The 57,671-nt window shown below is 73.2% G+C and carries 45 protein-coding genes (1 of these 45 running past the window's edge); 15 read left to right on the forward strand and 30 right to left on the reverse strand.

Annotated elements, in window-relative coordinates; all coding sequences use genetic code 11:
• Positions 1–97: 97 nt before the first annotated feature.
• Positions 98–916 (reverse strand): proline hydroxylase, encoded by an 819-nt coding sequence (locus tag ACFVHV_RS21580; protein WP_380352743.1) that lies wholly within the window; start codon positions 914–916, stop codon positions 98–100.
• 459 nt (positions 917–1,375) lie between these two features.
• On the opposite strand from ACFVHV_RS21580, the gene ACFVHV_RS21585 reads away from it, so the two are divergent.
• Together ACFVHV_RS21585 and ACFVHV_RS21590 are read left to right on the forward strand one after the other, a co-directional pair.
• On the forward strand, positions 1,376–2,941 hold the full coding sequence (locus tag ACFVHV_RS21585; protein ID WP_380352744.1) for an IPT/TIG domain-containing protein: 1,566 nt from the start codon (positions 1,376–1,378) through the stop codon (positions 2,939–2,941).
• 201 nt (positions 2,942–3,142) lie between these two features.
• Entirely contained in the window at positions 3,143–4,072 is a 930-nt protein-coding gene (locus tag ACFVHV_RS21590) for a serine hydrolase (RefSeq protein ID WP_380352746.1), read from the forward strand.
• Positions 4,073–4,323: 251 nt separating this feature from the next.
• Here ACFVHV_RS21590 and ACFVHV_RS21595 read toward each other — a convergent pair whose 3' ends face one another.
• The 5 genes from ACFVHV_RS21595 to ACFVHV_RS21615 all read right to left on the reverse strand — a co-directional run bounded on the left by ACFVHV_RS21595 (position 4,324) and on the right by ACFVHV_RS21615 (position 9,513).
• A complete protein-coding gene (locus ACFVHV_RS21595) occupies positions 4,324–4,965 on the reverse strand; it encodes a nucleotidyltransferase domain-containing protein (protein WP_380352747.1) in 642 nt (213 codons plus the stop codon).
• 185 nt (positions 4,966–5,150) lie between these two features.
• Positions 5,151–5,789: a class I SAM-dependent methyltransferase gene (locus ACFVHV_RS21600; RefSeq protein WP_380352749.1), complete on the reverse strand. Its 639-nt coding sequence runs from the start codon at positions 5,787–5,789 to the stop codon at positions 5,151–5,153.
• Positions 5,790–5,887: 98 nt separating this feature from the next.
• Positions 5,888–6,964 (reverse strand): tRNA (adenosine(37)-N6)-threonylcarbamoyltransferase complex transferase subunit TsaD, encoded by a 1,077-nt coding sequence (tsaD, locus tag ACFVHV_RS21605; RefSeq protein ID WP_380352751.1) that lies wholly within the window; start codon positions 6,962–6,964, stop codon positions 5,888–5,890.
• A 195-nt stretch (positions 6,965–7,159) separates the two neighbouring features.
• Positions 7,160–7,819, reverse strand: coding sequence for a fasciclin domain-containing protein (locus ACFVHV_RS21610; protein ID WP_380352753.1), 660 nt, complete (start codon positions 7,817–7,819; stop codon positions 7,160–7,162).
• A 125-nt stretch (positions 7,820–7,944) separates the two neighbouring features.
• Entirely contained in the window at positions 7,945–9,513 is a 1,569-nt protein-coding gene (locus ACFVHV_RS21615; RefSeq protein WP_380352755.1) for a molybdopterin-dependent oxidoreductase, read from the reverse strand.
• A 350-nt stretch (positions 9,514–9,863) separates the two neighbouring features.
• Between ACFVHV_RS21615 and ACFVHV_RS21620 the strand changes: the two genes are divergently transcribed.
• Together ACFVHV_RS21620 and ACFVHV_RS21625 are read left to right on the forward strand one after the other, a co-directional pair.
• Positions 9,864–10,448, forward strand: a complete 585-nt coding sequence (locus ACFVHV_RS21620) for a sigma-70 family RNA polymerase sigma factor (RefSeq protein ID WP_359910286.1) — start codon at positions 9,864–9,866, stop codon at positions 10,446–10,448.
• The gene (locus ACFVHV_RS21625; protein ID WP_380352756.1) at positions 10,445–11,194 is read left to right on the forward strand and encodes an anti-sigma factor domain-containing protein; all 750 of its coding nucleotides are present in this window, start codon (positions 10,445–10,447) and stop codon (positions 11,192–11,194) included. The genes ACFVHV_RS21620 and ACFVHV_RS21625 overlap by 4 nt, the downstream gene beginning before the upstream one ends.
• A gap of 115 nt (positions 11,195–11,309) precedes the next feature.
• On the opposite strand, the gene ACFVHV_RS21630 is transcribed toward ACFVHV_RS21625, so the two are convergent.
• The 10 genes from ACFVHV_RS21630 to ACFVHV_RS21675 form a co-directional block, all read right to left on the reverse strand.
• Positions 11,310–11,807, reverse strand: coding sequence for a MarR family winged helix-turn-helix transcriptional regulator (locus ACFVHV_RS21630; RefSeq protein ID WP_380352758.1), 498 nt, complete (start codon positions 11,805–11,807; stop codon positions 11,310–11,312).
• A gap of 19 nt (positions 11,808–11,826) precedes the next feature.
• A complete protein-coding gene (locus ACFVHV_RS21635) occupies positions 11,827–12,555 on the reverse strand; it encodes an alpha/beta fold hydrolase (RefSeq protein ID WP_380352759.1) in 729 nt (242 codons plus the stop codon).
• A gap of 217 nt (positions 12,556–12,772) precedes the next feature.
• Positions 12,773–13,888, reverse strand: a complete 1,116-nt coding sequence (locus ACFVHV_RS21640; RefSeq protein ID WP_380352760.1) for a hypothetical protein — start codon at positions 13,886–13,888, stop codon at positions 12,773–12,775.
• A gap of 106 nt (positions 13,889–13,994) precedes the next feature.
• Positions 13,995–14,861 carry an alpha/beta fold hydrolase gene (locus tag ACFVHV_RS21645; protein WP_380352761.1) on the reverse strand — a complete coding sequence of 289 codons (867 nt, stop codon included), beginning with the start codon at positions 14,859–14,861 and terminating at the stop codon, positions 13,995–13,997.
• Between the two features lie 19 nt (positions 14,862–14,880).
• A complete protein-coding gene (locus ACFVHV_RS21650) occupies positions 14,881–16,026 on the reverse strand; it encodes a glycosyltransferase family 4 protein (RefSeq protein ID WP_380352800.1) in 1,146 nt (381 codons plus the stop codon).
• A 62-nt stretch (positions 16,027–16,088) separates the two neighbouring features.
• Positions 16,089–17,168, reverse strand: a complete 1,080-nt coding sequence (locus tag ACFVHV_RS21655) for a fatty acid desaturase family protein (RefSeq protein ID WP_380352763.1) — start codon at positions 17,166–17,168, stop codon at positions 16,089–16,091.
• Positions 17,169–17,425: 257 nt separating this feature from the next.
• Positions 17,426–18,766 carry a cytochrome P450 gene (locus ACFVHV_RS21660; RefSeq protein WP_380352764.1) on the reverse strand — a complete coding sequence of 447 codons (1,341 nt, stop codon included), beginning with the start codon at positions 18,764–18,766 and terminating at the stop codon, positions 17,426–17,428.
• 207 nt (positions 18,767–18,973) lie between these two features.
• Entirely contained in the window at positions 18,974–19,279 is a 306-nt protein-coding gene (locus ACFVHV_RS21665) for a GNAT family N-acetyltransferase (RefSeq protein ID WP_380352766.1), read from the reverse strand.
• A 114-nt stretch (positions 19,280–19,393) separates the two neighbouring features.
• Positions 19,394–20,746: a cytochrome P450 gene (locus ACFVHV_RS21670; protein ID WP_380352768.1), complete on the reverse strand. Its 1,353-nt coding sequence runs from the start codon at positions 20,744–20,746 to the stop codon at positions 19,394–19,396.
• The gene (locus tag ACFVHV_RS21675; RefSeq protein WP_380352770.1) at positions 20,746–21,756 is read right to left on the reverse strand and encodes a hypothetical protein; all 1,011 of its coding nucleotides are present in this window, start codon (positions 21,754–21,756) and stop codon (positions 20,746–20,748) included. Before ACFVHV_RS21675 ends, ACFVHV_RS21670 begins: the two co-directional genes overlap by 1 nt.
• 611 nt (positions 21,757–22,367) lie before the next feature.
• Between ACFVHV_RS21675 and ACFVHV_RS21680 the strand changes: the two genes are divergently transcribed.
• Together ACFVHV_RS21680 and ACFVHV_RS21685 are read left to right on the forward strand one after the other, a co-directional pair.
• The gene (locus ACFVHV_RS21680; RefSeq protein ID WP_380352772.1) at positions 22,368–23,387 is read left to right on the forward strand and encodes a hypothetical protein; all 1,020 of its coding nucleotides are present in this window, start codon (positions 22,368–22,370) and stop codon (positions 23,385–23,387) included.
• A gap of 42 nt (positions 23,388–23,429) precedes the next feature.
• Positions 23,430–24,425: a TauD/TfdA family dioxygenase gene (locus ACFVHV_RS21685; protein ID WP_380352773.1), complete on the forward strand. Its 996-nt coding sequence runs from the start codon at positions 23,430–23,432 to the stop codon at positions 24,423–24,425.
• A gap of 130 nt (positions 24,426–24,555) precedes the next feature.
• Here ACFVHV_RS21685 and ACFVHV_RS21690 read toward each other — a convergent pair whose 3' ends face one another.
• On the reverse strand, positions 24,556–26,370 hold the full coding sequence (locus ACFVHV_RS21690; protein ID WP_380352775.1) for an amidohydrolase: 1,815 nt from the start codon (positions 26,368–26,370) through the stop codon (positions 24,556–24,558).
• Positions 26,371–26,821: 451 nt separating this feature from the next.
• A complete protein-coding gene (locus tag ACFVHV_RS21695; RefSeq protein WP_359907425.1) occupies positions 26,822–27,049 on the reverse strand; it encodes a hypothetical protein in 228 nt (75 codons plus the stop codon).
• A gap of 414 nt (positions 27,050–27,463) precedes the next feature.
• Between ACFVHV_RS21695 and ACFVHV_RS21700 the strand changes: the two genes are divergently transcribed.
• Positions 27,464–27,667: a cold-shock protein gene (locus tag ACFVHV_RS21700; protein WP_359907422.1), complete on the forward strand. Its 204-nt coding sequence runs from the start codon at positions 27,464–27,466 to the stop codon at positions 27,665–27,667.
• A 109-nt stretch (positions 27,668–27,776) separates the two neighbouring features.
• On the opposite strand, the gene ACFVHV_RS21705 is transcribed toward ACFVHV_RS21700, so the two are convergent.
• From ACFVHV_RS21705 to ACFVHV_RS21735, 7 genes are all read right to left on the reverse strand, one after another.
• A complete protein-coding gene (locus ACFVHV_RS21705) occupies positions 27,777–30,443 on the reverse strand; it encodes a TIM-barrel domain-containing protein (protein WP_380352777.1) in 2,667 nt (888 codons plus the stop codon).
• Between the two features lie 135 nt (positions 30,444–30,578).
• Positions 30,579–31,625: an SIS domain-containing protein gene (locus ACFVHV_RS21710; protein ID WP_380352779.1), complete on the reverse strand. Its 1,047-nt coding sequence runs from the start codon at positions 31,623–31,625 to the stop codon at positions 30,579–30,581.
• Positions 31,626–31,678: 53 nt separating this feature from the next.
• Complete coding sequence (locus tag ACFVHV_RS21715; protein WP_380352781.1) at positions 31,679–32,518, reverse strand: carbohydrate ABC transporter permease; 840 nt, start codon at positions 32,516–32,518, stop codon at positions 31,679–31,681.
• Positions 32,515–33,537: a carbohydrate ABC transporter permease gene (locus tag ACFVHV_RS21720; protein ID WP_380352783.1), complete on the reverse strand. Its 1,023-nt coding sequence runs from the start codon at positions 33,535–33,537 to the stop codon at positions 32,515–32,517. Before ACFVHV_RS21720 ends, ACFVHV_RS21715 begins: the two co-directional genes overlap by 4 nt.
• Positions 33,538–33,556: 19 nt before the next feature.
• The gene (locus ACFVHV_RS21725; RefSeq protein ID WP_380352785.1) at positions 33,557–34,828 is read right to left on the reverse strand and encodes an extracellular solute-binding protein; all 1,272 of its coding nucleotides are present in this window, start codon (positions 34,826–34,828) and stop codon (positions 33,557–33,559) included.
• 255 nt (positions 34,829–35,083) lie between these two features.
• Positions 35,084–35,842 carry a DeoR/GlpR family DNA-binding transcription regulator gene (locus tag ACFVHV_RS21730; RefSeq protein WP_359907407.1) on the reverse strand — a complete coding sequence of 253 codons (759 nt, stop codon included), beginning with the start codon at positions 35,840–35,842 and terminating at the stop codon, positions 35,084–35,086.
• A gap of 116 nt (positions 35,843–35,958) precedes the next feature.
• Positions 35,959–36,963 carry a LacI family DNA-binding transcriptional regulator gene (locus ACFVHV_RS21735; protein WP_380352787.1) on the reverse strand — a complete coding sequence of 335 codons (1,005 nt, stop codon included), beginning with the start codon at positions 36,961–36,963 and terminating at the stop codon, positions 35,959–35,961.
• Between the two features lie 282 nt (positions 36,964–37,245).
• On the opposite strand from ACFVHV_RS21735, the gene ACFVHV_RS21740 reads away from it, so the two are divergent.
• The 5 genes from ACFVHV_RS21740 to ACFVHV_RS21760 all read left to right on the forward strand — a co-directional run bounded on the left by ACFVHV_RS21740 (position 37,246) and on the right by ACFVHV_RS21760 (position 44,861).
• A complete protein-coding gene (locus tag ACFVHV_RS21740; RefSeq protein ID WP_380352789.1) occupies positions 37,246–38,544 on the forward strand; it encodes an ABC transporter substrate-binding protein in 1,299 nt (432 codons plus the stop codon).
• 2 nt (positions 38,545–38,546) lie between these two features.
• Positions 38,547–39,512, forward strand: coding sequence for a carbohydrate ABC transporter permease (locus ACFVHV_RS21745; protein ID WP_380352790.1), 966 nt, complete (start codon positions 38,547–38,549; stop codon positions 39,510–39,512).
• Between the two features lie 90 nt (positions 39,513–39,602).
• Complete coding sequence (locus ACFVHV_RS21750; RefSeq protein WP_380352792.1) at positions 39,603–40,403, forward strand: carbohydrate ABC transporter permease; 801 nt, start codon at positions 39,603–39,605, stop codon at positions 40,401–40,403.
• On the forward strand, positions 40,400–42,286 hold the full coding sequence (locus ACFVHV_RS21755) for a DUF5107 domain-containing protein (protein WP_380352794.1): 1,887 nt from the start codon (positions 40,400–40,402) through the stop codon (positions 42,284–42,286). Before ACFVHV_RS21750 ends, ACFVHV_RS21755 begins: the two co-directional genes overlap by 4 nt.
• An 88-nt stretch (positions 42,287–42,374) precedes the next feature.
• Complete coding sequence (locus tag ACFVHV_RS21760; RefSeq protein WP_380352795.1) at positions 42,375–44,861, forward strand: RICIN domain-containing protein; 2,487 nt, start codon at positions 42,375–42,377, stop codon at positions 44,859–44,861.
• 273 nt (positions 44,862–45,134) lie between these two features.
• Here the strand turns inward: ACFVHV_RS21760 and galT are convergent, their stop codons facing one another.
• Positions 45,135–46,241, reverse strand: coding sequence for a galactose-1-phosphate uridylyltransferase (gene galT, locus ACFVHV_RS21765; RefSeq protein ID WP_359907389.1), 1,107 nt, complete (start codon positions 46,239–46,241; stop codon positions 45,135–45,137).
• Between the two features lie 265 nt (positions 46,242–46,506).
• Here galT and galK point away from each other — a divergent pair, with 265 nt between their 5' ends.
• Positions 46,507–47,652: a galactokinase gene (gene galK / locus ACFVHV_RS21770; RefSeq protein ID WP_359907386.1), complete on the forward strand. Its 1,146-nt coding sequence runs from the start codon at positions 46,507–46,509 to the stop codon at positions 47,650–47,652.
• A 24-nt stretch (positions 47,653–47,676) separates the two neighbouring features.
• On the opposite strand, the gene ACFVHV_RS21775 is transcribed toward galK, so the two are convergent.
• The 4 genes from ACFVHV_RS21775 to ACFVHV_RS21790 form a co-directional block, all read right to left on the reverse strand.
• Positions 47,677–48,483: a DeoR/GlpR family DNA-binding transcription regulator gene (locus ACFVHV_RS21775; protein ID WP_359907383.1), complete on the reverse strand. Its 807-nt coding sequence runs from the start codon at positions 48,481–48,483 to the stop codon at positions 47,677–47,679.
• Between the two features lie 546 nt (positions 48,484–49,029).
• Positions 49,030–50,070, reverse strand: coding sequence for an ABC transporter permease (locus tag ACFVHV_RS21780; RefSeq protein ID WP_359915158.1), 1,041 nt, complete (start codon positions 50,068–50,070; stop codon positions 49,030–49,032).
• Positions 50,071–50,143: 73 nt separating this feature from the next.
• Positions 50,144–51,718: a sugar ABC transporter ATP-binding protein gene (locus ACFVHV_RS21785; protein ID WP_380352798.1), complete on the reverse strand. Its 1,575-nt coding sequence runs from the start codon at positions 51,716–51,718 to the stop codon at positions 50,144–50,146.
• Positions 51,719–51,876: 158 nt separating this feature from the next.
• On the reverse strand, positions 51,877–52,926 hold the full coding sequence (locus ACFVHV_RS21790; protein ID WP_359915155.1) for a substrate-binding domain-containing protein: 1,050 nt from the start codon (positions 52,924–52,926) through the stop codon (positions 51,877–51,879).
• A gap of 556 nt (positions 52,927–53,482) precedes the next feature.
• Here ACFVHV_RS21790 and ACFVHV_RS21795 point away from each other — a divergent pair.
• Entirely contained in the window at positions 53,483–55,939 is a 2,457-nt protein-coding gene (locus tag ACFVHV_RS21795) for an RICIN domain-containing protein (RefSeq protein ID WP_359915153.1), read from the forward strand.
• 104 nt (positions 55,940–56,043) lie between these two features.
• Positions 56,044–57,671, forward strand: the 5' portion of a protein-coding gene (locus ACFVHV_RS21800) for a ricin-type beta-trefoil lectin domain protein (RefSeq protein ID WP_359915152.1). It continues 802 nt past the right edge of the window; 1,628 of the gene's 2,430 nt are visible here — the first part of the coding sequence; it begins with the start codon at positions 56,044–56,046; the stop codon falls past the right edge of the window.

Consider the following 57,671-nt stretch of genomic DNA (forward strand, 5'->3'; position numbering starts at 1 on the left):
GTACGTCCCGGGGGCGGGGGCGCCGGCCGGTTCCGCCCGCCGGCCGGTTCCGCCGGCAACACGTCGGCGAGGGGGCTCACCGGGGCCGGGGCGGCGGTCAGGACCAGACGATCAGTTCGCCGTTCAGGGTGAATCCCAGGAAGAGGGAGAGGGTGATCCGGCGGCCGCCCTCGAAGTCCCGCACCTGGTGGAAGTTGCGGCAGTCGAAGAAGACGCCTTCGCCGGGCTCGGCCCGCACCGTGGCCGACGGCGCGTCGGCGACGACCTCGGGGGCCCAGCCGTAGCCGTCCCTGCGGGTGTCGTCGGCGGGGATCCAGCGGTGCCGCCAGACGGTCAGCGCGCCGCCGTGCCCGGCGACGGTGAGGTGCAGGTTGAAGGCGAGTTGCACGAGGGGCTGGTCGTCGAGGCGGCCGGGGAACTCCCGCACCACCTCGTCGTAGTGGATCTTCGAGCCGGTGGGGAACTCGCGGAGGATGCCCGCGTGCAGCGGGCGGCCCCCGATGGTCGCGGGGCGCACCGGAATGCCGAGTTCGGTGCCCAGCCGCCGCATGAGGGTCACCGTCGGGTCGGTGTCGCCGTAGAGGTCGCGGGCGGCCTTCCGGGTCTGCTCCGCCTTCTCCCAGTAGGCGTCCCGGACCCGGCCCTGCCCGTAGTAGTCGTACACCGCGGGGCCGAACTTCAGGATCGGCGGGTCGAGCCGCTCCTCGTCGTAGGGCTCGAAGTCGGCCTGCTCGATGCGGGCGACGAGGTCGCTCAGGTCGCCCCGGTCGCCCCGGAGCAGGTCGGGCACCCGGACGATCGCGCAGGTGCCGGCGGCCAGCCGCTGCAGAGCCTCCCGCAGCTCCCCGTCCCGGACCGTCTCCGCTCCGAACATCGCCTCGTCGTCGTCCTCGTCGTCCTGCCGGGTCGGTGTCATGGCAGCCGTGTTCCCCTCGGTGAGAGGCCGGACGGAAGGGCGGCCGCGGGCGGCTTCGGGCCGCGGGTTCCCAAGGCCTTCGTCGCCTGGTGCCACGCGCCCGCTCGGCCCGCCGGACAAGGTCACTATCCCTTCGCCGCAGGTCATGGGCGAGCGTGCTCGTCCGGCCGGGTGACAGCGCGAGGGCGCTCAAGCGGCCGGCCGGTGCCACCGGCGGCGTCGGCGCGCGGTCCGTGGCTTGGGGCCGGGGCCGGGGCCGGGAGGGCGGCTCGGGGATCAAGGACGGCGGCGGCGGGGGCGGGGCCTCTGCGCTTGCACGATGGGCCCGGCGTTGGGCCGCATGCCTGAATCCGGCCGCCCGCCCGGGTGTCCGATCCGTCGGGCACGCGGATCGGAAAGCGGGGTGCCTACGGTCGACGGTGGTCCGTCTTCCATTCGGTGAGCACCCCAGGAGTGATCATGGCCACGCCGACCCCGTCCCAGGTCTGTATGACGCTGTCCGCGCTCGCGGCCACCGCGGCGACCCCTCGACCGTCGGGAGAGACCAGGGACCAGCAGACGTGGCGCGCGGCCGCCGGCATCTCGCAGCAGCTGGCCGCCATCTGGCTGGCGACCAGGGCCAGTTGGCAGCTGGCCTGGATCGCGCTGAGCCCGGACGACGCCAACATGGCGTACATCGCCAGGAGCATCGACGGCTCCAACCTCTTCGCCGTGGTCGCGCGCGGCACGATCGGCAACATCACCGACATCCTGGAGGACCTCGACGTCGGCACCGTGGTCCCGTTCACCGCGAGCGGCTCGCCGACGCCGGTCGCCGTCTCCAAGGGAGCCATGACGGCGTTCACCCAGGTCGCCACCATGGTCTCGATCCCGCCGCCGCCCGGGGACGTGCTGGGTGTGCCGGTGCCGGAGGACGCGTTTGCCCAGCAGGGCACCACGCTGGCGAAGGCGCTGGCCGGCCTGGTCCAGGCGGCGCCCACGACACCGCGGCCGACGGTCTACGTGACCGGCCACAGCCTGGGCGGCTGCGTCGCCACCATGCTCGCCCCCTACCTGTACACGCAGGCGCGGAGCTGGACGAACGTCCCGCAGTTCGCGCTGGAGACCTTCGCGGCCCCCACCGCCGGGCTGCAGAGCTTCGCGACCTACCTCAACGGGCTGCCATGGCTCAGCAACAACCACCACGTCAACGCCTGGGACGCCGTACCGCTGGCCTGGAGCAGCCTGAAGGAGGTGAAGCAGGACAAGTGGTACACGGCACCCGGCCCGGCGGGCAACAGCACCGTGCACCACCTGTTCGACGTGCTCAACGGGCTCCGCAAGGGCAACGTCTACGTGCAGCCCGGTGTGCGGCAGCAGCTGCCGACGGACGGGGACTACTCGACGCACGACCCGGCACTGATCAACAGCACCCTGGCGGACTTCATGGGGCAGGTCGCGTTCCAACACGCCAACAACACCTACCTCGGCCTGCTCGGGACCTCCAAGCTCTCTCCTTCCGGGCCGACGGTGACCGGCGTCAGTCCCACCTTCGGGGCCGGCGGGTCCACGGTCGTCGTCGAGGGCAACGGCTTCGACCCGGGCAGCGTCCTCGACTTCGGTCCCGTGCCGTGCCCCGACCTGGTCATCAGCCCGGGCGGCAACCGGATCAGCGCCACGGTGCCGCCCGGCGTCGGCATCGTGGACGTCCGGGTCACCAATGTCCGCGGCACGTCGCCCGCCGTGCCGCTGGGGCAGTTCGCCTATGACGGGCCGGCACCACTGGCTGTCACCGCGGTCGACCCGGTCAGCGGGCCGGCGAAGACGACCACGGTCACCATCACCGGCTCGGGCTTCCCCAGGAACGCCGGGGTGAACTTCAAGGACCAGGCGTCGAAGTCGGTCACCTGGGTCTCGGACACCCAGCTCACCGCCACCGCGCCGGCGCAGATCGACGACAAGCAGACGGTGGACATCACCGTGACGGTCGGTGACATCGCCTCCGCCACCGGCCGGGCCGACGAGTTCACCTACACGGGCCGCTGAGTTGAGGGCCGGTACCGGAACCCGGTGCGGCGCGGGCGGATCACGGAGAGACGCGTCGTACCCGGTGAACCCGGCCGACGGCACGCGAGGATCAGCTGTCAGTAAACGTCCATCCTGTCCTCAGGCTGTTCAAAGCGGCGCGCTCTAGCGTCATCCGGCATGTCGAAGCGAAGCGTCCCCCCGACAAGGGTGCTGGCACCCGTGAGCGTCCTCGCAGCCGCCGGGCTCGTCTTCGCGGTGCTGCAGGGACATTCGGGCGGAACGGACGGCGGGCCGCCCATGTCCGTCCAGGCCGACTCGGCTCCGTCCGGCTCGGTGACCTCCTCGGCGCCGGTGACCCCCTCAACTCAGGCGACCTCTTCGGCGCCCGTGACCCCCTCGGCGAGCACCGGGGCCGGTCAAACCGTCCCTCCCGCCCCGGTCGCCGACGCGGCTCTGCGCAGCGCCGCCGCGCAGGCCGACGGCGCGGTGTCGGTCTCGGTCACCGACCTGGCCACCGGGCAGTCGCTCGCCTACGGCGCGTCCGGGCACGCCTTCGCCACCGCCAGCATCGTCAAGGTCGACATCCTGGCCACGCTGCTGCTCCAGGCCCAGGACCGGGGCACCGGGCTGAGCGACGCGCAGCAGAGCCTCGCCGCCGCGATGATCGAGAACAGCGACAACGACTCGGCCACGGCCCTGTGGAACGCGATAGGCCAGGAGGCCGGTCTGGACGCCGCCGACGAACGGTTCGGGCTGACCTCCACCGTGGCCGGCACGGACGGCTACTGGGGCCTCACCTCCACCACCGCCACCGACCAGACGCGGCTGCTGCGCCAGGTCTTCACCGGCGACTCGATCCTCTCGTCCGCCTCGCGCGACTACATCCGGCGGCTGCTCGGCCAGGTCGAGAGCGACCAGCGCTGGGGTGTGAGTGTGGCGGCCACCGGCGGCGCGTACGCGGTGAAGAACGGCTGGCTGTCGCGGGATGCGGACGAACTGTGGGTGATCAACAGCATCGGGATGGTCGAGTGCGACGGACACGAACTGCTGATCGCGGTGCTCTCGGACGGCAACGGGAGCGAGGAGGCCGGCATCTCCCTGGTGCAGTCGGTGGCGCAGGCGGCTGCCGGTTCACTGAAGGGGAGTTGACCAACTGAGCGGTAGGCCCCGCCGATGCCTGCTCCCCGGCGTCCAGATCCCGGCACCGGGTCGCGCGGACGCCGTGGCCGTGGCTGTCGAGCCCGTTCCGTCCGTCGCCGACGGCGTCGAAGCCGGGGACGGCGTACGGGGGCGGGGCACCGACGCCGGGCAGCAGGCAGCGGGCGATCAGTTGGCGGGGTCCAATCCTCCGCCGACCGGTGCGGCGACAGTTGAACGCGAGCCCACCGGTAGCGGGTCGGCTACAGGGCCGCGATCCAGGGATGCCCGGGGTGTACGCGGGCGAGCAGCTCGGTCAGGGTCCCGCGCTGAGCCGGGGTCATGTGCGGGACGGTCGCGTCGAAGTCCGATTGATCCTTTCGGCGGACGTGTTTGGCCTTGAACAGCAGGACCAGTTCGGGTGCCAGATACGGGATGCCGTCCCGGGTGCGGAGGATGATGTCGCGGTAGGGAAGCCGGATCGTCTCGTCGCGTCGGCAGATCCAGGTGTCGCCGTCGTGCGGTTCGCGGAACACGTCGAGCAGGTAGTTTCCGGTGACCGGGTCGCGGAGCCAGGTCTGGTGCACGGCGGCCAGCACCTCCGGTGCGGCGTCCTCCCAGATCCGGCCGCTGCCTGCCGCGTCGAAGACACACCGGGGGAAACGGGAGCGGATCTCGGGGAAGCCCGCGGCCGGAATCGCGATCTCGATGTCTCCATGAGCGCGCGTCCGCCTGCCGCGGAACAGGTCCAGCGCCCAGCCCGCGGCCACGTACCAGGGTGTGCCGATCCCGGCCAACCGGTGCGCGACCTCGCTCGGGGTCCAGCAGGACGACCATCTGGCGTCGAGGGCTTCGATCTCGTCGGGTGACAGCTCGATGCCGCCGCCGGGCAGTTGCTCGCTCACCTCAGGAACCTATCAGCGGGCTCGAAGGCCCCGGCCGGGCTCGACGAAGGAGGCCGGCGGGTCCTGGGGCCGTACGTCGCTCACGCGGGCCGCTGGGCCCAGGGGCCGGCGCTCCGAAAACTCCCCGCGCCGCGCCGCTCCACGGAAGGGTGTTCGTCGACAGAGCGCCGGCTCTGGAGGCGGGGTCAACTCTGGGCGCGGCTCAGGATCCAGACGCCGTAGGCGTCGTTCGCGGGGTGCAGCTGATAGGTGCCTGCCCGAAGGTCGACGCGCAGTCCGGCGGCGGTCAGGTCCGCTTCGAACTCCGCCACCGTGTAGGTCCGGGCGTGCGGCGGCGGGTCCTGCAGGTGGAAGCCGACCAGGATCCGGCCGTTCTCGCCGAGCACGTCGCGCATCGCGACCAGTGCCCTGCGTTCCGTGCCCTCGGCCAGGTAGACGATGACGTTGCCCACGCAGACGACCAGGTCGAACGGGCCGTCGTCGGGGCCGAGGTCGAGGATGTCGCGTTCCTCGATCGGCAGCCCGGGGTAGGTCTCCCGAGCCTGCCGGACCAGGGCCTCGTCGGGCTCGATCGCGACCACGTCGTGCCCCCGCTGCAGGAGCGCGGCGGCCACCCGCCCCATACCGGCGCCGGCGTCGAGCACTCGGGCACCGCGCGGCAGGAGCGTGTCGGCGAGCCGGGCCTCACCGTCGACGTCCTCGCCCGCGGAGATGAGCTCGGCGAACCGCTTGCCGAAGTTCCCGCTCTGTCCCGCCTCCTGCCAGCGGGTTCGCCTCGTCGTCATCGGTATGAGCTCTCCGTGCGGCAGCGTGGTCCTGTCCATGTCCCGCATCCTAAGGCGAGACCGCCGGCACCGGTCATGGCCACTGAACGCCCACCCATGGGCCCTGGCGCGGTGCGGCCGCCGCGCCGGGACGGCCGTCACGCGGCCCGGACCGGGGCGAGCGGGGCGAGCGGGGCGAGCGCCGCGTACTCCAAGGGGGCGGACGGGTCGATCGAGAGGTTCATCGGGGAGGGGGCCGCGCCCGAGCGGACCAGGAGGTCGCCGATGGCCGCGATCATCGCGCCGTTGTCGGTGCACAGGCGCAGCGGCGGCACCCTCAGGGTGATCCCGGCCGCGGCGCACCGCTGTTCGGTCAGGGCGCGGATGCGGGAGTTGGCGGCGACCCCGCCGACCACGACGAGGGTGTCGATCCCGTGGTCGGTGCAGGCCCGGACGGCCTTGCGGGTGAGGGTGTCCGCGATGGCCTCCTGGAGCGCCGCGGCCGCGTCCGGGACGTGCGGTTCGGCGCCGGCCGCCCGTCGGGCCTCGACCCAGCGGGCGGCGGCGGTCTTGAGGCCGGAGAAGGAGAACGCGTACGGGGGGTCGTTGGGCCCGCTGAGCGGGCGGGGGAGGCGTACCGCGTTCGGGTCGCCGTCGCGGGCGGCGCGGTCGATGGCGGGCCCGCCGGGGTAGGGCAGGCCGAGGATCCGGGCGACCTTGTCGAAGCACTCGCCGGCGGCGTCGTCGAGGGTGTCGCCGAGGTGGACGATCGGGTCGCGGGCGAGGTCGCGCACCAGCAGCAGGGAGGTGTGCCCGCCGGAGACGATCAGCACGACGCACGGGTTCGGCAGGGGTTCGCCGTCCAGCGCGGCGGCGGCGACGTGTCCGGCGAGGTGGTGGACGCCGTAGAGGGGGACGCCGAGCGAGAAGGCGTAGCTCTTGGCCGCCGCGACTCCGACCTGGAGCGGGCCGGACAGGCCGGGTCCGGCGGTGACGGCGACCGCGTCGACGTCGGCGAGGGTGAGTCCGGCCCGGTCGAGGGCCTCGCGGACCACGGGGGCCATCGCGTGGACGTGGGCGCGGGCGGCGATCTCCGGTACGACCCCGCCGTAGCGGGCGTGCTCGTCCATGCTCGACGCGACCGCCTGTCCGAGCAGGACCCCGTCGCGGACGAGACCGGCGCCGGTCTCGTCGCACGAGGACTCGATCCCCAGCACCACCGGCGAGTCCGGCATCACGCGCACCCCTTATTGCTGATCGATGTGCAATTGCGACCATTGTGCAATAAGGCCGGGAGTGCTGGTCCGGCAGGTCCGGTTTCCCTGGTCCGTCCCGCGGGGAGTCCATCGGGTCCATCGGGTCCATCGGGTCCACCGGGCCCGCCGGCGGCCCGCGATCGGGCGGTCCGCCGGCGGGACGCGAACGGTAGGTCAGGAGGCGGGCATCAGGACCGTGTCGACGATGTAGACGGTGGCGTTGGCGGTCTGGACGTTTCCGCACAGGACCTTGGCGTCGCCGTCGACGGTGAAGTCGGGTGCGGCGCCGGTGACCGTGAGGTCGTGGGTCTCCAGGGTCTTGTGGCCCCCGGCGAGGGCGGTGGGGGCGAGGCGCTGGGGGACGACGTGGTGGGTGAGGATCTTGGTCAGCGTGTCCTTGTCGGCGAGGGCGGCGTCCAGGGTGGCCTTGGGAATCTTGTCGAAGGCCTCGTTGGTGGGCGCGAAGACGGTGATGTTCTGCGCGGAGTTGAGGGTGTCGACGAGGCCCGCCTGCTTGACGGCGGTCACCAGGGTGGACAGCAGCGGGTTGTTGGAGGCGGCGGTGGCGACCGGGTCCTTGGCCATGCCGGTGAAGGAGCCCGCACCGTCCTTGGGCACGGCCGCACAGGCGGTGCCGAACGGCCGGTCGCCCATGGCGGCACCGGCCGCCGACGCGGTGGTACCGGCCGCCGGCGCGGCGGCGGGGGCCTTCGACGGGGAGACGGAGGCGGAGGGCGATCCGGAGCCGCTGCCGCAGGCCCCGAGGCCGAAGGCGAGCGCGGTCGCGGCGAGGACGGCGGTGACGGTGTCGCGGCGGCGGGTGGTGGCGTTCATCGCAGTGATCTCCTTGTGAGGGTGCAGCGGTCGGCCCCTCGGGCGGACCGCCCCGGACGGCGCCGGGTACGTGAAGGTGGTCGTGAAGGTGGTCTGGTGGAGGCCGGGCGGGTCGGCCGGGGCTCTCAGGTGACGGTGACGACGGTGCTGTGCCAGCCGGTGGCGCCGGACGGGTAGGGGGCGGCCCGGTCCCCGGTCTGGACGGCGCCGGTCGCATCGGTCGCCCGGACCTCGATCCGGTGGGTACCGGGCGCGGCCCCGGGCCAGGTGTGGGTCCACTGCCGCCACAGGTCCGGTCCGGCGTCGGCGGCGAGCATCGCCTGCTGCCAGGTGCCGCCGTCGATCCGGACTTCGACCGCGGCGATGCCGCAGTGGGTCGCCCACGCGGTGCCGGCGACCGTGACGTCCCCGGCGGGTACGCGGGCGAACGGGGCCGGGACGTCGATGCGCGAGGCGGTGCGCACCGCACCGGTGCGGTCCCAGCCCCGGCGCACCCAGTACGGATCGAATGCGGCGAAGGTGGTGACGTCCAGGTCGACGAGCCACTTGGTGGCGGAGGCGTAGCCGTAGAAGCCGGGGACGACGCTGCGGCAGGGGAAGCCGTGGGCGACGGGCAGGGCCTCGCCGTTCATCGCGACCGCCAGCAGTGCGCGCCGTCCGTCGAGCACCGATTCCAGCGGCGTTCCGATGGTCATGCCGTCCTGTGAGCGGCCGACCAGCTGGTCCGCGCCGCGGTGCACGCCGGCACGGCGCAGCAGGGCGGGGAGGGAAGCGCCGAGCCAGCGGGTGGTGCCGACGTAGGGGCCGCCCACCTCGTTGGAGACGCAGGACAGCGTGTGGTCCATCTCCTCCAGGGGTTCGTGCAGCAGGTCGTCGAAGGTCAGCAACAGCGGGTGGTCGACCAGGCCCCGGATGCGCAGCGCCCAGCGCCGCGGGTCGATACGGGGGAGTGCGAGCGCGGTGTCCACCCGGTAGAAGTCCGTGTTCGAGGTGACGAACGGGGGCAGGCCCGCGACCTTCGGACGGACCGGGGACGGCAGGGGCGGCAGCGGTTCCACGGCGGGCGGGATGCGGACGGACGCGCGGACGGCGCCGACGTCGAAGAGGCGGTCGGTCAGGATCCTGCCTCCCGTGACCGCGACCGCGCCGACGGCTATCGTCCCGCCGGTGACGGCGAGAACGGCCCGGCGGGTGGTGCCCGCGGGCCCGGTGCGCCGCTCCTGGCCGGCGCTCCCGCCGGTGGGGTGTCCGATCGTGGGGACCGTGTTCACCGGCTGCGGGGCCGACCCCGTCATGCGTGAGAGGGCGAGGACGGTGGCCGCGCCGACGAGGCCCGCCACGAGGGCCGGTACGACGTCCGCCGCGCCCGCTCCCGGCCGGGAGAGCGCGGCCCAGGCACCCAGCACGCCGAAGGCCGCGAAGACGCCCGCTCCGGTCCTCGGGCGGCCAGCCGACAGCCATCCGGCACCGGCGGCGAGCAGGGCCGCCGTCAGGTGGATTCCGCCGAGCAGCACCGTCTTGTCGTACGCGCCGAAGGTGCGGACGGCGTATTCCTTGAGCGGGGTCGGCGACAGGTCGACGGCCGCGGAGCCCACCGCGATGACCGGCGCGGTGTCGGGCCCGGTGAAGGCGGTGGCCAGGTCTCCCGCACCGAGTGCGGCCGAGGCGGCCGCCAGCCCGGTCGCCGCTGCCACGCCGACGCGACGGAGGCGGTCGGGACGGGCGCGGAGGGGCGCGGAAGCGTCGGATGGATTCTTGCTCACGCCGAGGGTTCGAGGCGCCCGGGGCCGCGGATGGGTCGCCGCGCCGGACTCACCCGAACGGGTCGGGCGGCATCCGGCATTGACGGTGGGCGCAGCACGCACGGACCGGCAGGCGGTTCGGCCAATCCGGGCGCGGGCCCGCTCCGAAGGGCGGATGTGAGTTCCGCACTGTCCGCCCGGCCGGGACCGCACCGCTGTCCCGCCGGGACCATGAGGAGGCCCTCGATGTCTGCCGTCCGCCGATCGGGCTCGACGCCCGCCCAGTGCGAAGGAACGGACGGATGAGCGCCGTCGTCCACCTGTCCGGTCCCGGACGGCCGGTACCGGACCTGACGGAACTGCTCGCCCGCGTCGCGCGCGGGGATCAGGACGCGTTCTCCCGGCTGTACGACGTGGTGGCCGGTCCGGTGCTGGGGCTGGTGCGCAGGGTTCTGCGCGATCCCGCGCAGTCCGAGGAGGTCGCCCAGGAGGTGCTGCTGGAGGTGTGGCGCACCGCTGCCCGCTACCGGGCCGAGCGCGGTGAGGTGATGCCGTGGGTGCTGACCATCGCGCACCGGCGCGCGGTGGACCGGGTCCGCTCGGCGCAGGCCGCCGCCGACCGCGATCAGCGCGTCGCGGCAGCCTCCCACACCCCGGTGTTCGACGAAGTCGCCGAACAGGTCGAGGGCAGACTGGAGCGCGAGCAGGTCAGGCGCTGCATGAGGACGCTCACCGAACTGCAGCGGGAATCGTTGACACTGGCGTACTACCGCGGTTACACGTACCCCCAGGTCGCCGAGGTCGTCGGCGCACCGCTGGGCACGATCAAGACCCGCGTGCGTGACGGGCTGATCCGTCTGCGCGACTGCCTGGGGGTGGGAGCATGACCGCCGCCGACCTGCACACCCTGACCGGCGCCTACGCCGTCCACGCCCTCTCCCCCGCCGAAAGCGCGGAGTTCGAAGGCCACTTGGCCGACTGTCCGGCCTGCGCCCAGGAGGTGGCCGAGTTCGCCGCGACCCTGGCCAGGCTCGGGGCCGCGCGGGCCGTCGTGCCACCCGAGGCCCTCAAGGCCCGGGTGATGGCCGCGCTGCCCGGCGTGCGGCAGGAGGCGCCCCGGACCGCCGCTCTGCCCGGTGCGGGCTCCCGGTCCGGCCGGCGGGCGGGCGGGTGGACGAAGTTCGCGCTGGCCACCTGCCTGGCCGTCGCGGTCGGCTCCGGTGGCCTCGCCGTCCAGCAGCACCGGCAGGCCGGCGACACGCGCGCCCGGGCGGCCGCGCTCCAGCAGCGGGCGGACCGGCTGACGGGTCTGCTGACGGCGCCCGACGCCCGCACGGCCACCGGAACCGCGGCGGGCGGAACCGGCGTGGGGACGGTGGTGTGGTCGCACGAGCGCGGTCAGGCCGCCTTCCTCGCTTCCGGCATGCCCACCCCGGCCGAGGGCACCACGTACCAACTGTGGTTCGACGACTCCGGGACGATGCGATCGGCCGGGCTGCTGTCCCGTGGGGACGGCGGGCTGGTGCTGTCCGGGCCACTGGGCGGGGCGACGGGTATCGGCGTCACCGTGGAGCCCGCCGGGGGTTCGACGCACCCCAGTGGGGTACCGGTCGTGCTCCTCTCGCTCACCTGAGAAGGCGTTCGGGCTCGCGGGCTCCGGGCCGTCCGGTCCGGGTGCCTCGCCGGGTCGGCGCTACATCATTGGTGGGGCGCCGACCCGCACCCGATCCGTCGCCGGCGGCAGGGCCTCACCCGGAGGGCCTGTCGCCCACGGTTCCGTGTGCTCCCTGGTCGAGCCCGAGGCGTTTGTTGAGGGCCTCGCCCGAGGGGAGGGGGTCGATGAAGCTGTGCAGGAAGGCGAGCATCGCGTCGGTGTCCAGGCCCTCGCAGGCGGCGTCCATCGAGGCGTAGAGGAACTCCTCGATCCCGGCGACCGCGGTGGCCAGGCGCTCGCCCTCGGGGGTGAGGCTGAGCTGGAGGTAGCGGCGGTCCTCGGCGTCGGTGCGGCGCTCGACCAGTCCGGCCGCGACGACGCGTTCGACCAGCCGGCTCGGGTTGGTGCCGCTCTCGCAGACCAGGAGCTGACCGAGCCCGTTGAGGCTCAGGGTGCCGTGCTGCTGGAGCAGGCGCAGCACCTCGGCCTGCGAGGGGGTGATGCCGTGGGGTTTGAGGGCCTGGATCAGCAGCCGGTTGCCTTCGCGCTGGGCTGCCAGGATCGCGAACCGCAGGTGCTCGGCCTTGCGCATCGATGTCCTTCCGGGTGGTCTACGGGGCGGCGAGGAAGTTCTCGACCGCGGCGGCGTAGGTTACCGGGTGCGAGAAGCGGAACATGTGGCCGGTGCGCGCCAGCACGACCTCCCGGGCGTCGGGGATGCCCGCGAGCATGACCTTCGAGGCGTTCTCGCCGATCAGCACGTCGTGCGAGGGGGTCAGGAGCAGGGTCGGGACCTGGATCCGGTCGAGCACGTCGACGTAGTCGGCCGTGAAGACCGCCGACACGCGCGCACCGAAGGAGGCGGCCGGGGTGTTGGCGAGGAAAAGTTCGCGACTGCGCGCCTCGCTCCAGGGCACCTGGCCCTCGCCGTCGAACGGGGAGGCGAGGCGGTGGGCGTGGAACCGCAGCGTCAGCTGCCGGTAGAGCGGGCCGGGCGCCTTGCCCATCGCCTGGGCCAGTGCCTTCATGGGCTTCGAGTCGATCGGGTTGGCCGCGAATCCGCCGGACACGACCAGGGCGCGCAGGCCCCGCGGGCGGCGGGTGGCGAGGGCGAGCGCGATGTTCGCGCCGAACGAGTCGCCGACCAGCACGTAGTCGTCGAGGTCGGCGATCGCGTTCTCGACGTGGTCGGCGTAGCGCTCGATGCTGTCGACGCCCTCGGGCAGGCGCAGCGTGCGCTTGGGCGCCTCGCCGTAGGGGGCGAGCTGTTCGGCGCTCCACGGGGCGCCGGAGAAGCAGGGGATGAAGACGAGGGTCGGATTCTTCGCTGCAGTGTTCATGGAGAACATATTACACGACACATGTGTCGCGTCACATGTTGGCGGGCGAGGCGCCGACGGCCGGCTGTGCGACGCCCGGCTGCGCCGAGTGGTGCCCGGCGGCTCGTGTCGCCCTCGGACCACTCCGCGCAAAGGCGACGGCGGGGCGGGGCCGGGTGTCCGGACCTCCGCCCCGCCGTCGCTGCGGGGTGGTGCTGGGCGTGGTGGGCGGGTTCGTTCAGTAACCGACGATCTGCAGGCCGGAGTTGACGGTGAGGTAGAAGGTGTGGGCGTCGGGCCCGAGGGCCAGGCCGGTCACCCAGTTGAGGCCGGTGATGCCCTCGGTCGGGACGAGGGTGTTGGTCGCGGTGTCCAGGGCGAGGACCGAGGCCTTGCCGTCGCTGCTGGTGAGGTCCTGCTGGACCATGTACAGCCGGGTGCCGTCCGCGCCCACCGACGGGTTCTGCAGCCACTGGCCCGGGGAGATGTCCAGGGTGGAGAGGGCGTCGGTGGCGAGGTCGACGGCGTAGCCGGTGCCGTCGTTCCCCACGCCGTAGAGCCGGGTGCCGTCCGGGGAGAGGGCCAGGCTCGGGACGGAGCCGATCGGGGCGGCGATGGCACCGGCGACGGTCGGGGTCCCGGTGCCGGTGTCCAGGCGGACCAGGTTCTCGTCGGTGGCGGCGTAGGCGGCGTCACCGGCCGGAGGCGTGACGATCGAGCCCAGGTAGCGGCCGGGGACCGGCACGGCGGCGGTGAAGCCCTGCTGCTGCGGGGAGAAGGACAGGACCCGGGCGCTCGGCTCGGCCGGGCGGTGGTAGCGGGCCGGTCCGTCCTGGCCGACGTAGACCCTGGCGCCGTCCGCGCTGACCGCCAGCGAGGTGAGCGCCCCGGGGAGGGTCCCGTCGGGGCGCGGCTGGTCCGGTGCCTCCGTGCTGGAGGCCACGGTGTCGGTGGCCGTGTCGATGGCGCCCAGGCTGGACAGCGGTGCCTTGCGGGCGGTCGAGAACAGCACGTAGACGCGCGAGCCGTCGGGGCTGACGGCCAGCGGTCCCGGACCGGCCCCGAGCCCGGTGGACAGCGTGATCACCGCGGTGATCGCCCCGCTCTGGGTGTCGACCACCTTCACCTTGGCGCCGTTGATGCTGTCCTTCACCGCGACGTACGCCTTGCGCCCGTCCGGGCCGACCGCCACCGAGGCGGGTGACGAGTCCAGCTCGACGGTCCGCGGGACCCCCGGGACCGGCTCGCCGGACGTGCCGGTGACGGCGCCGGCGGAGCCGGACCCGGCGAGCAGCAGTGCCGCGCCCGCCGCCAGAGAACCTAACCAACGAGCCTTCGACAAAAGTGAGTTCATGTGACCCTCCCCTTCGGACACCGCGGGTCCCCGCGATGGAAGGCAAAGGCTACGGGACGTACGCGTACGGGGTGCGGCTTCAGGATGCGGGGCCGGGGCGGGCGGTTCACCCACCGGGCGTGCGACGGGGCTCCGCGAGCAGGGCGCGGAAGGCCGTGGCCACCGCGCCGGGGTGTTCCTGCATGGCGACGTGGCCGACGCCGGGCAGGGTGAGGAGCCGGGCGTCGCGGAAGGCGGCGTAGGCCCGGGCCGCCGAACGGAAGGGGACGAGGCGGTCCTCGCGGCCGTAGACGAGCAGGGTGGGGGCGGTGACCCGGTGGGCCTGGTGCCAGGCCGAGGCCTCGCCGGCGGGGCGCAGGTGGGATCGGACGACGGCGCGCACGCCCTGCGCCAACATCTGCTGGGCGTAAGGGAGTTCGGCGCGGCGCAGGCGTTCGCGCGCCTCCGTCGCCCGCTGTTCGGCGTCGACGCGGGACGGGTCGGCGTAGATCAGGCCGTAGAGGTCGTCGAGCTGCCGGTCGGGGCTCCGGGCGGACAGCAGCCGGGCGTACAGGCGGTGAGCGCCCGGCAAGCCCAGCAGGGAGACCCGCAGGGCCTGGGGCGGCGGGAGGGCGGGCAGGACCGGCGAGACCAGGGTCAGGGTGGAGACCAGCTCCGGGCGGTGGGCGGCGAGGTGGAGGGCGGTCAGGCCGCCGAGGGAGTTGCCGACCAGGTGGACGCGGCGGTGCCCGGTGCGGTCGAGGTGGCGGGCGACGGCCGCGGCCTGGCGCCGGACGGTGACGAGGCCGTCGGGCGGGGGAGCGGAGCGGCCGAAGCCCGGGAGGTCGAGGGCCAGGCAGTGCACCGACGGCCGGAGGCGCTCGATCAGGGCGGCCCAGTTGTGGGTCCAGCCGCCCAGCCCGTGCAGGAAAACGGCGGTCTCGGCGTCCGGGCGGGCGCCGGGTGCGTACTCGGCGGCGAGCGGTCGGCTCATGACGGTTCGCTCCCCGCTCTCACGCGCGCCGTGCCGCGGAGGACTCCGCCACCGCGAGCCGGTAGTGGTCGAGGAGCCGGTCGCCGACCGCCTCCCAGCTGCGTTCCGCCACCGAGGCCCGGCCGGCCCGGCCGAGCGTTCGGCGCAGTTCCGCGTCGCGGGCGAGCCGCTCCACCGCCTCCCGGAAGCCCCCGCCAGCGCCGGGCGGCACGAGGAAGCCGGTGCGCCCTGGGAGCACCAGGTCGAGCGGTCCGCCGGCCGCCGGGGCGACGACGGGCAGGCCGCTGGCCATCGCCTCCTGGAGGGTCTGGCCGAAGGTCTCGAACGGCCCGGGGTGGGCGAACACGTCGAACGAGGCGTAGAGCCGGGCGAGTTCGTGCCCGGTGCGGCGGCCCAGGAAGAGCGCGTCGGGCAGTGCCGCACCCAGCCGGGCGCGGCACGGGCCGTCGCCGACCACCACCAGCCGTACGCCCGGGAGCCGGGACGTCTCGGCCAGCCGCTCGACCTGCTTCTCCGGTGCCAGCCGCCCGACGTAGCCGACCAGCACCTCACCGGGCCGGCCGAGGTGGCGGCGCAGGGTCTCGTCCCGGTGGCCGGGATGGAAGCGCACGCAGTCGACGCCGCGCGGCCACAGGTGGACCCGGGGGATCCCGTGGGCCGTCAGGACGTCGAACGAGGCCCTGGACGGCGCCAGCGTCCGCGCGGCCGCCGTGTGGATGTGCCGCAGCCGGCGCCAGGCCAGCCGGGCTCCGGCCGCGCCCGCGAAGGGCAGGTAGGTCCGGGCGTAGGCGGCGAGGTCGGTCTGGTAGACGGCGACGGCGGGGACGCCCGCGCGCCCGGCCGCCGCCGCGCCGGCGGCCCCGAGCGCGAACGGGCTCGCCAAGTGGACCACGTGCGGGCGGTGCCGTTCGACGGCGTCGGCCACCCGGCGCCCGGGGAGGGCGATCCGCACCTCGGGGTAGCCGGGCAGCGGGACCGACGGGACGCGGACCACCCGGTAGCCGTACGCCGCCCCGCAGTCCTCGTTCTCGCGCCGCTGCGCCGCCGGTGCCACCACCAGCGGGACGTGCCCCCGGGCGAGGAGGTGCTCGGCGGTGCGGAGCACGCTGTGGGCCACGCCGTTGAGCTGCGGGGCGAAGGACTCGGCGACGATCACCACCCGCAGCGGCCCGTCGTCGTCGGCCGGGCCGTCCGTGGCGGGCGCCGCCCGCCCGGGCAGGACCCCGCTCACCGGGCGGCCTCCGCGGCCGGTGCGGTCTCCGCCGCCACGGCCTCGGGGCGGGCCGGGACGGACCGGCCGACCGCGCGCAGGTCCCGGAGGATCTCCCGGAAGCAGGCGGTCAGTCCCGCCTCGGCGTACGGCACGCCGATCTCCGCGCAGTACGCGCGCACGATGCGCGAGGCCGGGCGCAGCGCCGGCACCGGCATGGCCGGGAAGAGGTGGTGCTCGATCTGGTGGCCGAGCCCGCCGAAGAGGAAGTGGACGAACCGGCCGGCCCGCAGATTGCGGGAGGGCAGCACCTGCCGCCGGAGGAAGTCGGTGCGCTGCGCGCCGGGGCCGGTCAACGGCATGCCCTTGTGGTTGGGGGCGAAGATGCAGCCCAGGTAGACGCCGAGCAGCGCCCCGAACAGCGCGGTGAAGGCGAGCGCCTGGAGCGGAGCGAGCACGAGGACGGTCAGGGCCGCCGCGAGGACGTAGTGCAGTGCGGCGAGGGTGCGTTCCAGGACGGGGTGGCGGACGGTGCCACGGGTGAGGGTCAGGCCGGTGGCGACGAGCAGGCCGAGCGCCTGGAGGGAGAGCAGCGGGAAGAACAGCTCCGCCTGGTACCGGGCCATGAGGCGTCGCAACCCCCGTGCCCGGTCGGCCTGTTCGGCGGTTCTGGCGAAGAGGATGGCATCGGCGGCCGGGTCGCGGCCCTCGTGGTTCGGGTGGGCGTGGTGCCGGTTGTGGTCGTCGACCCACCAGCCGTAGCTCATGCCGACCACCAGGTTCCCCAGCACGATGCCCACCAGGTCGGTCGTCCGGCGGTCGGCGAACACCGCGCGGTGCGCGACGTCATGGCCGAGCAGCGCCAACTGGCCCAGTACGAGGGCGAACAGCGGCGCGAGGCCGAGCTGCCACCAGCTCGCGCCGAGCGCGACGAACCAGGCGAGAAGCCCCGCCAGCGCGGCGAACAGCCCCACGCTCCGGCACGCGTAGTAGAGCGGGCGCCGACGCAGCAGACCGGCCCCGGCCACGCGCCGGTACAGCTCGGCGAATTCGCCGCGCCGGGCGGTCCCGGCACTCGGAGTGTCCTGAACGGTCATGCCACCAATCCGGTCTCGGGCCGCCACGGCCGGCCGTCGCCGCGCGGCGTGCCCCGGGCAGGGGAGCCCTGAGACTTCCTTACTCCACCGGCCGCTGTCCCGCGCCGCCGGTGAACGCAACCTGATCGAGTGGGTGGCGGGCACGGGTTGACGGTCCGCTGTTCACGGGTCGAGAACCCGTACGGAACGCTGCCGGGGGAGAAGGACCGCCCCTGACTGCTGCCGTCGGCTACCCGCTACCGGCTACTGGTTGCCGACTACCGGCTGAGCATGCGCAGCCGCAGCCGGTGCGGCCGCAGCACCGTGGCCAGCCGCACGGGGCGGGCGTCGGCCGGCCCGGGCGCCGCGACCGGCTGCCAGCGGCCCAGCACGGTGGCCAGCGCGATCGCCGCCTCGGCGCGCGCGTAGTCGGCGCCGACGCACTGCCGCGGCCCGTTGGCGAAGCCGGCGAAGGCCCAGCGCGGCAGAGCGGCGGCCCGCTCGGGCAGCCAGCGGTCCGGATCGAAACGGGCGGGTTCCGCGAAGATCGACGGGTTGTGGTGGGCCACGTAGGAGCTGAGCAGCACCTGGCTGCCACGCGGCAGGGTGCGCCCTCCCAGGTCGGTCTCGCGGGTACAGGTGCGCGACAGCACCCAGCCGGGGGGATGGAGACGCAGCGCCTCGGTCAGTACCCGGGCCGTGCGGGGCAGGAACGGCAGGTCGGCCCACTCGGCCGGGCGGCCGCCCGGCAGCACCGCGTCGAGTTCCGCTCGCAGGGTGCCCAGCACCTGCGGATGCATCGTCAGCAGGCCAAGTGTCCAGGAGAGTTGGGAGGCGGTGGTCTCCGAGCCGGCCAGGAGCAGCGTGACCACCTGGTCGTGCAGCTCGGTGTCGGAGAGCGTGGAGCCGTCCTCGTCCCGGGCCGCCAGCAGCCCGGCCAGCAGATCGGTGTGCCCGGTACCGTCGGCCCGGCGGTCGCGTACGAGCTCGGCCACCGTCCGCCGCAGGGTGCGCACCGCCGCGTGGTGGCCGGGGCCCGCGGGCAGCATCAGCACCCGCCGCAACGCGCCGGCCAACGCGGTCTCGAAGGCGTGCTGCAGACGGTCGGCCAGCGCGTCCGGCGCCTCGGTGCCCAACAGGCTGCGCGCCACCACCCGCAGGGTGAACCGGTAGCACGCGGGAAAGACCTCGACCACCTCGCCGTCCCGCCAGGAGGCGGCCAGCTGCGCCGCCTCGCGGGTCATCACGGCGGCGTACCCGGCCAGCCGCTCGGGCCGGAACTCCGCTTGCAGAAGCCGCCGTTGGCGTCGATGATCGGCGTGCGCACAGGTGGCCAGCCCGTTGCCGAGGACCCGGCGGAAGCGCCGGTAGATCGCGCCGTCCTTGTCGAAGGTCCGGTCGTCCGCGTAGACCTGCCGCAGCAGTTCCGGGTGGCAGGGCACCACCATCCGGTTCGGTCCCAGCCGGACCTCCACCAGGTCGCCGTACCGGGACAGCCGCCCCAGGAACCCCGTCGGATCCCGCACCAGTGCGGGCAGGTGCCCGAGCACCGGCAGCGCCCCGGGCAGAGTCGCGTGGGAGTACGTCGTGGGTGCGGGATCCTGGGCGGACGAGGACACCGGATCAGCATAGGTCCGCAACCGGGCGGAGGGGCGGTTCGGCGCGGCGCCGCGGCGGCCCGGGGTTCGGGTTCCCCGCACCCCGGGCGGGGCCGCGCGACGGGTCCGACCGCCCTGCCCGGGGACGGCCCGGACGGCGGACTCTCCGCCGGGGACGGGCCGTTGCCCCGGGGGGCGGTCACGCCTGCGCGCCTTCGGCTTCGGGGTTCAGAGGCCGAACCGGGCGCGGTGGGTGGCGGGGACGAGATCGGCGTACTCGGGGTGCTTGGTGATCCAGCCGCGGATGAAGGGGCAGTAGGGCAGGACGGCGAGCTGCTGGTCGCGTGCGGCGTCCAGGGCGGCGCGGGCCAGCCGGCTGCCGAGGCCGCGGCCTTCGAAGCGGGGGTCGATCTCGGTGTGGATGAAGGCGATCTCGTTGCCGGAGCGGTGGTACTCGGCGAAGCCGGCGAGTTCGCCGTCGTCCTGGATCTCGAACCGGGACTTCTCGGTGTTGTCGGTGACGGACTGCTCCATGGTTCCTCCTCGTGCGGTCGGATTGCCGGGTCGGCATCCCTGACTATAGTTGAATAATAAACATTTGTCGCGGTCGACAAGCGGCGGGGTGACGACTTCGGTGCGCCCGGCCGCTCACCGCGGTTCGGCGACGAGCAACGGGCCGCGCGGGCGGACAGTGGCGGCCGTGGCGCTCTCCCGGACGGGGGCGGCCGTCGCCGTCCGGAGCCGCAGGCGGGCGAGGACGGTAGCGGCGATGACGAGCATCTCGGCCCGGGCGAAGGACTCGCCGACGCACTTGTGGCGGCCGGCGCCGAAGGGGATGAACAGCCCGGGGCGGGCAGGGTTTCCTGGGCGGCGCCAGCGCTCGGGATCGAATCGCAACGGGTCGGGGTGGAGTTGCGGGGAGCGGTGCAGGGCGGCCGGGCTGAAGAGGATCTCTGCCCCCGGGGCCAGGAGGGCGCCGCCGCAGTGGAGCGGCGCCACCGCCCGGCGCATCAGGATCCAGTTGGGGGTGTGGAGCCGGAGGGTCTCGCTGATCGCGTGCCCGGTGCGTTCCAGGCGCGGCAGGTCCTCCAGGGATACGGCGCCGTCGCCGGCGACGGCGCGCACCTCCTCGCTCAGCTCGTCCTGCAGGTCCTGGCGCCGGGCGAGTTCGTGGAAGAGCCAGGCGAGCGTGGTAGCGGTCGTCTCGGTGCCGGCCAGGAGCAGCGAGACCGCCTCGTCCCGGACCTGGACCGGTGCCATGGCGAGTCCGGTCTCCTCGTCGCGGGTGGTCAGCAGCAGCGACAGCAGCGTGTCGTCCCGGCCCTGATGCCGGAGGGCGGCCCGGGCGACGATCTCGTCCACGACGGTGCGCAGGTCCCGGACCGCGGTGTCGAAGCGCCGGTTGGCCGGTACGGGCAGCTTCTCCAGCAGCGGCGACGGGTAGAGCGCCCGCTGGACGAATCCGGTGAGGACCACGGGCACGGCCCGGTCGATCCGGGCCTTCTGGGCGTCGCTCAGGCGGGCGGCGAACAGCGCCTCGACCACGATGTCCCGGGCGAGATCGTGCATCCGGTGCTCGATCGGCGCCGCCCGCCCGGGCTCCCAGCGGGACACCGCGGCCGCGGCCAGTCGCGTGGTCAGGGCGGCGTACCGGCGGATGCCGTCGCGGTGGAAGGCGGGCTGGACCAGGCGCCGCTGGCGGAGGTGGAACGCGCCCTCGGAGATGAACAAACCGTTGCCCAGCACGCCGCGGGCCTTGTCGAAGACGAAGCCCTTCTCGGTCTTCGCGGCGTCCTCGACGAGCAGCCGGTGCACCAGCTCCGGTTCGGTGAGGACGTGAACCGGCCTGCGCCACAGGTGGATCCGCACCACCGGGCCGTGGTCGGCCAGCGACTGGAGGAAGGGCAGGGGGTCGGTCAGCAGTGGGAGCAGGTGTCCGAGCAGGGGCAGGCGGCCCGGCGCGCACGGCACCGCGAGGTTCGGGGCGTCGTCCTCGCGCATCAGGGCCTCGCCGTGGGGGCGGGCACGTCGAACCGGGAGCTGCCGCGGGACCAGTCGATGTGTCCGCGCAGCCACAGCCCCAGGCTCCGGGCGTACGCGGAGGCCGCGTCGCCGCCGTTCGCGTGGACGGTTCGGCTCAGCCCGATGAACGCGCGCATCTCGGCGTCACGCATGGCGACGGCAGACCGTCGGGCCTCGGCCGGAGAACAGTGGTGGTGGCGGGCCAGGACCTCGACCAGGTTGTGGCGGCCCTGGCCGCCCGCGGTCTCCTTGGCGTGGGAGTACAGGTCGTTGTCCCAGCTCACCAGGTTCGCCGTGAGGTCCCTGAGCCTGCGCAGCGAAGGGCCGTCCGCCTCCGCGGCCGGGACTTCGCGGCCGGCCGCGAAGTCGACCAGGGCGAGGCAGGTGTACGTGGCTCCGGCGTGCCTGCGCATGGCCACGTACTCGGACAGGCCCGGCACCGTGCCCGCCTCGCGGTTGGCGGCCTCCCACACCTGCGCGGAGAGGTACTCGCGGACCGTGCACTCCCACCGGAACAGCTGTGACGGTGAGGCCTGCGCGGCGACCCGGTCCCGGATCTCCCGCAGGGCCGTCGCGTAGGCGCCGGCCGGTCCGGACGGCCGGCCGCCGAAGACCTCCTCGCCGGGCGGCTCGGGGTCGATCACCCGGGCGAGGAGAGCGGTCGTGCGGGCCAACGGCCCGGGGTGGTGGCCGTGTTCGCGGTCCTCGCAGTACCCGTCGTCGAAGGCGAAGAGCCAGACGTACCAGTCGGACAGCAGACGGAGCATCTCGGCGGAGACCTCGGGGTTGGTCCGTGCGGCCAGGTGACCGCTGCGCTGGCGCCCGATCCCGTCGGACTGCCGCAGGCGCCCGTCCAGCAGCCGGTGGCGCGCCAGCCAGGCCAGGCTCTGCCGGTCGGCCTGTTCGGCGTGGGGGTTCGTCAGGGAGGGGAAGGGGCACCACAAGTCGTCCGGGGTGCTGTGCGGTCGCCCGTCGCGGAGATCGGTCATCGCTGTGCCGGCCCTCGTCTGGTTGGGGTCGCGGCCGGAGTTCGGTGCCCCGCGACGATCGCGTGGGGTCGCCCGGCCTGCGCGGGAGGCCGAAACTATTCCGGATCGGGGTGGGGTGGTGGACTGTGCGCGCATCCGTGGTTGCCTCCCGGCGCACGGCCGGCCGGCCCTTCCGGTCCAGAGCGCCCCGGCGTACTCGCGGCTGCCGGTCCCGCCGGTCGTGGTGGGCCTTCATGCGGCCAGGGACGGGACGCTGCCCCGGATCGTTCCCGGTGCTGCTGGCCGGACGTGACGATCAGGGGTGTGTTGGCGCGGTACGCCGCCGCCAGGTTGCCCATGGCGCTGCCGGTTCCGGTGGTGAGGACGGCACCGCACGGGCGGCGCACCGGCACGGGCCCGGACCGACGGGGCACCGCCGGAAGGGCGGCCGCGGTCCCGCGGCCGCCCCGGGGCCGGAACCGTGTCGCCGACCAGGGTTTCGTGTGGCGTGTTCCTGGCGAAATATTTCCACCATGGGCTTATCGCCGGTCGCCGGTCATCCTCCTGTCGCTGTCTTCCGTGAGCCCCGAGGCGGGCGGCCCGTCCCGGCGCTGGGTGCGCGGGTCGCCGCCGTGGCGAGGCGGGCCGCGCGGGTGCTGGCCGGGGTGGCGACCCATGCCGGGCCCGTCGAACGGACCGCCACGCTGCGGCAGGCCGCCGCGGCGGCAGGCGAGTCGGTGGCCGCGCTGGCGGCTCTGGCTCCGGCCGTGGCGGGTGAGGACGTGCCGGCGGAGTCGACCAGTCAGTCGTACTTCCGGGTGCGTGAGGTGGAGCTGTCGGATCAGCAGGCTGCCCTGCACGGGCTGCTGGTCGTCCACCGCGGCCTGGAGGACCTCTGCGAGGCTCCGCTGTCGGGTGCCGACCTGGCGCTGGAGGTGGCCGGGATGCGGCGGTCGGTGCTCGACCTCACCGGCGTGGCGCCGGGCGCCGACCACGACCCCGTCCCGCCGGTGGTCGTTCCCGAGCCCGGTGCGCGGCCGTCGCCGGAGAGCGCGTGGAGCGCGCGGTGGCTCGTCGGGCACCAGGTCCATGTCCTGTTCAACGTCTGCGCCGCGGTCGCCGTGGCCGACGCCACCCGCCACCTGCGGCACGGTGACGGCGATGCCGCCCTGGGGCGGCTGGCGGACGCGACGGAGTACGTGCGCGGCTTCCCCGCGGCCATGAACCACGCCGGCACGATCCCGGCCGACCACTACATGGCGGCGATCCGCCGGACCATGGAGCCGCCGTCGACGGACATCCCGCTCAGCGGGCGCCAGCACCGCGGGTACAGGCTGTTCCGGACGGCGATGAAGGACCTGTTGTCGGCGATCCCCGACTCCTACGAGCAACTGGCGGCCCGCGCGCCCGAGTTGGCCGAGGCGCGGGGCGCGCTCCTGGAAGCCGACCTCGTGGACGCCGAACGGCACGTCACCCTCGCGTACTCGCTGGTGCACCTGCGCCGTTCCATCGCCCAGCGGCCCGAGGGCCCCGACAACGCCGTCGCCGAACTACGGCTCATGCGCCACCGCCGCGCGGCCCAGTACGCCCCCCTGATCCGCTTCGGGGACCACTACATCGCGGACGCCGTGGCCGGCCTGCGCCACTCGTGAGCCCGGCCGTCCACCGTCCGCACTCCCGGCAGGAGAGACCCGATGCCCGGCACCCCGCACCACACCGCCCTCGCCGCGGACTGGAACCTGGATCCGGCCGATGCCGACGCGTGCCGGCGCCTGGCCCGCTCCCTGTCCGCCGGTGGGCAGGACCGGGTCGACAGCCCCGAGTGGGTGGCCCGGGCCCGGGACGCCTGGGACGAGCTCCCGCTGCCGCTGCGCCGTGCGGTGCGCCGGTTCCGCAGGAGCTCCGGCCCGCACGGCACCCTGGTGATCGGCGGCCTGCCCGTCGACGAGGCGGCCCTGCCCCCGACACCGGCCGTGCCCGGCTCGGTCCAGCGCCGGGCCACCGTCCCCGCCGCGCTGCTCACCATGGTGGCCTGCGGGCTCGGCGAGCCGCTCGCCTACCTGGCCGAGAAGTCCGGCGCTCTCGTGCAGGACGTGGTGCCCGTGCCCGGGCAGGAGGCCTTCCACGGCAACGCCGGATCGGTGCCGCTGTCCTTCCACACCGAGAACGGTTTCCACCCCCACCCGCCGGACTACGTGGTCTTCCTGTGCCTGCGCGCCGACCACGACCGGATGGCCGGGATGCGCGTCGCCGGCATCCGCCAGGCGCTGCCGCTGCTCACCCGGGCCGACCGGGAGGCCCTGTTCGCACCGGAGTTCATCACCACGCCACCGCCCTCCTTCGGCCCGGACGCCGCGAGCGGAGCCGGAGCCGAACCCCGGCCGGTGCTGTTCGGCGCATCGGAGGACCCCGACATCCGCATGGCCCAGCTCGTCACCACCCCGCTCACCCCTCGGGCCACCGCCGCGCTGGCCGAGTTCGGCCGGGCCTGCGAGGAGACCGCCCGCACCCTGCGCCTGGCCCCCGGTGACCTGGTCGTCGTCGACAACCGCGTCACCGTCCACGGCCGTACCGCGTTCCGGCCCCGCTACGACGGGGCGGACCGCTGGCTGCAACGCACCTACGTCGCCGTCGACCTGCGCCGCTCCCGGGATCACCGTCCCCAGGACGGCCAGGTACTCGCCCGCTGACCGGCCCGGAGCGGCGGCCGGCCCGGTGCCGGACCGAGCCCCGCCCGTCGCGAGCGTGTCGGCGATCGACGGCGCGCCCGTTGCCGCCCCCGGGCCCGCAGGTCCGGGGGCGGCGGCGCGGGATGCGCCGTCAGCAGCAGCCGTGCCACTGGTAGTCGGTGGGGACTTCGAGTCCGGCAACGGGGTCGTCGGCGTTCGTTTCGCTGTTCGCGTCGGCGACGGAGTGGATGGTGGTGCCCTTCTTGATGGTCTCGGCGACCTTGATGTCCTTGATCTCCTCCGGCGGGACCGTCAGCGGGTTCGCGGAGAGGATCACCAGGTCGGCGAGCTTGCCGACCTCGATGCTGCCCTTGCGGTCCTGTTCGAAGTACTGGTGGGCGGCGTTGATGGTGATGGACTTGACCGCGTCGAGGGCCGACACGCACTGCTCGGGGCCGAGGACGACCTGGTCGGTGCGGGTGCGGCGGGTGACCTGGCTGGAGAGGATGGCGATCGAGTTGGGCAGGGCGACCGGGGCGTCGTGGTGCGAGGTGTAGATCATCCCCCGGTCCACGGCCCAGCGGGCGGGGGAGATGGTGGCGGCCCGCTCCGGCCCGAGGACGGTCTTGCGGTACCAGTCGCCCCAGTAGTACGTGTGCATGGAGAAGAAGGACGGGATGATGCCCAGGCGGTCGAAGGCCTCGATCTGCTCCTCGCGGGCGGTCTGGGCGTGGATCGCCACCGTCCTCCGGTCGCCGGATTCGGCCTCCCCGGCGGCGGTGCCGACCGCCTCGATGAACTGGTCGATCGCGGCGTCCCCGTTGACGTGGGCGAGCACCTGCCAGCCCTTGGCGTACGCGGTGCGCACCTGGTCGAGCACGACCTCGGGGTCCTCGATGGTGGGGTAGCCGCGGTAGCCCTCGGGGGTGCCCTCCGGCCGCTCCTGGTAGGGCTCGGTGAGCCAGGCCGTGCGGCCCTGCGGGGATCCGTCCAGGTACATCTTCACGCCGGCCGCGCGCACACCCCGGTGGTACTCCTGGCTCGCGCCGACCGGGTCCGGGTCCGGTGCGGCCGTCGCCTCGTCGGCCCGCGCGTAGGCGACGACGTCGATCTTGAACGGCACAACGGCGGCGGCGTCCCGCAGGGCCTTCAGGTTCTTCAGCGTGGCGCCGCCCTCCTGGACGGTCGTGAAGCAGAAGCTCGCGGCCGACGCCACGCCCTTGCTGAAGAGGGCGGCCAGTGCGGTCAGCGGCAGCCCTTCGGTGGCCTTTTCGGAGGCCGGGCTGAAGGCCGTCTCCTCCAGGACGCCGTTGGGCTCGCCGTACGGCCGGGCCACGGGGCCGGGCCGGCGGCGGATGACGCCGCCGTCCGGGTCCGCGCTGGCCTTGGTGTAGCCCAGCTCCCGCAGGCCGCGGCTGTTCACCGCCCCGAGGTGGAAGGACTGGTGGATGGCCAGCACCGGCCGGGTGGTGGACACCTTGTCGAGGTCCTCGCGGGTGGGGTGCCGGCCCTCGGCGAGCATGGCGTCGTCGTAGCCGAACCCGATGATCCACTGGGAGAAGGCGCCCACCGGGGTCTTCGCCCACGCGCGCAGCTTCTCCTGGAGCGAGGCGATGTCGGTGACGTCGCCGTCGGGATCGGCCAGCAGGTTGGCGAGGGTGGCCTGCAGGCCGATGCCGCCCAGGTGCCCGTGGGCGTCGATGAACCCGGGCAGCAGGGCGCGGCCGGCGAGGTCGCGCACCTGTGTTCGCGGCCCCTGCCAGCGGTCGACGGCCTCCCGGTGGTCACCCACGTGGACGATGACACCGTCCTTGACGGCCACCGCCTCGGGGCCGGGAGCGGACTCCTGGGCATCGGCGGCGACCGTCACGATCTCCCCGCCGTGGAAGATGACATCGGCCTCGTCGTACGGTGCCGCGGCCCGGGCACCGCCGTCGTCCGTCGTCCCTGCCGGCTGACCGCTCATTCCGGTTCCCTCCTGTTACCGCTGGCTACTCCTGGTGCTCACCTGCCTACCCATGGCAACCGGATCGCGAACCCGGCTCCTGCCGCGGCCGGGTCCATGGGCGAGCGGCCGGCAGGAGGGGCGAGGCCGACCGGGGGCCGCAGGGGGGATGACGAGTGGGTGGCGCCGGGCGCGTGAAAACGGGAGCGGCGCCGGCGTGGAGGAGGGGGAGGAGGTTCCGGCCCCGGGCGACCCGGTGGCCGTCGCCACCGGCATGCGGTCGGTGACGACGGTGATGCGGGGGCGGGCCGGCGGGCGCGCGTACGGGGCCGTGCCGGAGTCCCGGCACGGCCCGACGGATCGGCCCCCGCGGTGTGCACAGTGGCGGCCCGGAGACCGGGCACCGTCGGCTGCGCCGTCGGGGTCCGGACCGCACCCCGGGGCGGTGACGGCATCGCCGCCGGTGTGTCGGTCAGAGGGTGTACATGGCGGCGTACGGCGGGGTGATCCGCTCCTGTCGGGTGCCGAAGTCGACGAGGACCGCGGGGTAGGCCCCGTCCTCCACCGCGATGACGCGGCCGAGACCGTACTTGTCGTGGCTGATGCGGTCGCCGACCGCGAAGTGTTTGGGCGGTGCTTCGGGCCGGGGCTTGAAGGGACTGGTGGGCAGAGGGCGTCGGACTGCCGGTGATTTCGTCATCCTGGTCAGTATGCTCCGAAAATCGAGGGAACGGGCCGTCCCGGCGGGGGTGAATCCGTTGCCGGTCATCCTCGGGGCGGCCCGTCCTCCCGGCGTGGCGAAAGTCGCGACCGGGCCGGGGCGGGGCGGGGCGCCCCCAATCTCCCCGTGGCAACCGGTTGTTGCGGTCCCCCTGGGGGTGAGGGGCACGCCCGGAAGGGTGAGGCGAAAATATTCGCGTGGTTATCCGCCGCGGCGGCCCGAAGTCTGCTACGGTTGTTTTAGTTGCAGTTGTGGTTCCCATGAACTTTGTGTGCGCCTGCTCTTCGCAGGCGCATTTTTTGTTTTCCGGCTCTTTCCCGGAGGGTTCTCATCGCGGCGACTCGAAAGTCTGCATGGTGCAGGCTTCGGACAGTCTCTCGAAGGAGATTTCTCATGGCTACTGGCACCGTGAAGTGGTTCAACGCGGAAAAGGGCTTCGGCTTCATCGCGCAGGAGGGTGGCGGCGCGGACGTGTTCGCCCACTACTCGAACATCGTTGCCCAGGGCTTCCGTGAGCTCGTTGAGGGCCAGAAGGTCGAGTTCGACGTCACGCAGGGCCAGAAGGGCCCGCAGGCCGAGAACATCCGCCCGCTGTAGTCCTCTGCTCCGGCTTTCGCCCGGCAGAAAAAGGGGCCCGTACCGTGCGTCGCGCACGGTGCGGGCCCCTTTTGCCGTACCGGGGTGGAAGCCCCTCGCCGTCGGGCGGTCAGTTGCCGCCGTGGACCAGGTTGAGCGAGAAGCCGTCGCCGGTGGGGACGGACGGCGTCCGGACCGTCGTCACCCCGGTCGCGGCGTCGTAGTACCAGCCCGAGCCGGCCGCGTCGAGCGCGGCCGCCGAGTCCAGCCGGGGCAGCGGGCCCGCGTCGCCGGCCACCAGGCGCGGGGCGGGGCGGCCGTGCACGGTGAGGCGGTACGACCGCTGGGCCGGCTTGCCGGCGTAGTCGCCCTCGCTGGCGCCGATGCGGACGTTGGTCACGGCGCGGTTGCTGTGCACGTCCACCCGCTGGGTGGCCGAGGAGCCGGCGTTGAACTGCCGGGTGACGCCGTCGTCCTCGTACAGGGTGTAGGAGGAGTCGCCCGCGGCCTGCGGGTAGAGGTCGTAGTCGAGCTCGGAGCGGTCCCGGTTCTCCCAGGACAGCGTGCCCTTGGGCCACATCGGGACGATCGCGCCGCCGCGGACGAACAGCGGCAGCGTGTCGAGCGGGGCGGAGTAGCCGTTGACCGTGGTCGGGCCCTGGTAGGTGCGGCCGGTCCAGTAGTCGGTCCAGGTGCCCTCGGGCAGGTAGATGCCGTCGCGCACGGTGGTGTCCGAGTAGACCGGCGCGACCAGGAAGTCGGGCCCGGCCAGGAACTCGTACTTGGCGTTCGGGCCGAGGGCGTTCGGGTCGTGCGGGTACTCCAGGGCCAGCGGGCGGACCGCGCCGACGCCGGTGCGGGTGGCCTCCGCGGAGAGGGTGTACATGTACGGCAGCAGCCGTTCCTTGAGCTGCAGGTACTTGCGGTTGATCGAGGTGTAGGGCTCGCCGTCCAGCCAGGGCTGCTGGTCCCGCTGCTGCTTGCCCGTCATGTCCCGGGCCCAGCCGTCCATGGTCATGATCGCCGGGAGGAAGGCCTTCCACTGCAGGTCGCGGGCGTACATCTTGGGGTCCCGGCGGTAGATCGAACCGACGTCGCCGGTGTTGTAGGCGATGCCGGACATGGTGGCGCCGGCATAGGTCGGGATCTGCCAGCGGATGTAGTCCCAGGACAGGCTCTGGTCACCGCTCCACAGCACGCCGCAGCGCTGCGCGCCGGCCCAGGAGACCGGCAGCCAGACGAAGCCGCGGGCGTCGCTGTTGTCCTCGATGCCGGCCTTGGCCTGGTCGCAGGCGTTCAGCGCGAAGTCGTAGCCGTTGCCGACCCAGGCCACGTCGAGCTTGCGCACCCGCACGCCGGCCTTGACCTCCTCGGCCTGGTTGGGCAGGCCGTTCTGGGTCCACAGACCGAGCTGGGCGTGGTCCTTGCGCAGGCCCGTGCCGGTCTGCGGCAGGCTCTCGTAGCCGCAGCCGTAGCCGTCGTTGACCAGCATCCAGCCCAGCGGCATCTGGTTGTCCACGTAGCCGTCGGCGACCTTCAGCGCGTCCAGGGTGTGGCGCTCGCCGCGGTTGGCGTTGTGCAGGTAGCAGTCGGAGTCGCCGGGCTCCAGCCCGTAGACGGGCGGCATGAAGGGCTTGCCGACCAGGTCGGTGTACCGGCCGATCACCGCCTTGACGTCACCGGTGAAGTAGTAGGCGTCCAGGCGGCGTTCCTGCTGCCCGGTGCGGACGGGCGAGCCGAAGTCGTAGATCCCGGGCGTGAAGGTGTTGCGGAAGACGCCGTAGCCGGCGGAGGACACGTAGAACGGCTGGGAGTTGTTCCAGCCGCCCTCGTTCCAGTCGGTGCTGTTGGCGACGTGGACGGTCCGGTCGCGGTGCGAGAAGGAGCCGTTCTGCTCGCCGCCGCCGAAGAACTGCTCGTCCGCGCCGCGCACCAGGCTCTGCCGCAGTCCGCCGGTGCTCCAGCGCAGTGGAGCGCTCTCCTGCCAGAGGGCGGTGCGGTCGTCCGCCTTGTACAGGCCGAACCGCAGCGGGTGCTTGTAGACCCGCAGGACCAGGCCCTTGGAGCGGATGCCGTAGTACGCCCCGGCGTCGAAGGTGCTGGTGTCGCGCTGCGGCTCGGGCTGCGTGCGGACGATCGTGCTGCCCGCCGGATCGGTGAGGACGCCGTCCGGGGCGGCGCGCAGGCGCAGCTGGTCGTCGGCGAGGAAGTCGACCCGGGCCTTCAGGGTGCCCGCGGAGATGTCGTAGCTGCCCTGGGAGCCGCCGAAGCCGGTCAGGTCGCCGGCGTCGGCGGTCTGCGGCAGGTAGGCGGTGCCGGTGTAGGAGCCGCCGTGGACGTCGTAGGGGACCACCAGGACGCGGTAGGTGCCCGAGGCCTTCGGGATCACCGTGGCCTCCGGGTCGGCGGTGCCCGCGCTGCTGGCCACCTGCTTGCCGGTGGCGTCGTAGATGTAGAGGTCGAAGTCGTCGGTGGGGTTCTGCCAGCGGACGGACACCGGGACGCCGCCCTCCGGATTGTCGTCCCAGTAGCCGGCCGGCACGTTCACGGTGAGGTCGAAGTGGTCGCAGACCGTGCCGCCCGGGTCCTGCGCGGCCGGGGGGCAGCTGCCGGGGTCGCCGAGGGTGCCCTTGGCGTACTGCGGGCTCTGCCAGGTGACGCTCTGGTGGCCCTGGTCGAGGACGGCGGAGCCGGGGGTCGCGGCCCGGGCGGGCAGGACGGGCCCGGCCAGGGCGGGGAGGACGGCCAGGGCCGCGGTGAGGGCGGCCCGGCGGAGGTGGGGCCGGAGTAGGCGCACGGTGGTGTCTCCGTTCGACGTTGAAGAGGTGGGCGGTCAGGACCTGCCGGACGCGCCCGGGCCGGACGCGCCCGGGCGGGCGAGGAGGTGCGGAGGTGACGGGGCACGCGGTGGTGAGAGGGCGAACGGCGCCGGTCAGGGACGGTGCCGGTCCCCGAGGACGACGGACCGGGTGAGGTGCCGCGGCCGGTCCGGGTCGCAGCCCCGCGACTCGGCCACCGCGACGGCCAGCCGCTGGGCCCGGACGAGGTCGGCCAGCGGGTCCAGGTCGCCGTCCGTTCCACCGGATCCGGCGACCAGGAGGGCGCCGGCCCGGGTGATGTCCTCGGCGAGCCCGGCGGGCGGCGCGCCGAACACCCAGGCCACCCGGCCCGGTTCGGCGATGCTGATCGGCCCGTGCCGGTACTCCATCGCCGGGTACGCCTCGGTCCAGGCACCCGCCGCCTCGCGCAGCTTCAGCCCGGCCTCCAGCGCCAGCCCGTACGTCCAGCCGCGCCCGAGGAAGGTGAACTGCCCGGCGTCGCGCAGTTCGGCGGACAGCGGCACCGCGACGGCCCGTTCGGCGTCCCGGACCGCGCGGGACAGCGGGTGGACTCCGGCCGGAAGCGCGCCCTCGGCTTCCAGGTGGGCGCGCAGCAGGGCGAGCACGCTGGTGGCGAAGCGGGTCTGCACGACGGACCGCTCGTCGGCGAAATCCAGGACGGCGACGGCGTCGGCGAGCGCCGCGACCGGGGTGGCGGGATCGGCGGTGACGGTGCTGGTGGGCACCCCGGCCGTACGGGCCCGGCCGAGCAGGTCGAGCACCTCGGTGGTGGTGCCGGAGCGGCAGATGGCCAGGATCCGGTCGTAGGCGCGCCCGGGCGGGAACTCCGAGGCGGCGAAGGCGTCCGTGGTCCCGTGGCCGCCGCCCTCGCGCAGGGCCGCGTAGGCCTGGGCCATGAACCAGGAGGTGCCGCAGCCGACGACGGCGATCCGCTCGCCCCGGCGGGGCAGGGCGGGGGCGTGCCGCGGCAGGGAGTCGGCGGCGCGGCGCCAGCAGTCGGGCTGCGAGGCGATCTCGGCGGCGGTGCGGGAGGGCGTGCCTGCGGTGCCTGCGGTGCCTGCGGTGCCTGCGGTGCCTGCGGTGCCTGCGGTGCCTGCGGGGTCGGGGGTGCCGACGGGGTCGGGGCTGGCGGGGGCCATGCGGCGGGCTCCTTCGAAGAGGCGGCGGACTTTCAACCCGTGGGTGCGGTCGGCTACTTGACCGATCCGGCGGTCAGTCCCGAGACCACGTGCCGCTCGATCAGGGCGAACAGCACCACGACCGGCACGATCGCGACGACCGACCCGGCGAACAGGTAGTTCCACTCGACGGTGTAGTTGCCGATGAAGCTGTTGATCCCGACGGTGAGCGGCTGGCTCCCCGGCTCGGTGGACAGGGTCAGGCCCATCACGAACTCGTTCCAGGCCGAGATGAAGGTGAAGATCACCGCGGTGACCACGCCCGGCATGGCCAGCGGCAGGACCACCCGGCGCAGGGCCCCGAGCCGGCCGAGGCCGTCGAGCAGCGCGGCCTCCTCCAGTTCCACCGGGATGGCCGAGATGTAGGCGGTGAGGATCCAGATCGCGAAGGCCAGGTTGAAGGCGGCGTTGCAGAGGATCAGCGTCCAGACCGAGTTGAGCATGCCGAGCCGGTAGAACTCGCGGTAGAGGCCTACCAGCAGCGAGGTCGGCTGGAACATCTGGGTGACCAGGACGAGCAGCAGGAAGAGCCGCCGGCCCCGGTACCGGACCCGGGCGGTGCAGTACGCGGCGGGCAGGGCGACCAGCAGCGCCAGCACGGTGGACCCGCCGGCGACCAGCAGGGTGACCCTCAGGTTGCCGCCGAGGGTGGAGTCGCGCCAGACGCCGACGAAGTTGGACCAGGCGAAGTGGTGCGGCAGGTAGCCCGCGTCGCGCAGCTCGTCGGCCGGGCGCAGCGCCGTGACGACCATCTCCAGGTACGGGAGCAGGAAGACCGCCGCCAGCAGCCAGGCGACGCCGGCGAGCACGACGGTGCGCGGCCGGATCGGGCGACGGCCGCGCCGCGCCCTCAACTCTCCTCCCCGTTCCAGCGGCTGACCTTGAGGAAGGCCAGCACCATCAGCACCACCAGCGCGAAGTTGACCACCGAGACGGCCGCGGACTCGCCGATGTCGGTGCTCTTCACCTGGTACATGAACACCGTGGTGGTGGCCGTGTCGCTGCTCGGGCCGCCCCTGGTCATGGCCCAGATGACGGGGAAGGAGTTGAAGACGTTGATCAGGTTGATGACGACGCCGACCAGGAAGGCCGGGCGCAGCAGCGGCAGGGTGATCCGCCGGTAGGTCTGCCAGGGCGAGGCGCCGTCCGTCCGGGCCGCCTCGTACACGTCGGCGGGGACGGTCTGCAGGCCGGCGAGCAGGGTGTAGGTGGTGAACGGCAGCGAGACGAAGACCGCGACGAACACCATCCAGGGCCAGGCCGTCGCGGGGGTGCCGAGCCAGTCCCGGGGGCCGTCGATCAGGCCGAGGTCGGTCATGGCGGTGTTGAGCACGCCGGCGGTGCGGTCGAGCATCCACCGGAAGCCGATGGCGGTCATCAGCACCGACGCGGCCCAGGGGACGATCAGGGCCCAGCGGGCGTACCGGCGGCCGGGGAAGCGCTGGTTGAAGAGCTGGGCCAGGCCGAGCGAGAGCAGCATGGTCAGGCCGACCACGACGGCCGTCCAGACCACGGTGGCGAGCAGCACGTGGCCGAGGTCGGCCTCGCCGAAGAGCTTGCGGTACTTGTCCAGGCCGGCCGGGCCCCGGACGAAGCCGCTGGTGCTGATGCGCAGGAAGGAGGTGCGGACCATCTCGTAGACGGGCCACAGGACGACGGCGAGGATCAGCAGGACGGCCGGGGCGATCCAGGGCAGCGGCCCGAGCCGGCCCGGGCGGGAGACCGACGGCGCGGCGCGGCGCGGTGGCCTCGCGGACGGCGGCCTCGCGGACGGAGTGGGGGAGCCGGCGGCGGTGCCGGGGCCGCTGGGGGATCCGGCGGTGGGGGAGCCGGGGAGCGTGGGGGGCCCGGCGGCGGGGGAGCTGGAGGTCACTGGGGTGCCTTCCGCGGGGTCACTTGTTGGCGACGGCGTCCTGGGCCTTCTTCTGCAGGTCGCCGAGCACCTTGGCCGGGTCGCCGGAGACGGCGCTGCCGACGCTCTTCTTGAGCTCGGCCGAGACGACGTCCCAACTGGTGTCGCCCAGCGGGTAGAAGGCGGCGTGCGGCAGCGGGGCGAAGAACGGTTCGAGGTCCGGGTGCTTGCCGCCGGTGGTCATCGCGCGCAGCGTGTCCTGGGTGACCGGCATCAGGTTGTAGGTCTCGTCGAACCGGAGCATGTTCTCCTCGGTGTACGCGAAGTCGAGGAACTTCCTGATCTGCTCGCGGTGGCCGTTCTTCTTGAAGGCCATCGTCCAGTCCGCGACGCCGAGGGTGCTGGTGAGCGGGCCCGCCTTGCCGGGGACGGGGGCCACTCCGTAGTCGACCTTGCCCGCCTGGGCCATCCGGATCAGTGACGGGTGGCCGTTGAGCATGGCGGCCTTGCCCGCGGCGAAGTCGGCGAAGGCGGTCTTGCGGTCGGTGGTGGCCGGGTTGGGGTAGGTGAGGCCGGGGCCCACGAGGTTGGACTTGAGCCAGGAGAAGGTGTCGATGTCGGCCTGGCTGTCGAGGGTGTACCCGCCGTCCTTGTCGGTGGGGCCGCCGCCGTTGCCGAGTTCCCAGAGCATGCTCTCGCCCTGGGCCTCCTCCGGGCCGAGCGGCAGCGCGTACGGGGTGACGCCGGGCGCCGCGGCCTTGATCTGCTCGGCGTCCTTGCGCAACTCCTCCCAGGTGGCGGGGGGTTGGGTGATGCCGGCCTGCCGGAGGATCGCCTTGTTGTAGAACAGGAGCCGGGTGGAGGAGACGAACGGTATGCCGTACTGCACGCCCTTGACCTCGCCGGCCTTGGCGAAGCTGTCGATCAGGTTGCTGCGGGTGGCGGGCGACAGGACGTCCTGCGCCTTGTAGAGGAGGTCGTCGGCGACCTTGTCGGCGTAGCCGCCGGTCTGCAGGACGTCCGGTACGTTGCCGCTCTGGATCATCGTCTTGACCTGCTGGTCGATGTCGTTCCAGTTCACCACCTGGACGTCGACCCTGATGTCGGGGTTGGCGGCGGTGAAGGCGGAGGCGACGCCGTTCCAGTAGGCCTTGGAGCTGTTGGACTCCTTGTCGCCGTAGTCGGCGGCGACCAGTTTGAGCGTCACCTTGCCGTCGGCGTCGGTGCCGCCGCCACTGCCGCTGCCGCAGGAGGTGAGGGCGAGGGCGCCGAGGGCGCACACCGCGAGGAGGGCCGGCACACGTTTGTCCACCGCAGTTACCGCCTTCGTATGCGCTTGATGGGTGATCGGAGATGCTTGATACACGCTGATTCTGCGCAGGTGCGAAAGAGCTTCCTGTGTTAGTGAGTTCATGTCAACCGTTGCGGTGACAGAAACGCCCGGCCGGGAGGCCCGGCCGGGCGTTGCGTGAGGAGGTGCGGGATCCGGGCCCGCGGGATCCGGGGTCTGCGACTTCCGGGCTTCCCGACTTTCGGGACCCGGGCCCGTGGGGCCGGCGGCCCGGCGTCAGGCGCGCAGGACCCGTACCCCGTCGGCGGCGATCGCCTCCTCCTGCTCCGCCGTGACCTCGGCGTCGGTGACCAGGTCGTGGACCTCGGAGAGCGGGCAGATCCGGGCGAAGGTGACCCGGCCGATCTTGCTGCTGTCGGCGAGGACGACCGACCGCGCGCTGCTGCGCAGGAACGCGCGGTCGGTCTGGGCCTCCATCTCGTCGTGCGTGGTGCAGCCCTCCTGGGGGGTCAGGCCGTCCACGCCGATGAACGCGATGTCGAGGTGGTACTGGGCGAGCATCCGGTCGGCGGCCGGCCCCACCAGTTCGTAGCTGGTGGTCCGGGCGATGCCGCCGACCACCACCAGGCGGATGTCCGGCCGGACGATCAGGTCGGCCGCGATGTTGACGGCGTTGGTCACGATGGTGATCCCGCCGCGTTCGGCCAGGACGCGGGCCAGCTCGCTGGTCGTGGTGCCGCCGGTCAGGCCGACCACCGCGCCGTCTGGCACCAACCGGTCGGCCGCCAGGGCGATCCGGCGCTTCTCCGCCTGCCGCGTGCCGTGCTTGTGGCGCAGCGGCAGTTCGAGGTTGACGGCGCCGGTGACCGCCCCGCCGCGGGTGCGGTGCAGCAGGCCCTGGTCGTGGAGTTCCTGCAGGTCCCGGCGGACGGTGGCCGCCGACACCCGCAGGAGCCCGGCCAGCTCGTGCACGTCGGCGCTGCCCGTCTCGGTGAGGTGCGTGAGGATCCGGGAGGTGCGGTCAGCTTTGAGCATGGCGGAAGTCTAGTGCCGTTCGTGCGAGGGACGATCTTTGCGCGGAGCTGCGTGGAACCGCCCGGAACGGGAGCGGTGCGCTCGCCTCCGGGGGCGGCTCCCCGGGCCGGGCCGGTTCAACGGCCACCGACCGGGCCGGTGCTGTCGCGGACGACGAGCTCGGGGCGCAGCAGCTGGATCGAGTTGGCCGGGCTGCCGGAGCGGGTGAGGGCGCGCAGCAGCAGTTCGACCGCTTCCCGGGCCATCTCCCGCTTGGGGATGGCCACGCTGGTGAGCGCCGGTCGGGCCACGCCGACCTCCGGGTTGTCGTCGTGCCCGACGATCGACAGGTCGTGGGGCACGGAGCGGCCCGCTTCCCGGGCGGCCTCCAGCGCCCCCAGGGCGAGGACGTCGTGGGTGGCGAAGAGCGCGGTGATCGTCGGGTCGGCGGTGAGCGCCGCCGTCGCCGCGGCGAAGCCGCCCGCGGGGGTGGGTTCGCGCGCGGTGTGGACGGCGTGGTCGGGGACGGTCAGGCCGTCGCCGGCGAAGGCGCGCCGGAAGCCCGCCACCCGCGGGGCGTGGTCGGGGCTGGCGAGCACCGCGACGCGCTCGTGCCCGAGTTCGCGCAGGTGGCGCCCGGCCAGGTGGCCGGCCCGCTCGTAGTCGATGGTGACCACGGGGAAGCGGTCGGGGGCGTCGGTCTCCCAGGCGCACAGGGCGACCGGGAAGGAGGCCTCGGCCAGCAGCGGCAGGTGGTCGATCAGGTCCCGGTCGCCGGCGATCAGCAGCGCGTCCACCGAGCGGCTGGTCAGGCTCGCCAGGTGCCGCTTGGCGCGCTCGCCGTCGAGCCGGGTCGTGCAGAGCAGCAGGTGGTAGCCGTTCGCGTCGAGGACGTCCTCGACCTCCTCGACGATGTCGGGGTAGAAGGAGCCCGTCACCGTGGGGACCAGCAGGCCCACCGTCCGGGTGGCGCCGGTGGCGAGGGAGCGCGCGACCAGGTTGGGGGTGTACCCCAGTTCCCCGATCGCGGCGCGCACCCGGGCCGCGGTCGCCGGGCTCACGGCCCCCCGCCCCCGGATGACGTTGGAGACGGTCTGCTTCGTGACCCCGGCGCGCTCGGCCACGTCCTGCATCGTCACCATGACTGGATCCTTCGGCTTTACCGGTCAACTTGCTTTCGGTGAAAGGTAGGGCACCGGTGAAGGGGCGTCAAGGTAGATCAAACCCCAGCTCCGGTGCGCAACTTGAGAGCCCCTTGCACAATCGGTGTCGAAGCGCCGCAGTCCGGAGCAGGTTTTTGCAAGGACTCTTGATTTACCGGTCAACCCGACCGTATCGTCCCAGCCATCCAGCCGCTCCCCGTCCTCGGGCCCCGGCTGACGACACGTCCGCGCGGCATCTCGCGCCTCCGAGAGGAACCACCCATGGGGAGAACGACCATGCCCGCCGCCCGCATCATCGGGGCGGCCACCGCCGTCGCCCTCGCGCTCGGAGCGAGCGCCTGCGGCAGCGGCTCGGAGGGCGGCGCGAAGGCCGCCGGCAGCTTCACCTACTGGTCGATGTGGCGCGCCGACGAGCCGCAGGCCAAGGTGCTGAAGGCCGCGATCGACGACTTCACCGCCACCACCGGCGCCAAGGTGGACGTCACCTGGGCGGGCCGGGACATCGCCAAGAAGATCGGACCGGCGATCGCCGCCAACCGGGCCCCGGACCTGTGGGACGAGTCCGACGACAAGGTCTACGGCACCACCGCCGCGGCCGGCCAGGCACTGGACCTCTCGCCGGTGCTGCAGCTGCAGGTGCCCGAGGAGAACGTCCCGGTCTCCCAGGTCGTCCCGGCCAAGTACTTCGAGATGCTGCCGAAGGACCCGTCCGGCTCCAACCACTACGTGATCCCGTACGAGGTGGTCACCAACGCCATGTTCTACAACGCGGCCGACCCGGCGATCGCCGCCGCCATGCCCAGTCCGCCCACCGACTGGGCCGGACTGCTCAAGGTCTGCGACGCGCTGAAGACGGCCGGGAAGGCGTGCATCGCCTCCGAGGGCGAGGACCCCTGGAGCAACGCGCTGTACTTCGACTACCTGCTCAACGGGGCGGGGGTGAACGTCGCGCAGCTCGCCGCCGACAAGTCCGGCGCGACCTGGGACGATCCGGCGGTCCTCGCCGCGGCGCAGCAGGTGGAGCAGCTGGTGAAGGGCGGCCACCTGATCGAGGGCTACGACGCCACCAAGTACCCCGCGCAGGAGACCAACTGGGCGGGCGGCAAGGCCGCCTTCTACATGGACGGCAACTACGTCACCGCCGAGGTGGCCAATCAGGTCCCGGCCGGCTGGAGGACGGCGTCGATGCTGCCGCCCACCGCGAAGACCCCGGATGCTAGCTTGTTCGGCTTCGCGATCCCCAAGCGGGCCAAGAACGCCGCCGCCGCACAGAAGTTCATCGCCTTCTTCCTGCAGAAGAAGCACCTGTCCGGGATCTCCACCACCGCGCTCAACCTCACCCCGCGCAGCGACATCCCGGCACCCGCCGAACTGGCCGACGTCCAGAAGGCCCTGGAGGCCCCGACCGTGCGCCTCGGCTTCGACGGGGTGGCCGGCAGCTGGCTGCCCAAGGTCCTGAACGAGAACTACCTGGACTTCTGGCACGGCAAGACCACGGCCGACCGGTTCGTCGCCAAGTGCAAGGCCGACCAGGTCACCTACTGGCAGACCCAGGGCTGACGGTGGCGACGACGATTGACAACCCGCCCCGGACGGACGCCGCCCCGGGCCGGTCCGAGCGCGCCGCCCGCTCCGGCGTCGGCCCGCTGGAGCGCCAGCGCCGCCGGGTGTTCTGGCCCTTCACCGCGCCCGCGCTGATCGTGTACGCGGTGCTGTTCGTCGCCCCGGTCGGCTACGCCCTGTGGACCAGCCTGTACGCGTGGGACGGCATGGGCGAGATGGAGTGGCGCGGCCCGCGGAACTACCTCCTGCTGTTCCAGGACCCGAGGTTCCGCACCTCGCTGTTCAACACGCTCGAACTGATGGTCGTCGGAGGCACGATCACCTTCGTGCTCAGCTTCGCGCTGACCCTGGTGCTGCGCGAGATGCGGGCCAGGCTGTTCGCCCGGTCGGTGCTGTTCTTCCCCTCGCTGGTCAACGGCATGGTCTTCGGCATCGCCGCCGGGTTCCTGTTCTCGCCCACCGGCCCCGTCAACCAGGCGCTGAAGCTCCTCGGGGTGACCACACCGCCCAAGTGGCTGTCGACGGACAACCTGCTCCCGATGGTCCTGGGCACCCTGGTCTGGACGGCGACCGGCTACTACACCTCCATCATCATGGCGGCGGTCGACCAGATCCCCGACTACCTCTACGAGGCGGCCGAACTCGACGGCGCCGGCGCCTTCCAGCGCTTCCGGCACATCACCCTGCCGTGCGCCTGGGACGTCATCGCGGTCTGCGCGGTGCTGTGGACCGTCAGCTCGGTGAAGATCTTCGAGCTGATCCTGCTCTACGGCGGAAGCACCAACGCCTATCCGCCGGTGAGCAGTTGGAACACCGCCGTGTACGTGTACGCCGAGGCCTTCCCGCAGGGCACCGTCCCCCGGCTGGGCACGGCCACCGCCGCCGCGATCGTCAGCCTGGCCATGGTCACCCTGATCACCGTCGTGCTGCGCCGCCTGCTGCGCCGCGAACCGATCGAGAACTGACCCTCGCGTCCCGGCTCCCCGCACCCAACCGGAAAGGTCCCTCCCGTGCGACGCAGTAACCGACCCACCGGACTCGCGAGCAGGATCGGCATGACCGCCGTCTGGATCGTCGTCGCCGCCGACCTGCTGCTGGTCCTGTGGATCCTGCTGACCTCGCTGCGCAGCGGCCCCGACATCCTGCGGCACGGCTTCGGCCTGCCGACCAGCCCGGACACCGGCAACTACACCACCGCGCTCGACGAGGGCGGCTTCGCGCGGGCGGCCCTCAACAGCGTGCTCACCGCCGGCCTCTCCTCCGTGGTCGCCGTCGCCCTCGCCGCCCCCTGCGCCTACGCCCTCGCCCGGCGCCGCTCGCGGACCTCCTCGGCACTGACGATGAGCTTCGCCATGGGCCTCGGCGTGCCCGGCCAGGTCCTGGTGGTGCCGCTGTTCATCGGCCTGTCCCGGGTGGACCTGACCGACAGCGACCTCGGCCTCGGCCTGGTCTACGTCGGCCTGGCGATGCCGTTCACCGTCTTCCTGCTGACCGGCTTCTTCCGCGGCATCCCCGGCGTGCTGGAGGAGGCCGCCGTCCTGGACGGCGCCGGCCCGCTGCGCACCTTCGTCCAGGTGGTGCTCCCGGTCGCCCGGGGCGGGCTGGTCACCGCCTTCCTCCTGCAGTTCATCACCGCCTGGAACGAGACCCTGTTCGCCCTCGTCCTGACGAACAGCCAGGGGACGACCACCCTCCCGGTGGCGCTCTCCTCGTTCGTCGCGGCACAGCAGTTCAACGGCCTGGACTTCGGCACGATGTTCGCCGGGGTCTGCATCATCCTCGCCCCGATGATCGCGCTCTTCTCCTGGATGGGCTCGCGGATCATCCAGGGCATGACAGTTGGGATCGGCAAGTGACCTCGACCCTGCGCACCGACCCGCTCCGCATCCACGGGACCCCCGATCCGGTCGGCGGCACCCTGCCGATCCTGCACGGCCTGCCCCGGCAGACCGGCGCCGGCGCCGGGGTCGACGACGAGATGCGCCGCAACCTGGCCTACGGGGTGCCCGACACCCTGCTGCCGTACACCCGGCAGGGCGGGTACGACCGCGTCCGCACCGAGCGCGAACTCCCGTGCGTGGTGCTGGAGAACGAGACCCTCACCGCGACCTTCCTGCCCTCCCTCGGCGGGCGGCTGTGGTCCCTGGTCCACCGCTCCACCGGGCGGGAGCTGCTGCACCGCAACCGGATCCTGCAGCCCGCCAACCTCGCCCTGCGCGACGCCTGGCTGGCCGGCGGGGTGGAGTGGAACCTCGGCGCCACCGGGCACTGGCCGCTGACCTGCGAGCCGCTGCACGCCGTCCGGGTGAGCGCGCCCGACGGCACCCCGGGCCTGCGGATGTACGCCTTCGAGCGGCTGCGGCGCCTGGTGCTGCGGATGGACACCTGGCTGCCCGCCGGCTCCCCGGTGCTCTACGTCCGCATCGCCGTGCACAACCCCGCGCCGACCGAGACGCCGGTCTACTGGTGGTCCAACATCGCCGTGCCCCAGGACCGGGACGTGCGCGTCCTCGGCCCGGCCGACCACGCCTTCCACTGCGACTACGTCAGCGACCTGCGCCGGGTGCCCTTCCCGGAGGTCGACGGCGCCGACCGCAGCTACCCCGGCCGTGCGGCGCGGGCCGCGGACTACTTCCTCGACCTCCCCGGCGGCGAACGCCCCTGGATCGCCGCGCTGGACGGCACCGGCGCCGGGCTCGTCCAGACCTCCACCGCCCGGCTGCGCGGCCGCAAGCTGTTCTGCTGGGGCACCGGCACCGGCGGCAGGCACTGGCAGGAGTGGCTCTCCGGCCCGGACTCCGCCTACCTGGAGATCCAGGCGGGCCTGGCCCGCACCCAGCTGGAGCATCTGCCGATGCCCGCCGGAGCCACCTGGTCGTGGACCGAGGCGTACGGGCTGCTGCAGGCCGATCCCACGGCCGTGCACGGGAGTTGGGACGCTGCCCGGGAGGCCGCCGGCGAGGCGCTGGACCGGTTGCTCCCGCCGCTGGAGCTGGAGCGGGCCGACGCCCGGGCCGGGGAGTTCGGCACGCCCGAGGAGGTGCTGTCCGAGGGCGGCGGCTGGGCCGCGCTGGAGATCGAGGCCGGCGCCCTGCCCGCCTCGCCCGCCCTGCCCTTCGGCGAGCCGGCGGCCGCCCAGGAACCCTGGCGGCAGCTCCTGAAGACCGGCACGCTCCCGGTCTGCGACCCGCCGGCCGAGCCGGTCACCGGGGCGCACTGGCGGCGGCCGCTGGAGGCGAACGCCACGGACTGGCACGCGCTGTACCAGCTCGGGCTGCTGCGCCTGGCCGACGGGGAGCGGGAGTCCGCCCGCGAGGCGTTCGAGCACTCCGTCGCCGTCCAGCCCTCGCCCTGGGCGCTGCGCGCGCTCGCCCTCCTCGCCCCGCAGGCGCGGGAGGCCGCCGACCTCATGCTCTCGGCCCACCGACTCCGCCCGGAACTGCGGGAGTTGACGATCGAGACGCTGGAGTCGCTGCGGCGCGCCGAGCGCCCCGCCGAGGCACTCGCGCTGATCGAGGCGCTCTCCCCGGCCGACCGGGCGCACGGCCGGATCAGGCTGGCCGAGGCGGAGGCGGCGCACGCCCGCGGCGACGACGACCGGGTCCGACGGCTGCTGGCCGAGGGCATCCAGGTCGACACCATGCGCGAGGGCGAGCTCTCCCTGGACACCCTCTGGCTCGCCGTCCACCCCGGCACACCGGTGCCCCCGCAGTACGACTTCCGCATGGCGGACGGCTGACCGCCCGCCTCCCCCGGACCACTCTCCCGTTCCGCACCCCCCACAGCAGGGGCGCAACCGTGCGCCCCGCCACGGAAGAGGAGTACCAGTGCCACCTCTACGCACCCGATGGACCCGCGTCCTCGCCGCCACCGCCCTGGCGGCACTCGGCGCCGGAACCCTGGCCGCCACCCCGGCGCCCGCCGACACACCTGCCGCCGGCAAGCCGGCCCCCGCCACGTACACGGTCTCGGTCGGCCGGACGGGCTCGTACGCCTACCCCGACGACACCCAGGCCAGTCCCTACATCGACAAGGACGGTACGTTCTACTTCCAGCAGTCGCACTCGCTGTACGGCGCGAACGACTCCCGGAAGTGGAGCTTCTTCACCGGCCGGGACTTCGACAGCGCCACCAGGTCCGCCGCGATCAGCGACGCCGTCAACCCCGCCGACCCGTCGGACCGCAACGACGACACCACCGCACGCTGCAACAACAGCCCCACCGGACGGCAGTCCAGCTACGCGCCGCAGGGTTCGCACTACGCCCAGCGGAACTACTGCGACCTGGCCGGGGTCTGGGTCGACCCGGACAGCGGGGCCTGGTACGGGCTGGTGCACAACGAGTTCACCCCCCAGCCTTTCGGCGACGGCCTGCACTACGACGCGATCGACTACGCCGTCTCCACCGACCAGGGCCGGACCTGGACCATCAGGGACCACGTGCTCACCTCGCCGTACAGCACCACGCGAGGCGACACCGCGGCCTTCCCGCAGCAGACCTTCTCCTACGGCGACGGCGACCAGCGGCTGTTCGCGGACACCGCCTCCGGATACTTCTACGTCTTCTACGGCTCCCGGATCGTCGACAAGGGCGGCAGCTGGGGCGCGTTCCAGCAGCACGTCGCGCGGGCCCCGATGTCCGCCAAGATGGCGCCGGGCAGCTGGCAGAAGTGGTACGACGGCGCGTGGTCGCAGCCCGGGGCCGGAGGCCTGGAGAGCGACATGGTGCCCGCCGACGGCGCCAACCCCACCGGGTACCTCCCGCCGGCCAAGGAGTACAACCCCGCCAACCCCGGCACCGTCAGCCAGCAGATCGCGGCCGGCACGCTCGCCCCGAGCACACCGCTGTTCGTCATGAACATCAGCTACGACGCCTATCTGGGCCTCTACATCGGCACTCCGCAGGCCGTCGACCAGAGCGGCAACGCCCCGCAGCAGATCTACGCCACCAAGGACCTGGCCACCCAGAAGTGGACCCTGCTCGGCGACACCGGCAGCTACCACACCGCCTCCTGGTACCGCTGGTTCCTGGACAGCGCCAGTCTGACCGGCTCCACGATCGTCGGGAAGACCTTCCGGCAGTACTGCTCCTTCGGCTGCGCCGGCTCGGAGGGCCAGTACGTCGAGCTGACCGTCGGCTCCTCCGCGCCGGCCGCCGCGCCGGTCGACCTGACCAGGACCTACCGGATCCAGAGCGGCAACGGCCGGGTCCTCGCCCAGAGCGCCGGCGGCTCCGCCGTCACCTCCACGGCCAAGGCGGCCGGCTCCGCCCGCGAGTCCTGGCGGTTCCTGGCCGAGGGCGACGGCTCCTACCGGATCGTCAACACCGCCACCGGTCAGCTGCTGGGCGTCGACGCCACCTCGACGGCGGGCCGGGCCTGGGGCGCCGCGCTGACCGCCACCGGCGCCGCCGGCGGGAACGCCACCGTCGGGCAGCAGTGGTTCATCCTCCCCAGCAAGGCCGGGAAGGGCCGGTTCCAGCTGGTGAACCGTTACAGCGGCCTGGTGATCGGCATGTCCGGCACCTCGGGCCGGCTCGCCGAGACCGTGCCCGCCCGCTCCTGGAGCGACACCACCGGCGGCACGGTCGGCGGCGGCCGCACGGCGGCCGAGCAGACCCTCGCCCTCGCCCCGACCGGCACGGCCCCCGAGGCGGTCGTCCTCACCGCCCCCGGTGACCAGGCCGGCACCGCGGGCAAGGCCGTCTCCGTCCAGCTCGGCGCCACCGACAGCGCCGGCAAGCCGCTCACCTTCACGGGGTCCGGGCTGCCCGCCGGGCTCTCCCTCAGCCCCTCGGGTCTGATCACCGGCACCCCGACCGGGCCCGGAGTCTCGAAGGTCACCGTCACCGCCTCCTCGGGCACCGCGAGCGCGTCGGCCGTCTTCACCTGGACCGTCGAGCCGGACCTCAGCGGCAACCACACCCTGACCACGGGCGGCAAGGCCCTCGACGACGCCGACAGCAGCACCGCCGCCGGCAACCCCCTCATCACCTGGACCGCCTCCGGCGGCAGCAACCAGCTCTGGCAGTTCCGCCCCCAGCCCGACGGCTCGTACGAGCTGGTCAACGGCCTCTCGTCGATGTGCGCCGACGTCAGCGGCGGCTCCACGGCCGCGGGCGCCCAGGTGATCCAGTGGCCGTGCAGCGGCGGCGCCAACCAGCACTGGAACGTCCGGCTGACGGCCGACGGCTCGTACACCGTCACCTCGGCCCACAGCGGCCTGCTGCTCACCACCGCCTCCGGCGCCGACGGCGCCGCGGTGACGCAGGAGCCGGACACCGGATCGCCGCTGCAGCGGTGGTCGATCTCCTGACCCGGGCCCGCAGGGCGGTCCCGCGGGGGCGGTCCTGATGCCGGGCTCCCGGGGCTGTCCCCGGGAGCCCGGCATTTCCGTCGGACCGGACCGCACGCACGAACCGCACGGCACCCGGGAGGACGTCGGGGCCCGCGCGGACGACGAGACCGCCGGTCGGCCCGAGCCGCCGGCGGCGCGTCCTCGCCCCGATTCCGATCCCGGCCCCGATTTTGACCCCGACCCCGGCACGGCTCGTTCGACGGCCGCGCCGGGGTCCTCCTGTGGGCCGGGTCAGCCGGCCGCGGCCTCGCGCAGCCGCGCGGCGGCGGCCTCCGGGCTCACGTCGGTGACGAAGGCGTCGAGTCCGGATTCCACGCCCGCCAGGTACTTGAGCTTGCCGGGAGCGCGCCGGACGGTGAACAGCTCCAGGTGCAGGGCGAGTTCGTCGCCGCCGTCCTTCGGCGCCTGGTGCCAGGCGGAGATGTACGGGGTCCGGTTCGGCGCGGCGCCGGCGGGAGCGGGGAACAGCCGGTCGAAGCGGCGCAGCAGGTCGAGGTAGAGGCCGGGGAACTCGGCGCGCTCGGCCTCGTCCAGCGCGGTGAGGTCGCGCACCCGGCGGTTGGGGTAGAGGTGGACCTCGTACGGCCAGCGGGCGGCGAAGGGCACGAAGGCCGTCCAGTGCTCGCCCCGGAGCACCAGCCGCTCGGGGGCGGCCCGTTCGGCGGCGACGAGGTCCTCGAAGAGGTTCCGGCCGGTGCTCGCCCGGTACGCCTCGGCGCGGCCGATCATCCGGGCGGTGCGGGAGGGGACGAAGGGGAAGGCGTAGATCTGCCCGTGCGGGTGGGCCAGGGTGACGCCGATCTCCTCGCCGCGGTTCTCGAAGCAGTACACCTGCCGGACCTCGGGCCGGGCCGACAGTTCGGCCGTGCGGTCGGTCCAGGCGTCCAGCACCAGGCGGGCCCTGGCCTCGTCCAGGTCGGCGAAGGAGGCGTCGTGGTCGGGGGCGAAGCAGACCACCTCACAGCGGCCGGTGCCCGGCCGCAGGGTGCGCAGGGGGTCGTCCTCGTGGGCGGTGACGTGGGCGGCGGAGTCCGGAGCGAGCGAGGGGAAGCGGTTCTCGAAGACCACGACCTGGTAGTCGGCCGCCGGGACCTCGCTCAGCCGGCCGTCCTGGGAGGGGCAGAGCGGGCACTCGCCGGCCGGGGGGTGGTAGGTCCGCTGCTGACGGTGGGCGGCGACGGTCACCCACTCGCCGAGCACCGGGTCGAGCCGGGTCTCGGAGAGGCTCGCGGAGGGTTCCAGCGGGCGTTCGTCCACGGCGGTCCGGGCCGTGCCGAACTCCTGGTCGTAGTAGACGAGTTCGCGGCCGTCGGCCAACTTGGTCGCGGTCTTGTGCACCGCTGTGCTCCTTCTGCGGGGGAGTTCGGCCAGCCTGTGCCGATCTCCAACAGAATCAAACATATCCGATCGTTTGTCAACAGGTGTAGACCTGCTGGCAGGTCATCAGGCGCCGCTTCCGGTCCGCGCCGCGATGAGAAATCCGCAGGTGTTGACTGTGGCGGCCGATGATGTTTGATTATGTCGAAATCAACTCCCGTCCGCCGATGGAAGCGCCGGCGGGAGCCGACACGACGCACACGCACGACGTACGGGAGCCGAGCAGATGATCGACCGGGCCGCCACCGACTTCGAGGCCGTCCACGGCGCCCGGCCGAGCGGCGTGTGGGCCGCGCCCGGCCGGGTGAACCTGATCGGTGAGCACACCGACTACAACGACGGCTTCGTCCTGCCCATCGCCCTCCCGCACACCACCAGGGTCACCGCCCGCCGCCGTGCGGACGGCCGGGTGCGGCTCCACAGCACCCAGGGCGACGGCACCATCACCGACCTCGCGCTCGACGGCCTGGCCCCCGGGGTCGTCACCAGCTGGGCCGCCTACCCGGCCGGCGTGTTCTGGGCCCTCGCCGAGGCCGGACACGCGATCGGCGGCGCCGACCTCTCCGTCGACAGCGACGTGCCGGCCGGCGCCGGGCTCTCCTCCTCCGCCGCCCTGGAGTGCGCCACGGCCGCCGCCCTGAACGACCTGTACGGGCTCGGCCTGTCCGCGCCGGACCTCGCCCTGGTCGCCCAGCGGGCCGAGAACGCCTTCGTCGGCGTGCCCTGCGGGGTGATGGACCAGATGGCCTCCGCCTGCTGCACGGACGGGGCCGCCCTGCTCCTCGACACCCGGACGCTGGAGCGGCGCCACGTCCCGCTCGACCTGGAGGCGGCCGGCTTCCGGCTGCTGGTGATCGACACCCGGGTCAAGCACGACCTCGGCGACGGCGCCTACGCCGCCCTGCGGGCCGGCTGCGAGCGTGCCGCCGACCTGCTCGGCCTGGCCGCGCTGCGCGACCTGCCGGCCGCCGGCCTCACCGCGGCCCTGGAGCGCCTCCCCGGGGAACTCGCCCCGCTGGTGCGGCACGTGGTCACCGAGAACCGGCGGGTGGCCGAGGCGATCGAGCACCTGGACGGCGGCCGGATCGCCGCACTGGGGCCGGTCCTGACCGCCGGACACGCCTCGCTGCGCGACGACTTCCGGGTCTCCTGCCCCGAGACGGACCTCGCGGTCGAGGCCGCCGTGGCCGCCGGGGCGCTGGGCGCCCGGATGACCGGCGGCGGCTTCGGCGGCTCCGTCATCGCCCTGGTGGCCGCGGCGGACGTGGCAGCGGTCGCGGACGCGGTGCGGTCGGCCTTCGGCTCCGCCGGCTTCGCCGCACCCGTCGCCTTCACCGCCGTCCCCTCGGCGGGGGCGCGTCGACTGGCCTGACCGGGCGGGGCCCGGAGCGTCCGGTCAGCCGGCGGCCGGTACCACGACGAGTTCGCCGACCGCCTCGGCGAGCGCGCTGCGGGCCGCCGCGGGGAGGGCGTCGTCGGTGATGAAGCAGTCGACCTCCGTCAGGGTCGCGAAGCTGCTCAGGCCGACGACGCCCCACTTGGTGTGGTCGGCGACCACGACGGTGCGGCGGGCCGAGGCGATCAGGGCCCGATTGGTCTGCGCCTCGGCGAGGTTGGGGGTGGTGAGTCCGGCCTGCTCACTGACGCCGTGCACGCCGAGGATGAGCAGGTCCACGTGGAGCGTGCGGATCGTCTGGTCCGCGAGGGAGCCCACCAGGGCCGCGGAGCGGGTCGGCGCCCCACCGGTCAACAGCAGCGACGGAACGGTCTCCGCTCCGTCGCTTTCCGCTGCCCACAGCAGGTCCGCGATCCGCAGGGAGTTGGTGACGACCGTCAGCCCCGGGACCTCCAGCAGCCGGGAGGCGACCGCGTAGGTGGTGGTGCCGGCGGACAGCGCCACCACGCTGCCCGGTTCCACCCGCTGCGCCGCGGCGTCGGCCAGGGCGGCCTTGGTGCCCTCCTCCAGCCCGGACTTCACGTCGAAGCCGGGTTCGTCCGTGCTGGCGGTCCCCACCGCGATGGCCCCGCCGTGGACCTTCTGCACGTCTCCCTGGCGCACCAGTGCGTCCAGGTCGCGGCGGATCGTCATGTCCGACACGCCGAACTGCTCGACCAGCTCGGCGACGCGCACCGCGCCGGCCTTGCGGATGGCCTCCAGGATCAGCGCCTGGCGCTGCGGGGCGAGCAAACTCTGATCAGCCACGAAGGCCCTTTCGATCGAACGGGTGCCTGACCGCTCCCGCTTCCTCCGGCAGGCCGACCCTGCCGCGGTCCGGACGTACCGGTGCCACCGCCGAGGGCCGGGCCGGGCGCCGGAGCGTTCGCGTCGGTGACCGGGGAGCCGTCGGCCGCGACATGATCCAGTATCCCAGGACCCCGGCGGGCCCCGACCCGACCGGTCGGCCGGTACGGCGGGGGCCCGGACGCACCGCACCGGGAGGACGCGCAACCGCCGGTGCCGCCTGCAGGGGCGGCACCGGCGGTTCCGGTCGCGGTCCGGCCGACCCTCGGCGGCCGACCGCTCGTTCCGCCTCCGGCCGAGTCCGGACCCGCTGCCACTGTGCGGCGGGTCCGGTCAGGGGACGGCCGGGGCGGACGTCATGGGGGGTGGGCGCCGGGGCGCCCGGTCCGGGAGCCCGCGGGGCGCACCCCGAAGGGGAGCCGGCCCGGCGCCGCACGCGTCGGGCCCGCTCAGGGGCCGGTTTCCCGCGCGCCGGGCGGTGGGGCGCCGGCGCACGGGAGACCGGGCTCAGGCAGGCAGTCCGACCGCCCGCTCGCGGTTGCGGCGCTGCTGGATGACGACGGCGGCGACCAGCAGGGAGCCCTGGGCGACGTTCTGCCAGAAGGCGTTGATGCCCTGGACGGTGAGGCCGTTCTGCAGTGCGCCGAGCAGCGCGACGGCGAGCAGGGTGCCGCCGATGCTGCCCTTGCCGCCCTTGAGGGCACAGCCGCCGAGGGCGGCCGCGGTGATCGACTGCAGCTCCAGGCCCTCGCTGCCGGAGACCGGCTGGCCGCTGCCGGTGCGAGCGGTGAGCAGCACGCCGGCCAGGGCCGCGACGGTGCCGGAGAGGGCGTAGGCGGCGATCAGGTACTTGTTGAGGTTGATGCCGGCCAGGCGGGCGGCGGTGTCGTTGCCGCCGATCGCGTAGATGTTGCGGCCGATGTCGGTGTAGGTGAGCAGGGCGTGCACGGCGACGGCGGTGAGGATCAGCAGCCAGACCATGGTGGGCAGACCGGCGATCCTGCCGCGGCTGAGGAAGACGAAGACCGGGTCGTTGAGCACGTAGCCCTGGGCGCGGCCGTCCGAGACGAGCTGGGCGACGCCCTTGTAGGCGGCCAGTCCGGCGAGGGTGGCGATGGTCGGGTTGACCCGGCCGTAGACGATCACGACGCCGTTGAACAGGCCGATGCCGGCGCCGATGGCGAGCGCGGCGCCGATGCCGAGGTACGGGTCGGCGCCGGTGGAGGTGAAGACCATGGCGCTGGTGACGGAGGCCAGGCCGGCCTGGGAGCCGACCGAGATGTCGAGGCCGCCGCAGATGATCACGACGGTCTGGACGACGGCCAGCAGGCCGGAGATGGTGGCGGCCTCGGCGATGACCTGGATGTTGTCCCAGCCGACGAAGTTGGGGTTGAGCGAGCCGAACAGGGCGACGACGGCGACGAGGGCGCCGATCAGGCTGAGGTTCTGGCCGCCGATCGCGGCGAGCAGGGCGCGCGGGCCGCCGGACCGGACGGGCAGGGCCCCGGCGTCCGGCACCGGGGCGGTCGGGGGAGTGGCGGTGGTCATGCGCCCACCTCGCTGCGCTCGGCAGGGGCACTTGCCCACGCGCGCCTTTCGATGGTTCGCTCGCTGCGCTCGTTCACTGGGTCTCTCCGGTCTGGGCGGTGGTGGTGGTGGCGAGGTCGTCGGCCATGGCGAGGGCGAGGACGGCCTCCTCCGTCGCCCGGTCACGGGTCAGCTCGCCGGTCGTGCGGCCGTTCTGCATCACCACGACCCGGTCGGCGAGGCCGAGGACTTCGGGCAGTTCGGAGGAGATGACCAGGACGGCGGTGCCCTCGCGGGCGAGGTCGGCGATGATCTGGTAGATCTCGGCCTTGGCGCCGATGTCGACGCCCCGGGTGGGTTCGTCGAGGATCAGCAGGTCGGGCTTGCGGGCGAGCCAGCGGGCGAGGACGACCTTCTGCTGGTTGCCGCCGGACAGGGTGCGGACCTCGGCCTCGACGGAGGGCGCGCGCACGCGCAGCCGGTCGGCGTACTCCTGGGCGAGGGCCTTCTCCTGGCGCTGCTTGACGAACCGCCATCGGCTGAGCCGGCGCAGGCTGACCAGCGAGGTGTTGTCGCGGATCGTGCGCTGCAGGAACAGGGCCTGGGCCTTGCGCTCCTCGGGGGCCAGGCCGATGCCGGCGGCGATGGCGGCGCGCGGGTCCTTCAGCCGCAGGACCTCGCCGTTGAGGGCCACCGTGCCGGAGTGGATCGGGGCGTCGCCGGCCAGGGCGAGGGCGAGTTCGGAGCGTCCGGCGCCGATCAGGCCGGCCAGCGCCACGACCTCGCCGGCCCGCACGGTCAGGCTGACGCCGTGCACGTCGTCGGTGGTGAGGTCGCGGACGTCCAGCACGACGCGGTCGGTGGCGACCTGCTGGCGGACGAACAGCGAGGACAGGTCACGGCCGACCATGAGCCGGACGAGTTCGCTCTCGTCGGTGGCGGCGGCCTCGACCACCCCGGCGACCCGGCCGTCTCGCAGCACGGCGATGCGGTCGGCGAGCCGGAAGATCTCCTTCATCCGGTGGGAGACGTAGACGACGGCGATGCCCTCGTCGCGCAGCCGCCCGATCAGGGCGAACAGGGCCTCGACCTCGTGCTCGGAGAGCGAGGAGGTGGGCTCGTCGAAGGCGATCGCCCGCGGCGGGACGGCGCCGGTCAGGGCCCGCATGATCTCGACCAACTGGCGTTGCGCGGCGGTGAGTTCGGACCCGAGCAGGTCGGGGTCGAGGACCTTGTCGAAGCCGAGGCGGGCCAGGTCCGCGGTGATGCGGCGGCGCAGCTCGGCGCGGTCCAGGCGGCGTCCGGCCCGGCGGGGCAGCGAGCCGGCGTAGACGTTCTCGGCGACCGGGACGTGCGGGATGATCTCGGGTTCCTGCGGGATGATCCGGATCCCGGCGCGGCGGGCGTCCTGGGGGGACTGCAGGTCCACGGCCTCGCCGTCCAGCAGCACGCGCCCCTCGGTGGGGCGGTGGTCGCCGGTCAGGATGCGCAGCAGGGTGGACTTCCCGGCGCCGTTCTCGCCCATCAGGGCGGTGACCCGGCCGGGCGGGAAGGTGAGGGTGACGTCCTCCAGGGCCCGGACGGAGCCGAAGCGCTTGGACACGCCCTCGGCGCTCAGGCCGGGGGCGCCGCTCGCCGGCGGGACGGGTGACGGTGCGGGTGTGGTCATCGGGGCCTCGTTGGCAGTGCGGTGCGTACGGTCTGGGGGAGCCGTGCACACGGTCGGCGGTGCCGGTGGTCGCGGTACGGTCTCCGGGAGCGCGCCGGTGCGGCGGGCGGATTCGGCAGGTCGGTGCCCGCCCGCCCCACCGGCGGCTCGGCGAGGCGTCAGCTGCAGGACACGCCCGCGGACTGCCAGGTGGCGGCGTCGACCATCGTGGTCGGGGCGAAGGCCTCCTTGGGGAAGTCCTTGCCGTTCTTGAGCTTGTCGTACATGGTCTGCACGGACAGGGCGCCGACGTCCTTGCCGTTGATGAACAGGGCGGCCTTCATCCCGGAGGGCTTGCCGGAGGCCCAGTTCTTGCACGCGAGGTAGGCGCCCAGGCCGACGCCGTCGATGTCGTCGGGGTTGATCCCGGCGTTCTGCAGGGCGGTGACGGCGCCCTGGACGTTCTCGTCGTTGCAGCCCCAGGCCACCCAGTGCTTGACCCCGGGGTTGGCGGTGATGGTGGCGGCGACCTTGTCCTGCGCGCCGGTCGGGGTGTTGTCGGTCGCGACGTCGATCAGCTGCACGCCCGGCACGGCCTGGTCGAAGGCGTCCTTGGCGGCCTTCACGCGGTCGCCGCAGACGGTGACGTCCTGCTTCCAGGCGGAGATGATCCGGGTGTCGGCCGCGTTCCAGCCGGCCTTCTTGAACTCCTCGGCGGCCCGCTTGCCGACCTCACCGCCCATCTGGGCACCGGAGAAGCCGATCCGGGGCACCAGGTCGGTCGCCGCGCACTGGGCCGGGGCCGGTCCGCTCGTGCAGACCTGGTCGTCGGAGGTCAGCAGCGCGGCCTTCGCGTCCCGGGCCGTCTGGACCACCTGCGGGCCGACCGCCGGGTCGGGCACCACGATGATCAGGCCGTTGCTCTTCTGCGCGATCGCGGCCTGCACCTCTCCGACCGTCTTGTTGGCGTCGTTGCCCAGGTTCACCACCTTCAGCTCGGCGCCGAGCTCGGCGGCCTTGGCCTTGGCGCCCGCGGCCTCGTCCACGAAGTACTGCTGGTCGCCCTGCTTCTGCAGGTAGGTGATCGTCACCTTGCCGGACACCGGGGCGACGGGCGCGTCCGCGCTGTTCGAGGACGTCTGTCCGGTGGAGCAGGCGGTCAGGCCGACGGAGGTGATCAGGCTCAGCGCGGCGATCGCGGCCAGGCGGCCACGGAGGGGGAGGTGCATGGAGGGGGCTCCTGAGGGTGGGGGCCGATCGGCGAGAAGCAACAAAACCAATCAGAAAACACCACGATCAAACGTGGTGGGTCAAAAGAAAACGCCTGGCCCTGAGCTGAGTCAAGCTCATGTTTCCGGATCGGAGCCATCGAGACCGTCTCGTTATCCCGTCGCGCCGCGGATGGGGGCCGAAGCCGGCGGACCGGGCCGCGATCTTCCGGATCGGAGCAGGTGGTGGCGTGTTCATCGGAACTTACTGATTGGTAGGTTGTTGTCGTGGACAGCTTCGGGCAAAGCCGGGGCGGCGTCAATAGCGCCTGGCAGGGGCATGTCCGCGGGGTGCTGCCGTGCCCCTGTGGCAAGCCGGCTCGGCCGCCGCCTCCTGGCGGCGACTGGCCGATCGCGTTGTATTTCATCCGAAGTTGTTGATTACTGTTGAATGTTGGGTCTACTGTCCTCCCCGGCATGTCGGCATGCACCCGCCACTCCCGTCCCGGCCCCGTCCGGCGACCGAGTCCCGGCGGGCCCCCACCCGGCCGACCCGGCCCGACGACAGGAGTAGTCGATGAGCGAACCACCCCACCCGATCCGCCGGGGCGTCACGGCCCTGGCGGCGCTCGCACTCGGCTTCACCACCGCCGCGCTGGCCGCGCCGCCCGCGGTGGCCGCGCCGGCCCCCACGACGAAGTCCGTGACACTGGACGGCCGCTCTCCGGGGCGCGCGTACGACGGGCTCGGCGCGATCAGCGGCGGCGGCGCCACCTCGCGTCTGCTGGTCGACTACCCCGAGCCCCAGCGCAGCCAGGTGCTGGACTACCTGTTCAAGCCCGGCTACGGCGCCTCGCTGCAGATGCTGAAGGTCGAGATCGGCGGGGACGCCAACTCCTCGGACGGCCCCGAACCGTCCCACATGCGCACCCCCACCGAGGTCGACTGCGACCGCGGGTACGAGTGGTGGCTCATGGAGCAGGCCAAGGCCCGCAACCCCGGGATCACCTTCTACGGCCTGGAATGGGCCGCGCCGGGCTGGCTGAACGGCGGCGTCTGGTCCCAGGACAACATCACGTACCTGGAGTCCTGGCTCGGCTGCGCCCGGCAGCACGGACTGAACGTCGGCTACCTCGGCGGCTGGAACGAGCGCGGCTACGACAAGGCCTGGTTCGAGAAGCTGCGCACCGACCTGGACGCCCACGGCCACCAGGGCACCACCCTGGTCGCGTCCGACAGCGATGACGAGCACTGGTCGATCGCCGCGGACATGGCCGCAGACCCCGCCTTCGCCAAGGCCGTCGGCGTCATCGGCCTGCACGGCACCTGCTGGCACTCGACCCCCGTCTACACCGCCTGCCCGGGCAGCGACACCGCGACCGGGCTGGGCAAGCGGCTCTGGGCCTCCGAGGACGACAACGACAGCTACGGCGCCGACCCGGCCGCCCTGGCCCGCAACGTCAACCGCGAGTACCTCGACGCCCGGATCACCGCCGACATCAAGTGGGCGCTGGTCAGCTCCTGGCCCTCGAACCTGCCGTACGCGGGAGCCGGGCTGATGGCCGCCGACCAGCCGTGGTCCGGCAACTACGCGGTCGGCCGCGACATCTGGGTGATGGCGCACACCACCCAGTTCGCCAAGCCGGGCTGGCAGTACCTGGACACGTCCAGCGGCTACCTGGCCGGGACCGGCGCCAACGGCGACCCGCACAGCGGCAGCTACGTCACGCTCAAGTCCGGCAAGGACTACAGCACGGTCATCGAGGCCACCGACGCCACCGCCGCGCAGACCGTGACCTTCGAGGTCGCCGGGGGCCTGTCCACCGGCCAGGTGCACGTCTGGGCCACCGACATGAACTCCACCGACCCGTCGAAGTGGTTCGTCCACGCCCAGGACGTGACCCCGAAGAGCGGCTCGTACTCGCTCACCGTGCAGCCCGGTTACGTCTACACCGTCACGACCACCACCGGCCAGGGCAAGGGCACCGCCGCGCCGCCCGCACCCGCCGCGATGCCACTGCCGTACCAGGCCGACCTCGGCGGCTACTCCGAAGGGGCCACCGCCCGCTACTTCCACGACTGGGCGGGCGCCTTCGAGACCGCGCCCTGCCCGTCCGGGGCGACCACCCCGGTGTGCTTGCGCCAGGTCATCACCCGGGCGCCGATCCCGTGGCACGACGACATGAACTACACCCCGCTGACCCTCCTGGGCGACCCGTCCTGGGCCCACTACCAGGCGAATACGGACGTCGCCTTCGAACAGGCCGGCACCTCCGCCGAACTGCTCGGCCGCATCGACCACGTCGACCACGACCGCTCCGGCTACCACCTGAAGATCGACGACACCGGTGCCTGGAGCCTGTTCAGCGAGAACCGCTCCGGCGCCGACACCGTGCTGGCGAGCGGCAGCTACCCCGGCGCGGGGGCCGGCACCTGGCACAACCTCGCGCTGGCCGTCCAGGGCCAGAGCATCACCGCGTCGATCGACCACACCCAGGTCGCCTCCGTCGCCGACGCCGGGCACGGCATCGGCCAGATCGGCCTGGGCGTCGGCGGGTTCCAGCACGCCGATTTCGCCAACACCACCGTCACGCCGCTGGCCGCGCCGGCCACCCACACCGTGACCAGCGTCAACAGCGGCAAGTGCCTGGACGTCACGGGCGCTTCGAGCGCCGACGGCGCCGAGGCCGTCCAGTGGACCTGCGCCGCCGGCAAGGCCAACCAGCAGTGGACGCTGGTGCCGGTCGCCGGGACCGGCAGCGTCCAGCTGGTCTCGGCGAACAGCGGCAAGTGCCTGGACGTCACGGGCGCTTCGACGGCCGACGGTGCCCAGGTCGTCCAGTGGACCTGTGCCGCCGGCAAGGCCAACCAGCAGTGGACCCTCGTCCCGGACACCGGGGCCCGCGTCCAGCTGGTCTCGGTGAACAGCGGCAAGTGCCTGGATGTCACGGGCGCTTCGACGGCCGACGGTGCCCAGGTCGTGCAGTGGACCTGCGCCTCCGGCCGGGCCAACCAGCAGTGGACCGTCTCGTAACGGGACCGGAGAACCCCCTGCCCCGACGTCGTGCCGGGCGCCCTGACCGGGTGCCCGGCGCGGAGCAACACCGCCCCCACCCCTCCCCACCCTCGGAGACGCCCATGGGCCGTCAACACCCCTCCTCGACCTGGCGCACCGCCCTGAGCGCGGCGCTCGTCCTCGCCGGCGCGCTCGGCGGCCTGGCCGCGCCGCCGGCCGCCCTGGCCGCGACGGAGAGCGCCACCACCCCCACCGCCGCCACCTCCACCGCCGTCACCGTCGACGGCACCAAGCCGGGCCTGACCTTCGACGGGGTCGGCGCGATCTCCGGCGGCGGCGGCAACTCCCGCCTGCTGGTGGACTATCCGGAGCCCCAGCGCAGTCAACTGCTGGACTACCTGTTCAAGCCCGGCTACGGCGCCTCGCTGCAGGTGCTGAAGCTGGAGATCGGCGGCGACACCAACTCCACCGACGGCGCCGAGCCGAGCATCGAGCACACCAGGGGCACCGTCGACTGCAACCAGGGCTACGAGTGGTGGCTGGCCGAGCAGGCCAAGGCCCGCAACCCCGACATCAAGTTCATCGGCCTGTCCTGGGGCGCCCCCGGCTGGATCGGGAACACCGGCAGCGGCGGCAACTTCTGGTCCCAGGACTCCATCGACTACGTGATGTCGTGGATGGGCTGCGCCGGCCGGCACCACCTGAACGTCTCCTACCTCGGCGGCTGGAACGAGCGCGGCTTCGACAAGGCCTGGTACGAGAACCTCAAGAGCACGCTCGTCGCGCGCGGTTACGGCGCCACCAAGGTCGTCGCCGCCGACGACACCTGGGAGGTGGCCGACGCCATGGCCGCCGACCCGGCGTTCAAGAACGCCGTCGACGTCGTCGGCGTGCACTACCCCTGCGGGTACATGAGCTCCTTCACCGAGTGCCCGAGCACGCCGACCGCCCAGGCGCTCGGCAAGCCGCTGTGGGCGAGCGAGAACGGCTCCCAGGACCTCAACAGCGGCGCCCCGGCGGTGGCGCGCGGGATCAACCGGGGCTACCTCGACGGGAAGATGACCTCGTTCATCAACTGGCCGGTCATCGCCGCGCTCTACCCCGACCTCTTCTTCTCCACCGACGGCATGTCGATCGCCAACCAGCCGTGGTCCGGCAACTACGGCATCGGAAAGACGACCTGGGTCACCGCGCACACCACCCAGTTCACCCAGCCCGGCTGGAGCTACATCGACGCCGCGAGCGGCTACCTCGGCGGCGCGCGCGCCAACGGCAGCTACGTCACGCTGAAGAGCACGAACAAGCGCGACTACAGCACCGTCATCGAGACCCTGGACGCCACCGCGGCCCAGACCGCGAACTTCACCGTCTCCGGCGGCCTGTCCACCGGCAAGGTCCACGTCTGGTCCACCGACCTCAACTCCAACGACCCGGCGCAGTGGTTCGTCAAGCAGAAGGACGTCACCCCGTCCGGGGGCCGCTACACCCTCACCCTCCAGCCCGGCCGGGTCTACACCGTGACCACCACCACCGGCCAGGGCAAGGGCACCGCCACCCCGCCGGCCGCCGCGCCGATGAAGCTGCCCTACGCGGACGGCTTCGACACCCCGGCGACGACCACCTCGCCGAAGTACTTCACGGACATGAACGGCGCCTTCCAGACCGTCGCCTGCGGCGGCGGCCGCACCGGCACCTGCCTGCGCCAGATGGCCCCGACCTCACCGATCCGCTGGACCGACGAGCCCTACAA

It is taken from the genome of Kitasatospora sp. NPDC127116, from assembly GCF_042677365.1.
In the GTDB taxonomy this organism is placed as follows: Bacteria; Actinomycetota; Actinomycetes; order Streptomycetales; family Streptomycetaceae; genus Kitasatospora; species Kitasatospora lactacystinica.

Coding starts and splice junctions, on each gene's coding strand:
- ACFVHV_RS21580 (WP_380352743.1), bottom strand. CDS start 916: ATGACACCGACCCGGCAGGACGACGAGGACGACGACGAGGCGATGTTC.
- ACFVHV_RS21585 (WP_380352744.1), top strand. CDS start 1,376: ATGGCCACGCCGACCCCGTCCCAGGTCTGTATGACGCTGTCCGCGCTC.
- ACFVHV_RS21600 (WP_380352749.1), bottom strand. CDS start 5,789: ATGGACAGGACCACGCTGCCGCACGGAGAGCTCATACCGATGACGACG.
- tsaD (WP_380352751.1), bottom strand. CDS start 6,964: ATGCCGGACTCGCCGGTGGTGCTGGGGATCGAGTCCTCGTGCGACGAG.
- ACFVHV_RS21610 (WP_380352753.1), bottom strand. CDS start 7,819: ATGAACGCCACCACCCGCCGCCGCGACACCGTCACCGCCGTCCTCGCC.
- ACFVHV_RS21620 (WP_359910286.1), top strand. CDS start 9,864: ATGAGCGCCGTCGTCCACCTGTCCGGTCCCGGACGGCCGGTACCGGAC.
- ACFVHV_RS21625 (WP_380352756.1), top strand. CDS start 10,445: ATGACCGCCGCCGACCTGCACACCCTGACCGGCGCCTACGCCGTCCAC.
- ACFVHV_RS21630 (WP_380352758.1), bottom strand. CDS start 11,807: ATGCGCAAGGCCGAGCACCTGCGGTTCGCGATCCTGGCAGCCCAGCGC.
- ACFVHV_RS21635 (WP_380352759.1), bottom strand. CDS start 12,555: ATGAACACTGCAGCGAAGAATCCGACCCTCGTCTTCATCCCCTGCTTC.
- ACFVHV_RS21640 (WP_380352760.1), bottom strand. CDS start 13,888: ATGAACTCACTTTTGTCGAAGGCTCGTTGGTTAGGTTCTCTGGCGGCG.
- ACFVHV_RS21645 (WP_380352761.1), bottom strand. CDS start 14,861: ATGAGCCGACCGCTCGCCGCCGAGTACGCACCCGGCGCCCGCCCGGAC.
- ACFVHV_RS21655 (WP_380352763.1), bottom strand. CDS start 17,168: ATGACCGTTCAGGACACTCCGAGTGCCGGGACCGCCCGGCGCGGCGAA.
- ACFVHV_RS21665 (WP_380352766.1), bottom strand. CDS start 19,279: ATGGAGCAGTCCGTCACCGACAACACCGAGAAGTCCCGGTTCGAGATC.
- ACFVHV_RS21670 (WP_380352768.1), bottom strand. CDS start 20,746: ATGCGCGAGGACGACGCCCCGAACCTCGCGGTGCCGTGCGCGCCGGGC.
- ACFVHV_RS21675 (WP_380352770.1), bottom strand. CDS start 21,756: ATGACCGATCTCCGCGACGGGCGACCGCACAGCACCCCGGACGACTTG.
- ACFVHV_RS21685 (WP_380352773.1), top strand. CDS start 23,430: ATGCCCGGCACCCCGCACCACACCGCCCTCGCCGCGGACTGGAACCTG.
- ACFVHV_RS21690 (WP_380352775.1), bottom strand. CDS start 26,370: ATGAGCGGTCAGCCGGCAGGGACGACGGACGACGGCGGTGCCCGGGCC.
- ACFVHV_RS21695 (WP_359907425.1), bottom strand. CDS start 27,049: ATGACGAAATCACCGGCAGTCCGACGCCCTCTGCCCACCAGTCCCTTC.
- ACFVHV_RS21700 (WP_359907422.1), top strand. CDS start 27,464: ATGGCTACTGGCACCGTGAAGTGGTTCAACGCGGAAAAGGGCTTCGGC.
- ACFVHV_RS21710 (WP_380352779.1), bottom strand. CDS start 31,625: ATGGCCCCCGCCAGCCCCGACCCCGTCGGCACCCCCGACCCCGCAGGC.
- ACFVHV_RS21730 (WP_359907407.1), bottom strand. CDS start 35,842: ATGCTCAAAGCTGACCGCACCTCCCGGATCCTCACGCACCTCACCGAG.
- ACFVHV_RS21735 (WP_380352787.1), bottom strand. CDS start 36,963: ATGGTGACGATGCAGGACGTGGCCGAGCGCGCCGGGGTCACGAAGCAG.
- ACFVHV_RS21740 (WP_380352789.1), top strand. CDS start 37,246: ATGGGGAGAACGACCATGCCCGCCGCCCGCATCATCGGGGCGGCCACC.
- ACFVHV_RS21750 (WP_380352792.1), top strand. CDS start 39,603: ATGACCGCCGTCTGGATCGTCGTCGCCGCCGACCTGCTGCTGGTCCTG.
- galK (WP_359907386.1), top strand. CDS start 46,507: ATGATCGACCGGGCCGCCACCGACTTCGAGGCCGTCCACGGCGCCCGG.
- ACFVHV_RS21780 (WP_359915158.1), bottom strand. CDS start 50,070: ATGACCACCGCCACTCCCCCGACCGCCCCGGTGCCGGACGCCGGGGCC.
- ACFVHV_RS21785 (WP_380352798.1), bottom strand. CDS start 51,718: ATGACCACACCCGCACCGTCACCCGTCCCGCCGGCGAGCGGCGCCCCC.
- ACFVHV_RS21790 (WP_359915155.1), bottom strand. CDS start 52,926: ATGCACCTCCCCCTCCGTGGCCGCCTGGCCGCGATCGCCGCGCTGAGC.
- ACFVHV_RS21795 (WP_359915153.1), top strand. CDS start 53,483: ATGAGCGAACCACCCCACCCGATCCGCCGGGGCGTCACGGCCCTGGCG.